This is a genomic window from Humiphilus diazotrophicus, from assembly GCF_059726315.1.
The window spans coordinates 7,017,712-7,075,382 of the sequence record NZ_AP040870.1; the positions used below are offsets into that span (position 1 = coordinate 7,017,712).

General features: G+C 51.1%; 44 protein-coding genes and 1 pseudogene (2 of these 45 only partly in view). 33 read left to right on the forward strand and 12 right to left on the reverse strand.

Annotated elements, in window-relative coordinates; all coding sequences use genetic code 11:
• The 4 genes from AC6I7T_RS28065 to AC6I7T_RS28080 form a co-directional block, all read right to left on the reverse strand.
• On the reverse strand, window positions 1–1,390 hold the start of the coding sequence (locus AC6I7T_RS28065; protein WP_497791131.1) for an FG-GAP-like repeat-containing protein. Its footprint begins 2,789 nt before the window's first position; 1,390 of the gene's 4,179 nt are visible here — the first part of the coding sequence; it begins with the start codon at window positions 1,388–1,390; its stop codon lies beyond the left edge, outside the window.
• A gap of 99 nt (window positions 1,391–1,489) precedes the next feature.
• Complete coding sequence (locus tag AC6I7T_RS28070) at window positions 1,490–5,599, reverse strand: FG-GAP-like repeat-containing protein (protein WP_497791132.1); 4,110 nt, start codon at window positions 5,597–5,599, stop codon at window positions 1,490–1,492.
• 576 nt (window positions 5,600–6,175) lie between these two features.
• Window positions 6,176–6,679 carry a hypothetical protein gene (locus AC6I7T_RS28075; protein WP_497791133.1) on the reverse strand — a complete coding sequence of 168 codons (504 nt, stop codon included), beginning with the start codon at window positions 6,677–6,679 and terminating at the stop codon, window positions 6,176–6,178.
• A gap of 551 nt (window positions 6,680–7,230) precedes the next feature.
• Complete coding sequence (locus tag AC6I7T_RS28080; RefSeq protein ID WP_497791134.1) at window positions 7,231–8,439, reverse strand: SGNH/GDSL hydrolase family protein; 1,209 nt, start codon at window positions 8,437–8,439, stop codon at window positions 7,231–7,233.
• 748 nt (window positions 8,440–9,187) lie between these two features.
• On the opposite strand from AC6I7T_RS28080, the gene AC6I7T_RS28085 reads away from it, so the two are divergent.
• The 23 genes from AC6I7T_RS28085 to AC6I7T_RS28195 all read left to right on the forward strand — a co-directional run bounded on the left by AC6I7T_RS28085 (window position 9,188) and on the right by AC6I7T_RS28195 (window position 30,501).
• A complete protein-coding gene (locus AC6I7T_RS28085; RefSeq protein WP_497791135.1) occupies window positions 9,188–9,328 on the forward strand; it encodes a hypothetical protein in 141 nt (46 codons plus the stop codon).
• Window positions 9,329–9,537: 209 nt separating this feature from the next.
• Window positions 9,538–9,843, forward strand: a complete 306-nt coding sequence (locus AC6I7T_RS28090; RefSeq protein ID WP_497791136.1) for a hypothetical protein — start codon at window positions 9,538–9,540, stop codon at window positions 9,841–9,843.
• Between the two features lie 186 nt (window positions 9,844–10,029).
• On the forward strand, window positions 10,030–10,224 hold the full coding sequence (locus AC6I7T_RS28095) for a hypothetical protein (RefSeq protein WP_497791137.1): 195 nt from the start codon (window positions 10,030–10,032) through the stop codon (window positions 10,222–10,224).
• 128 nt (window positions 10,225–10,352) lie between these two features.
• Window positions 10,353–10,544, forward strand: coding sequence for a hypothetical protein (locus AC6I7T_RS28100; RefSeq protein ID WP_497791138.1), 192 nt, complete (start codon window positions 10,353–10,355; stop codon window positions 10,542–10,544).
• Between the two features lie 25 nt (window positions 10,545–10,569).
• Window positions 10,570–11,067: a hypothetical protein gene (locus AC6I7T_RS28105; protein WP_497791139.1), complete on the forward strand. Its 498-nt coding sequence runs from the start codon at window positions 10,570–10,572 to the stop codon at window positions 11,065–11,067.
• A 58-nt stretch (window positions 11,068–11,125) separates the two neighbouring features.
• Window positions 11,126–12,622, forward strand: coding sequence for a phage terminase large subunit (gene terL / locus AC6I7T_RS28110; protein ID WP_497791140.1), 1,497 nt, complete (start codon window positions 11,126–11,128; stop codon window positions 12,620–12,622).
• Window positions 12,623–12,635: 13 nt separating this feature from the next.
• The gene (locus AC6I7T_RS28115) at window positions 12,636–12,926 is read left to right on the forward strand and encodes a zinc ribbon domain-containing protein (RefSeq protein ID WP_497791141.1); all 291 of its coding nucleotides are present in this window, start codon (window positions 12,636–12,638) and stop codon (window positions 12,924–12,926) included.
• 150 nt (window positions 12,927–13,076) lie between these two features.
• Window positions 13,077–14,486, forward strand: coding sequence for a phage portal protein (locus AC6I7T_RS28120; RefSeq protein ID WP_497791142.1), 1,410 nt, complete (start codon window positions 13,077–13,079; stop codon window positions 14,484–14,486).
• Window positions 14,487–14,792: 306 nt separating this feature from the next.
• Complete coding sequence (locus AC6I7T_RS28125; RefSeq protein ID WP_497791143.1) at window positions 14,793–15,626, forward strand: hypothetical protein; 834 nt, start codon at window positions 14,793–14,795, stop codon at window positions 15,624–15,626.
• Window position 15,627: 1 nt separating this feature from the next.
• Complete coding sequence (locus AC6I7T_RS28130) at window positions 15,628–16,383, forward strand: hypothetical protein (RefSeq protein WP_497791144.1); 756 nt, start codon at window positions 15,628–15,630, stop codon at window positions 16,381–16,383.
• Window positions 16,384–16,398: 15 nt separating this feature from the next.
• Entirely contained in the window at window positions 16,399–16,674 is a 276-nt protein-coding gene (locus AC6I7T_RS28135; protein ID WP_497791145.1) for a hypothetical protein, read from the forward strand.
• Between the two features lie 586 nt (window positions 16,675–17,260).
• Window positions 17,261–17,515 carry a hypothetical protein gene (locus AC6I7T_RS28140; protein WP_497791146.1) on the forward strand — a complete coding sequence of 85 codons (255 nt, stop codon included), beginning with the start codon at window positions 17,261–17,263 and terminating at the stop codon, window positions 17,513–17,515.
• A 4-nt stretch (window positions 17,516–17,519) separates the two neighbouring features.
• Window positions 17,520–17,729 carry a hypothetical protein gene (locus AC6I7T_RS28145; protein WP_497791147.1) on the forward strand — a complete coding sequence of 70 codons (210 nt, stop codon included), beginning with the start codon at window positions 17,520–17,522 and terminating at the stop codon, window positions 17,727–17,729.
• A gap of 104 nt (window positions 17,730–17,833) precedes the next feature.
• Window positions 17,834–19,174: a hypothetical protein gene (locus AC6I7T_RS28150; RefSeq protein ID WP_497791148.1), complete on the forward strand. Its 1,341-nt coding sequence runs from the start codon at window positions 17,834–17,836 to the stop codon at window positions 19,172–19,174.
• Window positions 19,175–19,279: 105 nt separating this feature from the next.
• The gene (locus AC6I7T_RS28155; protein WP_497791149.1) at window positions 19,280–21,055 is read left to right on the forward strand and encodes a hypothetical protein; all 1,776 of its coding nucleotides are present in this window, start codon (window positions 19,280–19,282) and stop codon (window positions 21,053–21,055) included.
• A gap of 563 nt (window positions 21,056–21,618) precedes the next feature.
• A complete protein-coding gene (locus AC6I7T_RS28160) occupies window positions 21,619–22,758 on the forward strand; it encodes a hypothetical protein (RefSeq protein WP_497791150.1) in 1,140 nt (379 codons plus the stop codon).
• Window positions 22,755–23,240 carry a hypothetical protein gene (locus tag AC6I7T_RS28165; protein WP_497791151.1) on the forward strand — a complete coding sequence of 162 codons (486 nt, stop codon included), beginning with the start codon at window positions 22,755–22,757 and terminating at the stop codon, window positions 23,238–23,240. Before AC6I7T_RS28160 ends, AC6I7T_RS28165 begins: the two co-directional genes overlap by 4 nt.
• The gene (locus AC6I7T_RS28170) at window positions 23,237–23,683 is read left to right on the forward strand and encodes a hypothetical protein (RefSeq protein ID WP_497791152.1); all 447 of its coding nucleotides are present in this window, start codon (window positions 23,237–23,239) and stop codon (window positions 23,681–23,683) included. Before AC6I7T_RS28165 ends, AC6I7T_RS28170 begins: the two co-directional genes overlap by 4 nt.
• 80 nt (window positions 23,684–23,763) lie before the next feature.
• Window positions 23,764–24,699, forward strand: a complete 936-nt coding sequence (locus tag AC6I7T_RS28175) for a hypothetical protein (protein ID WP_497791153.1) — start codon at window positions 23,764–23,766, stop codon at window positions 24,697–24,699.
• A 219-nt stretch (window positions 24,700–24,918) separates the two neighbouring features.
• On the forward strand, window positions 24,919–25,251 hold the full coding sequence (locus AC6I7T_RS28180) for a hypothetical protein (RefSeq protein ID WP_497791154.1): 333 nt from the start codon (window positions 24,919–24,921) through the stop codon (window positions 25,249–25,251).
• Window positions 25,252–25,708: 457 nt separating this feature from the next.
• A complete protein-coding gene (locus AC6I7T_RS28185; RefSeq protein WP_497791155.1) occupies window positions 25,709–26,305 on the forward strand; it encodes a hypothetical protein in 597 nt (198 codons plus the stop codon).
• 145 nt (window positions 26,306–26,450) lie between these two features.
• Window positions 26,451–27,395 carry a hypothetical protein gene (locus tag AC6I7T_RS28190; RefSeq protein WP_497791156.1) on the forward strand — a complete coding sequence of 315 codons (945 nt, stop codon included), beginning with the start codon at window positions 26,451–26,453 and terminating at the stop codon, window positions 27,393–27,395.
• A gap of 631 nt (window positions 27,396–28,026) precedes the next feature.
• The gene (locus AC6I7T_RS28195; RefSeq protein WP_497791157.1) at window positions 28,027–30,501 is read left to right on the forward strand and encodes a phage tail tape measure protein; all 2,475 of its coding nucleotides are present in this window, start codon (window positions 28,027–28,029) and stop codon (window positions 30,499–30,501) included.
• Here AC6I7T_RS28195 and AC6I7T_RS28200 read toward each other — a convergent pair.
• Window positions 30,498–30,662: a hypothetical protein gene (locus tag AC6I7T_RS28200; RefSeq protein ID WP_497791158.1), complete on the reverse strand. Its 165-nt coding sequence runs from the start codon at window positions 30,660–30,662 to the stop codon at window positions 30,498–30,500. The genes AC6I7T_RS28195 and AC6I7T_RS28200 overlap by 4 nt on opposite strands.
• Window positions 30,663–31,033: 371 nt before the next feature.
• A complete protein-coding gene (locus AC6I7T_RS28205; RefSeq protein ID WP_497791159.1) occupies window positions 31,034–31,411 on the reverse strand; it encodes a hypothetical protein in 378 nt (125 codons plus the stop codon).
• A 70-nt stretch (window positions 31,412–31,481) separates the two neighbouring features.
• Between AC6I7T_RS28205 and AC6I7T_RS28210 the strand changes: the two genes are divergently transcribed.
• Window positions 31,482–32,093, forward strand: coding sequence for a DUF2460 domain-containing protein (locus tag AC6I7T_RS28210; protein WP_497791160.1), 612 nt, complete (start codon window positions 31,482–31,484; stop codon window positions 32,091–32,093).
• A 69-nt stretch (window positions 32,094–32,162) separates the two neighbouring features.
• Here the strand turns inward: AC6I7T_RS28210 and AC6I7T_RS28215 are convergent, their stop codons facing one another.
• The gene (locus AC6I7T_RS28215; protein ID WP_497791161.1) at window positions 32,163–32,417 is read right to left on the reverse strand and encodes a hypothetical protein; all 255 of its coding nucleotides are present in this window, start codon (window positions 32,415–32,417) and stop codon (window positions 32,163–32,165) included.
• Between the two features lie 378 nt (window positions 32,418–32,795).
• Here AC6I7T_RS28215 and AC6I7T_RS28220 point away from each other — a divergent pair, with 378 nt between their 5' ends.
• The 6 genes from AC6I7T_RS28220 to AC6I7T_RS28245 all read left to right on the forward strand — a co-directional run bounded on the left by AC6I7T_RS28220 (window position 32,796) and on the right by AC6I7T_RS28245 (window position 48,505).
• Window positions 32,796–34,145 (forward strand): phage/gene transfer agent baseplate hub protein, encoded by a 1,350-nt coding sequence (locus AC6I7T_RS28220; RefSeq protein ID WP_497791162.1) that lies wholly within the window; start codon window positions 32,796–32,798, stop codon window positions 34,143–34,145.
• A gap of 106 nt (window positions 34,146–34,251) precedes the next feature.
• Window positions 34,252–34,707, forward strand: a complete 456-nt coding sequence (locus AC6I7T_RS28225; RefSeq protein WP_497791163.1) for an NlpC/P60 family protein — start codon at window positions 34,252–34,254, stop codon at window positions 34,705–34,707.
• Between the two features lie 54 nt (window positions 34,708–34,761).
• Complete coding sequence (locus AC6I7T_RS28230) at window positions 34,762–38,646, forward strand: phage tail protein (RefSeq protein ID WP_497791164.1); 3,885 nt, start codon at window positions 34,762–34,764, stop codon at window positions 38,644–38,646.
• A 7-nt stretch (window positions 38,647–38,653) separates the two neighbouring features.
• Window positions 38,654–40,402, forward strand: a complete 1,749-nt coding sequence (locus AC6I7T_RS28235; RefSeq protein WP_497791165.1) for a hypothetical protein — start codon at window positions 38,654–38,656, stop codon at window positions 40,400–40,402.
• 33 nt (window positions 40,403–40,435) lie between these two features.
• The gene (locus AC6I7T_RS28240) at window positions 40,436–40,801 is read left to right on the forward strand and encodes a hypothetical protein (protein WP_497791166.1); all 366 of its coding nucleotides are present in this window, start codon (window positions 40,436–40,438) and stop codon (window positions 40,799–40,801) included.
• Window positions 40,802–40,849: 48 nt separating this feature from the next.
• Window positions 40,850–48,505, forward strand: coding sequence for a beta strand repeat-containing protein (locus tag AC6I7T_RS28245; RefSeq protein ID WP_497791167.1), 7,656 nt, complete (start codon window positions 40,850–40,852; stop codon window positions 48,503–48,505).
• 241 nt (window positions 48,506–48,746) lie between these two features.
• Here the strand turns inward: AC6I7T_RS28245 and AC6I7T_RS28250 are convergent, their stop codons facing one another.
• Both AC6I7T_RS28250 and AC6I7T_RS28255 read right to left on the reverse strand, forming a co-directional pair.
• Complete coding sequence (locus tag AC6I7T_RS28250; RefSeq protein WP_497791168.1) at window positions 48,747–49,685, reverse strand: hypothetical protein; 939 nt, start codon at window positions 49,683–49,685, stop codon at window positions 48,747–48,749.
• Between the two features lie 173 nt (window positions 49,686–49,858).
• Window positions 49,859–50,272, reverse strand: a complete 414-nt coding sequence (locus tag AC6I7T_RS28255) for an HTH domain-containing protein (protein WP_497791169.1) — start codon at window positions 50,270–50,272, stop codon at window positions 49,859–49,861.
• A gap of 81 nt (window positions 50,273–50,353) precedes the next feature.
• Here AC6I7T_RS28255 and AC6I7T_RS28260 point away from each other — a divergent pair.
• Window positions 50,354–51,274, forward strand: a pseudogene (locus AC6I7T_RS28260) (IS630 family transposase); the annotation flags it as partial.
• A gap of 555 nt (window positions 51,275–51,829) precedes the next feature.
• On the forward strand, window positions 51,830–52,195 hold the full coding sequence (locus AC6I7T_RS28265; protein ID WP_497791170.1) for a group II intron maturase-specific domain-containing protein: 366 nt from the start codon (window positions 51,830–51,832) through the stop codon (window positions 52,193–52,195).
• Window positions 52,196–52,261: 66 nt separating this feature from the next.
• Here AC6I7T_RS28265 and AC6I7T_RS28270 read toward each other — a convergent pair whose 3' ends face one another.
• Genes AC6I7T_RS28270 through AC6I7T_RS28280 form a run of 3 tightly spaced genes read right to left on the reverse strand, consistent with a single transcriptional unit; the run spans window position 52,262 to window position 57,553 of the window.
• Window positions 52,262–54,295 carry a tetratricopeptide repeat protein gene (locus AC6I7T_RS28270; protein ID WP_497791171.1) on the reverse strand — a complete coding sequence of 678 codons (2,034 nt, stop codon included), beginning with the start codon at window positions 54,293–54,295 and terminating at the stop codon, window positions 52,262–52,264.
• A gap of 21 nt (window positions 54,296–54,316) precedes the next feature.
• Window positions 54,317–55,798, reverse strand: coding sequence for a glycosyltransferase family 9 protein (locus AC6I7T_RS28275; protein ID WP_497791172.1), 1,482 nt, complete (start codon window positions 55,796–55,798; stop codon window positions 54,317–54,319).
• 6 nt (window positions 55,799–55,804) lie between these two features.
• A complete protein-coding gene (locus tag AC6I7T_RS28280; RefSeq protein ID WP_497791173.1) occupies window positions 55,805–57,553 on the reverse strand; it encodes a tetratricopeptide repeat protein in 1,749 nt (582 codons plus the stop codon).
• Between the two features lie 100 nt (window positions 57,554–57,653).
• Between AC6I7T_RS28280 and AC6I7T_RS28285 the strand changes: the two genes are divergently transcribed.
• Window positions 57,654–57,671, forward strand: partial view of a lysozyme family protein gene (locus AC6I7T_RS28285; RefSeq protein ID WP_497791174.1) — the beginning only. It continues 474 nt past the right edge of the window; the window shows 18 of its 492 coding nt (coding positions 1–18); the start codon lies at window positions 57,654–57,656; the stop codon falls past the right edge of the window.

Here is a 57,671-nt window from a genome sequence, read left to right on the forward strand (position 1 = left end):
CCGGCACTACGACATCGGGCAAACCATCTCCATTCATATCGCCGAGGAAGATCGTGCTATCTGTTATGGAGGATTGTGTTGTAACCGGATAGTTGACGAGTGGAAGGAACTTTCCCGGGTTATTGGGGTCGGCAAGAATAATTGTGACCTGGCTCCCGGAAGTTAGGCCAAGGGCAAAGTCCAGGAATCCGTCCCCATTGAAGTCGGCAGTCTTGATCACCTCGGGGAAGTAGTTGCCGAGTGAAACGTTGGTTGGTGCTTGGAACTTTCCAGGTTGAGCAGGATCTCCGAACATAATTCCAATATTGCCAGAGTCACTGCCAACGAGGATAGCGACATCGAGAACTCCATCGCGGTTAAAGTCTCCTGCTGTAATGTTGCCACTGAATGCTTGGTTAATGTCATCGATCATTCCCACGGGAAAAATGCTTCCGGTATGAAGCTGACCTGGTTGTGCGGGATCGCCAAGAAACACTTCAATCTTCCCTTGGTCCAGGACACTGGGATAGCCTGAGCCCAGGAGAAAAACAAGATCGGGGACACCGTCGTTATTAAAGTCCCCGGTAACAACTCCGAAGGGATATCCATCGAGGTTATAGGTCACTGGAGGCAGGAATTTTCCTGAATGTGCAGGATCGGCGAGTTGGACACTGAAAGTCCCGTCTGCGCTATAGCTGTTCAAGGCGGAAATGAAATCCGGAATGCCGTCATTGTTGAGGTCGGCAGCAGTTACAAATTCAAATTCTACCGTGGAAGAGGCTGGCAAAGGAGTGAATCCGTAGCTTTTCGTAGAAGCACCCAGACTGCCGGTACCTAACTGCTGGTTTCCACTTGCCGCTACGAAGCGGACATCGCCGGTAATCGCCGGCCTACCTTGTCCGACTACTGTAGCTGTCAATTTCTGGTTTTGGCTGCCTCCTGAGGAGGAGATGCTTGTTGTGCTCGGAAGCTTCCCCTGTATGGTAATAGTCCGCGTGGACGATGTGCTGCCTGCATCGGTTGTAGTTCCACGAAAGATGGCATAAGTGCTGTGGCTGCCCGGTGCAAAGGTCTGTGTCAGGGTTGCCGTTCCATTACTGGTCAGCTGTGCCGTTCCAAGAACAGCGGTATCGAGGCAGTGGGGTGCAGCGGCGTTGCAGAATACTACTTGACCGGCTTTGACAGGTGTGCCAGCCGCGGTAACAGTAGCGCGTAAGGTTACAGATGTTGCTGGCGAGCCTGGATTAGAGGCGACAGCCAATGCTGTCGTGCTAGCAGTGGCTGCGTGTAGGTCTTGAATAGCCACACAAGAGAGAATCATGCAGACGAGCATGGTTGTGATTCGTTGTAATCCAATTTCTGCCGAGATGGTTCTGCGAGTGATCGAACGAATGGTGCTGGGGGATAACATGAACATCTCCATTCGAGTTAAGGCTTAGGTTGTATCAAAAACAATTTGGTAAGGCCGGAAAGAGATTTACGGAGGTCTCTTTCCGGCATGGAGTGGGAGTTATCTCGCCGAAGTACTAAAGGTGGCCGTCGGAGAGAGTGTAGTCCAGTGCGTGCAGCCACTGAAGAAACCGATAGCGGTTATCTGGTATTGATAAGTTTTCCCGGATGTAAGGCCGGTTAAAGTCACTGTATGGGTTGTCGATGCGTTTCCCCATGGGCTTTGATGCTCACCCGTGAAGGCTAGTCCGTATTTCACATATCCAATGGTAGGAATGTTTGTTGTCCAATGGATGGTAACGGAGTTGGATGTAATGTTAGAGACAGTTACTCCGCTGATTACCGGAGCGCTTGCGGTTGTACTCGACAGATCAATGGAGCAGGAACTGCTTCCGCTGTAAGTTTCATCTCCGGAGTAGTTTGCATGAACAAGGACATTGCTTCCTTGACTACTGACTTTGACTGGAGTTGTCGAGGAAGACTGCGTGACATGGTTGAGAATAGTTTCTATCTGATCCCCCGCCGAGTAGAAGAGGAAGTCGGGTAATCCGTCCGCGTTCAGATCTGCAGTTGCAGCTCCTTGACCGGGCGCGTATTGCATGGTGAAGGTTTGTTGAGGCAGGAAGTGCCCCTTGTGTGCGGGATCGCCAAAGAGAACATAGGTTGTGGGGCCGGGAAGCAGAATGTCCTGAAGCCCGTCTCCATTAAGATCTGCGAGAGTTAGTGCCGAGGTAGCCACAAAAGGATAGGAAGTCTTCGGTAAGAATTGTCCTGGATGCGAAGCATCGCCCAGGAGAACATTCACTGTTGTATTTGTTCCGTCGTTTATGTTCGGGGTTACGATATCCAGAATCCCGTCCTGATTAAGATCTCCCACTACTATCGCTTGCGGGGATGGATCGGTTGCATAGGTGGTTGCAGGTAAAAACTGACCGGGATTTGCGGGATTGGCCAGGAAGATTGAGACGTAGCCATCAAAGGTGTCTATGACTGCGATATCGCTAAGACCATCGCGGTTGAAGTCTGCCGAGACGATGCCCAGCGGGGCATAAGTATTAAATACCGGACCGAGGATAAACTGTCCGGGATGGGTTGGATCGTTCAGGAAGATATCGACCTGATCGTTGACGTATTGTCCCTGGAGAGCAATGGCTATATCTGGCAGGCCGTCTCCATTAAAGTCTCCGGTGACGGGGGTATAGTTTCCGGAGGGCAGGGTGATGTTGGTTGGTCCGATGATGAGTTGCCCGGGCTGGCTGGGATCTCCGTAGAGAATCTGCAGAGTTCCATATCCAATTACTAGAGCGTCCAGGAACCCGTCGGCATTGAAGTCGGCTAATAGCTCGGCAGCGCCGGCAGTCTGTATGGGGCGGAGTCCTACGGTGAATTGTCCTGGCTGTCCGGGGACGCCAAGAAAGACTCCGGTTCTCGCTTGGGAGGAGGTGCCGACTTGCACAGATCCGCTTACAACTGCGTCCAGGACACCATCGTTATTGAGGTCGCCCAGGATCGGGCCTGGTCCTTGACCGGTAAGTCCCGAAGGGCTGTAGATGGGGTACAGGAAATCGATGATGCTAGTGCTTTGTCCTAGTGTAGCGGTTGCGAGTTGAGCTTTGGAGGCGTCGGCAATGAAAGCGACTTCTCCCGTTGGAGATGGTCCGCTTACATTGACCGTTGCGGTTAGCGAATATTGTGGTCCGCTTCCGGATTTTGCAATCGTCGTAGTACTTGATCCATTGGATCCTGCGACGGTCACAGTTTGAGCATCGGATTGGCTTGTATTGTAGGCGAGCGTGCCATTGAAGAGTGCGTAGATATTGTGTGGACCTCTCGTCAACAGCGTCCCTATGACTGCGGTTCCAGCGGCAGTCAGCTCAGCCGAACCCAACTTAGCCGGTCCAACACAGGAGGTGGTAGAGCCATCGCAGAAGTTTACTATCCCACGAGTTACAGACTGACTGCCTGAAGTAACAGCTGCTGTCAGAAGGATGGGAGAGCTGGTGTTGGTTGTATTGCTGGAGACCTTCAGCGTCGTCTTGCTTGTCGCATGAGAGGGTAAAGGAGTGGAGAAGCTTGCTATCGGAGAGGTTGCGGTCCAGTGTGAGCAGCCGTTGGCAAAGGCCACACTGTTGACTTGATAGCTATACGTGGTGTTGGGTGAGAGGTTGGTGAGGGTAAAGGAATGCGCGGTGGAAGGCAAATTGACCCAGGGTGTTGCGCTACCCAGAGAACTCGTTGTGCCATAACTCACAATGCCGTTGGCTGGCAGGCTGGTTGTCCAGGTAATGGTTGCGGTGTTAGCCGTAATACTAGAAACTGTGAGTCCGCTGATTACCGGTGTGCCTCCGACAGTGGAAGATCCCAGGATGCACGATCCGTAACCCATATAGTTATCGTCTCCGGAATAGACGGCCTGGACGTAATTGCCGGGTACGCTGGAGGTAGTCGTTGAGGCTGTTGCTGTCTCGGTGATGGATGCCAGGGCTATTGCTACGTAGTCGTTGGCAGAACTTGGAGAGGTGTTTTGGATGATGAATTCAGCCAGATCGGTGAGCCCATCGCCATTAAAATCTCCAGGGCTGATCTCGTTTATGGGGTAGGGGTTTGGAGAAAAGGTCTTGAGTGGTAACAGTGTTCCCGGATGGTTTCCGTCGCCATATAGCACGCCCAGACTCGCACCGAAATTCAGAGGTACGGCCAGGTCCAGATATCCGTCTCCATTGAAGTCGCCTGCAGAAAAGAATGAAGAGGCTCCTGCTGCGGAATAGTCCTTTTCTGCCAGGAAGTTGCCAACGTGAGAGGCATCGTTCAACAACACGCCTACGTTGTCCGTAAAGAAATAGGCGATGTCTTCCAGCCCGTCTCCATTGAAGTCGCCCAATAGCATGTCATAAGACGAGGACGCGAGCTTGTATGTCGTTGCGGGGAGGAATTTCTCCGGGTTGGATGGATCGGCTAATAATATCTCCAAGACTGCGGGAGCGGTGCTGAGCACTGCCAGATCAGTAAACCCGTCACCATTAAAATCTGCTGGAAGTACCCGGATCGGGAGAACTCCGACGGGATAGATAACTTGGCTCCGGAAGGCGCCGCCGTTCCCATATAGAATGCTGACGGTATTGTCGGTATTGTTGGGTACTGCAATATCCAGCATCCCATCGTGATCGAAGTCGGCCGCGACGATGTCGCGCGGATCTGCCCCGACATCGAAAGTTGTTCCGCCGCCCAGGAACTGTCCGGGATGCTCTGGGTCTCCCCACAAAATGTAGACACTACCAGTGTTTAGTGGTGTGGCATAGAGTGGCACGATCAAGACTGCAATGTCTGGAACTCCGTCGCCATCGAAGTCTGCTACCGTCGTGTGGAGTGGGCTTCCCGGGACTGCGTAGCTCACCGGATCGGAGAATTGGCCGGGCTTGCTCGCACTTGATAAGCGAATATCTACGGTTCCGTTCTCCTGATAGGGCTGTGTAAGAGAGATAAGGTCGGGAACGCCGTCATTATTGACGTCAGCTGCCTTCAGGTCTCCCGCATTGCCCCGCACCAGCGGCTGTTGGCTGAAGCCATAGCTCCGTTGCGATGTTCCAAGATTCGCAGAACCCAGAAGATTGTTGCTGTTCCCGGTCTCCAGGAAAGAAACGCTGCCGGTTATCGCCGGTCGTCCATATCCCGAAACCGTTGCGCTCAGATTGTAGTTACCCGAGCCTCCAGAACGTGTAAGGATCGCGGTCGCAGGAAGCTTGCCAGTTACAGTTACATTCTTTGTCGTAGATTTGCTTGTGGCATCGGAAACTGTTCCCTCGAAAAGTGCATAGACACCGTGACTTCCGACGGAAAGGCTGCGTGTGAGCGTTGCTGTGCCGCTTGGTGATAGCGACGCAGTTCCGAGAACGGCTGTGTCGAGGCAATGGGCCGCAGCGGCATTGCAGAACTTTACCAGGCCGGAGGCTACAGCCGAACCCCCGGCAGTAACTGAAACGTTGAAGGTTACAGGCGTTCCCGCGCTAACAGAATTGGCGCTGACTGTAAGGGATGTTGTAGTTGCCGTTGCTGCATTCAGTTTTGGCGTCGCGGCAAAGGTGAGGAGCAGTAGAAGAGGAAGGATAATTTGTCCGGAGCTTCGTAAAAGGTGCCTCCGGGGTTCTTGCGAAGTGGGGGAATTGAGAAACATATTGCATCTCCATTGTGTGTGAAAGTTGTAAGAACAGATTCACAAAATCATGGGATCTGTTAGAGGGTTATGTTTCGTCGATTGTTTACTTCACATTGTCCAGCAGGTCAATTTTGCCTTCTTTCTCGATGCCAGTATGTGTTGCCACCGGAGGAAATCCCTTGTAAACGCGGGGAACCCAAACATAAAGTCCGGTAGAGATCATGATTGACCTCTACTTCGTAAGCCGACCCATTGGGCTGGGGTGCTAAAGCTCTCCGCCTGAGAATGAGTTGCCCAATTATCGTGATCGTGACGGCGCAAAGCTGTGAAGTCGCTCCACCGGAGAGAGCCAGAGAGAGTGAGAGGAGGCTCTTCCCCGCACCTTGCAGCCAACGCAACCGAGGGTCAGTCTGTGTGGGGGCAAGGGGAGCCATTAAACATCTCCATTGAATAAAAGGGATGAGGAAATAAACCCATAGTGATCGGTTATTACGGAGCTGTCATAGGCCATGGTGCAGTCACCTTTGGATTCGACACAGAACTTCCCGCTGTGTTCTCGTTGCTATCCTTCCGGGCAAGGGACTTACGCGGTTGCTAGGAACAGAGGTCTTTCCAACGAGAGAATGACAAGGCGCTGATCCGGGCATAGGTCTCCGAAGAGCCCGGCCCGGTAAAGACTACAGTTCTTTCAAGCTTGATCGCAGCAATATCGGTAGGTGTGAGCACGTTCTCTGTCGTGATCTCTGTTACCTGTACACCGTTTACTGTCATTTGTAATACCGGAAGAATCGAAGTTGAGGAAGAGGCGAAAAGTGGAGTGTCTATCAAAGTGTTATTTGCTGGTTGAGAAAAGTCGGTTTCGAACTTTTGGATAACCACACAGGAGAGAACCAGGCATAGAGCGATTGCATGATGTAGCGGAAAGTATCGTGGACGCAGTAGGAGCTTAATGTACTTGAACCCCAGAACCTTTCCCGCAAAGATGTAAACCAGGACGCAGAAGCGTACGCAGCTTTCTGCCAAAGAAAGCTGTCCTTCTCTGTCGTTGCCACGTCTATACCTATGCGGGAAATGCTCCAGGGGTAGAGAGGAAAACATTGCTGACTCCATTCGAGAATCGGTGCCTAGTAGTGCGAGAAACTTCTCTTTTATCTTTCAGAAAAGAAAGGACCTTCGGCCTACTGCTTGAAACGATTCATCTGTTGCGCCTATAAATTACCTCCGAATCTTAATCTCTTTTCCTCACGACTGTGTGTGACGCTTCTGATTTAGGTGGAGAATTAACACCAGGCCCGACAGCGGAGAGCATTGCTAAGACTCTCATCCGTGCGGACATAATGTAACATAACTTACCATCGTTTGTGTAACAGTATCAGACTTGTCGGACTATTTACTTGGTGGTAAATAATGGATAGTAAAGCTAATTAGAGTCCAAAAACCGATTGCTAAAATTTCAATTTTCCACAGCCGATCTCGGATTCGATCTCCAAAATGACTGCTGTTGCGCAATCGATGATGCAGCGGGAAGCCAGGGTGGATCGTTACTTTTTAGAGCTCTCTGCTAAAGGAAAAAGCTCCACGGATACCGGAGAATCTACTACGGTATCCGTGGAGCTTTTCTGGATGGGGGCTCCGAAATATGAAATGCTCTAGCGGAAGAGCGCTAAATCGATGGCTTCTCCCATAGCTTTGTAGCCGGCATCGTTTGGATGAAGGTGATCGCCGCAATCGTAAGCGGGCAGGAAGGTAGTTGGCTTGGCCGGATCTCGGGTGACCTTGTCGAAGTCAATGACGGCGTCAAACACTCCGCTCGAGCGGATCCAATCGTTAACCGCCTGACGAATCTTTTCTCCTTCGGCAGAGAAATATCCTGCACCCTCATAGGGGGTCAAGGTTGCGCCATAAACCTTAATACTATGTTGATGCGCACGTGCTGCCATCTGTTGCAAACCGAAGATCAAGTCTTGTGCCGAGACGAGGTCCGAAGGATTCTTCGGGCTGGTGGCGTGGCCAATGTCGTTAATGCTTTCCAGGATGATGAGGTATTTCACTCCGTTCTGGGCCAGTACATCGCGGTCGAAGCGTGAGAGGGCATTGGGGCCCGCCTGATCGTGCAGAACTCGGTTGCCGCTGATGCCTTCGTTCAGAACGGCGATCTTGGCGGTCTTCTTATCAGCCTGCAGGCGCTGAGCAAGGATGTCGGGCCAGCGGTGATTGGCATCCAGCGTGGACCTTGCGCCGTCGGTGATCGAATCGCCCAAGGTAACAACAGCTTCTGCTTTGTCCTTCGGCTGAACGTCAACTCCCTTTACAAAGCACCAGGATGTAAGCTTCTTAGGCTCCTGCAAGGTCTCCGCTGTGGTGGTGTCGCCCGGAGTGATGAAGTTCGTCGAAGAGCCCAGGGCATGGCAGGTGTTAGCTGCAATCGGCTGCTGGGGAAGATAGACACTGATAGCCAGATCCGAAAGAGGCGCTACCTCCATTGGAATGGGATCACTGAAGGCAACTGCTCCAGCGGGGATCGTGACCGTCGGACGTCCACCGAAGGTCACGGCATGATCCGTTCCCGGCTTGGTTGCTCCGGCGCCGCTACTCAGGGCAACGTGTACCGCTCCCACGGTTAGCGGCGTTGTTCCAAACTCATTCGTAATCTGTACACGGAGAGCTTTGCCGCCAATGCTGATGTGGACTAAATTTCTGAAGGTTCGGTCTGCTGGCGCCTGCTGGTCGCTCTTCATCGTGAAACTCATCGGCGATGCAGTCCAGGTGCCTACCCAGTCCGCGGGTTTCTCCGCTACGGCCGCAACTCCACTCAATCCCAACAACGCCAAAGACAAAAAGGTAGTTGTCCTCTTCATGGTCCTCTTCCAAAGCAAAAATCAAAGGTCAGAATGAGTGTATTCCGTTTGCCGTTTCAAAGGGAAACAGTCGGTTGAATCTCGCAATGCGGTGTATGGGTGCCCAGCGCTAAGGCGACGATTTCAGTCATGACGTTGAAGTTTGTATCTTCGGCGAGAGTTGCGCCGTTTGCTATGTGTCAGGGCTGGCCTTTAGGCCTGCCGAACGAAGTGTTTATGAGGGAAACAGACATTCTCGGTAACAAGAGTACGGGTTAAGAGCAATGGCCTGGATCAAGATGAGTGGTCCAACAAGAATTTTTATATGACAAGGCAATCATGGGACAGGTAGTTCGAAGCACTAACCATAAATTGGAATCCCAAGCCATGTGCATAACTCCAAAGCTGTGGCTGTCCGATTCGCTTGGGTTACCGAGAATGCATAGATTCCTTCTGGGAAAAACCTTGCGGCAGGCCTGAAGGCCAGCCCTGACACACAGCCTGATCAATGGAAGCAACGATTAAAATGTTTCTATATCCTTGATGTTCTTTATTGATCCCTCCGCAAAAATGTGGAAACTTCAGTTTGCTGTGATAATAGCGATCCGGGATTGCGTTTGCCTCGCCGTATGATTTCCCGTCAGTCCTAATTGGTGCCGGAGTGATCGTCTATGTTTCTCTCCGAAACATAGGGCTCCTCTTTGCCTCGAATGAGTGCAAAGGTGCATTGACCCTATCTCGGCGAAGTGTTGTGATGATGGAGAAGCAAGTGACTGGCGATCTTAGTAAGCATCCTCTCACTAAGAAGCTGGTTAACTTAGCGCCCTCCGTCGCCGCAAGTGGAGGATTCCGTCATCCCCGGAATCCTCCGCTGTCCTGGTTGGCTCGGGCGTTTAAGGCTGAAGTTTAGCCGCTGGTTGCAATACCAGCCGTTCGCTGCAGAGTGGGCTGTGGGGCATCCCCGCACTCTGACGGTGTTCCTCTACGACAGTGACGGGCAGTATGTGGAGCGGGCGTGTTGTTATCAAGGCCACTTCGCAGCTTTGCCGGGAGTGCTATGTCTCTTTCCCGGAAAAGATAACTTAATAAGTTTTATCTATAGAGCGTTTGAGGGAAGTTATGGGGATTCGTAAATCGCCAAGTCAAGCCCTGCGTCTACAGGATGCCGCAGGTCACTGTATCGACCGTCTTACAAGAGCAGAAGCCAAGAGCCTGATGGAGCAGGGGAAGGTGCGCCGCATCAATCCCTGTACGTATCGTCTTATTACTCCTGTATCTCCTTCGAATGCTGAAGAATCTCCTGCAAATCTGACTACTGCCGACGTGATGACTCTGATTGGTGTCAAGCGTATGACGCAGGAACGTCGCGAGCGCCTCATCGGTTGGGGACTGCTGAAGAACCAGCCCCTTCCCGCAAGAGCGTAGGCCGGAATCGCACAGGATTTGTAGTCTATCAAGTGGTGTAACACCGAGGATGGCTCCCCTATGTGAGCGAATCCGTATCTCATGCATGCGGAGACTCGCCGGAGCAGCCGGGCCGATGCGCCCGGCAGAATTTATATCTACCTGTCCTATCGCAAGGAATAAACCGTAGTTGGTATGGAGGCACCCATGGAGCTGGCAAGCAGCTTGTCTCATCAAGACCCTATCGATATTGGCGAACGCAAATTGTGGTGCGCCGTAATCCGTTCGGCGTTGGATGCCAGAGATCGGAGATTCTTCAACGAGCGCGACGGTCTGTTCTCAAAGATCTGCGAGTTGATGAATCTTCCTGAGGAAGACATTCGCCAGCACGTGCTTGGTTAGAGCAAAACCAGCGTAGGTGTATCTCGAATCACAACTCCCTACGCAGGTTTTCCGTCAAGAAAACCTGCACATCGCCGAATTTGGATAGGACATAGTAACGCTGGTTTTGCTCTAAGAGGACGTATGCCATGGACCTCGCTGGAACGTGGATGGATCTGATCATGGGATTGGCTGCCATCGCCCTTATTACCCTCCTGAGCGAAGCCTGGTCGAGCCGTCAGGAGTCTTGTGCTCACTGTCATGGATTGGGACGTATCTATAGTAACTCGATCTATTCCTATAGGTGTCCGGCATGCAAGGGAACAGGGAAGCGACGGTAACGCACAGACAGAAGTGGAGTAGCAGATGCGTGGTGGACGTCCGAGAAAGCCTATCGATTGGGATGTTGTAAAAGGAATGCTCTTTGTCCTGGCGACTCAGCAAGAGATTGCCTCCTATATCGGAGTTGCAATCGATACCCTCCATGCCCGTTGCAAGAAAGAGCTAGGTGTCAGCTTTACGGAGTTGTCCGAGCAGAAACGCCAGGAGACGAAGATCCAGCTGCGCAAGGCTCAGTTGGCCGTGGCTCTCGATCCAAAGCATCGCTCCCATGGAACCATGTTGATCTGGCTGGGCAAACAGTATCTGGGCCAGAGAGAAAAGCAGCAGCTCATGGGTAAGAATAATGGCCCGATCCAAGTGGAGCATGCAGAGAGGCTGATGTCCGATGAGCAGCTCGAACGAGAACTGCGCGCTTATCTTGCGGGAGGAAAAGACGCTACAACGGTTACAGAAGCTTCCGGACAGAGACCGGGAGAGAGCCATTCTTCTTCTTCTCGAAGCAAATCGCAGAAGGCAGAATAGGGAGTTTTCCGGAAGCCTGCTTCAATATGTAGAAGCAGCCTGGCCCATCCTGGAGCCGATGCAGCCCTTCGTTGCCGGGCGTCATACCGAGGCCATTTGCGAATATCTGATGGCCGTACAGTGCGGCCAGATTCGGCGGTTGATTATTAACATTCCGCCGCGTGCGGGCAAGAGCATCATTACCAGTGTCCTTTGGCCGACGTGGTGCTGGACTCTGGATGGAGGAACGACGAAATGGCTTCACTGGTCCTATGCTATGGACCTGAGCCAGCGCGATTCGATTAATAGAAAGACTGTCGTGTCCTCTCCCTGGTATCAGGCTCATTGGGGAAATCGAGTTCAGCTGGCCGACAATCCCGTTCGTCAAGATCGCTTTCATCTCACGGGCAGAGGTTTTTCGCTGATCGTCTCAGAGAAAGGCGGCACGGGTGAGGGCGGCGACTACGTTGTTGTAGACGATCCTCATTCCGTCAGTCAGGCTCTGAGCGATGCGGATCGTTCCCGTGGGGTACGCTTTGTGCGGCAGACGCTCTTTAGCCGTCTGAACAATCGTGAGACGGGACGCATGGTTATCATCATGCAGCGGTTGCACGAGGAAGACGTTACCGGCGTTTTACTTGAGTCCGGAGGATGGGAACATCTTTGCCTCGAGGCCATTGCGGAGAAGCCGAAGACTATTCTCCTTCCGTTAAGCCATCGTGAGCTTGTCCGTGAAGAGGGAGATGTTCTCGATCCGGTTCGTATGCCGCGTCCTGCATTGGAGCGGTTGAAGTTGGACATTGGAGCCTTCGCCTTTGCCGGACAATATCAGCAGCAACCGGCTCCGGCTGAGGGTGGACTCTTTCCGCGCAAGAATTGGAGTTACTACGACAGCCTTCCCTCTTTCGATAGAAAGCTGATTTCGGTTGATGCAAGCTTTAAAGACTTTGCTACCAGCGACTATGTAAGTATTCAGGCCTGGGGATTCCTTGGCCCTCGTTGCTTCCTGCTAGACAAGATCACCGATCATATCGGCTTCGATGCAACGCTTGAGGCCATTAAGGGCATGGCTGTGAAGTGGGGAATCCGCGATCTTCTGATTGAAGATAAGGCCAATGGCTCTGCCATTCTGGAGAGCTTGCGCAAGCAACTGCGCTTTACCGTGATAGCAGTCAATCCTCATGGCGGAAAGGTCGCGCGTGCATACGCTATTTCGCCGGAGCATGCTGCGGGCAATATCCTGCTGCCGAGGGCCGATTGGGCGCAGGAACTGGTTGAGCAGGCAGCGAAGTTTCCTAATGCGGCGCACGACGACGATGTCGATGCCATGACGCAGGCGATTAACTGGGCTCGGCAGCATAGCTTTTCGTTAGGACTGGTTGATTATCTCAAGCAGGAGCAGCAGGTGAACAAAGTTGCACGGACTGACGGAATGGTGAAGCCTGCCATAGGCAGTGAGACGCAGGTTTGCTCCCAATGCAGCGGCGTGGCTGTTGTGAAGCTCGGCGCTAACTTCCGTTGCTCAAGCTGTGGTCATCAATGGCCTCGCGAACAGCCAAAAGAGTTGAAGAAGTAAAGAGGCGCTACGAATGATCTGGTATTGGTTGAAATTGTTCTTTGCCGTTATGGCGAGGCTCGTGATTCCGCCTCCCTCTGCTTCTCCCGATCTTTATATCGACCGTAATGAGAAGTGCCCAGCCTGCGGACATCGCGAAGGAGAGCTGCGAACCGTTATGGATGCAAAGCAGACGATTCTGGTACAGCATCGGTGTAAGGTCTGCGGGGCGCGCTGGCATGAAAAAACGATTCTGGCGGCGAAGGCGGGCATTATTACTCCTGCCAAGGTGCTATTCCATGCTGATCAAGAGTCTTCTTCGTAAGTTACTTCGATTCCTGCGCGATTCCGGCCGAAGGACAGTCGTGATCCATCTCGGTCGTTTTGAAGATCGGGGATATAACGTCGATTTGGATTAATTTGTTTCTATGACAGCCAGTTTGGGACTGGCGCTACATTTTATCGGGGAGCTTTCATGGCATCGAATTCTGCGGTGATCCGACAACTAGGACCGCTGGCGCAGGCGTTGGGACGTCTGCAGACGCGTTTGTATCGGCCACCGGCACATAATATTGCAGGTGTCGATGAACGCAACTGGCCGACGGCTCTGCAACCTGTTGCTCCGATAGCTCCCGAGGGCTCGGCTCCTTTGGGCTTTAACTTTCTGACTGGCCAGAACCTTATCTATACTCCTCGCTCCGATGCCGAGCATAAAGCTCCGGACCTGAAGAGGCTGGCATCCTATCCGCTGGCTCGCATTTGTATTGAGAATGTCAAAGATCAGATTGCGTCGATTCCGTGGAAGATCCAGGCTAAGCGTCTCAAGGGCGAGAGCAATCAGGATCGGGAGCACCGTCAAGCCAACGACGTAAATATTGCACGGCTGACTCACTTCTTTGAGTATCCCGATGCCGAGCACGATTGGGCCGAGTGGCTGCGTCCGTTATTGGAAGATATGCTAGTTATCGATGCAGCAAGCATCTATCTTCGCCGCAATAACCGGGATGAGATCGTCGAGCTTCGGGTGCTGCCCGGGGATACTATCGTTCGTTATATTGACGATAACGGATTTACACCTCAGGCCCCTTCGGTTGCCTATGCTCAGCTCTGGGATGAATCGTATTCCGGCAGCGGGATTCCCCGCGTAGAGTTTACGACGGAGCAGTTGGTCTATAAGCCTCGAAATATCGTTCGCGGAAATACGAACAGTTCGCAGCTCTATGGCTGCAGTCCGACCGAGCAGCTAGCTACCGAGATCAAAATTGGCATCGAGCGTCTGAAGTATGTTCTCTCCTACTATGTCAATGGTTCGACTCCGGGATTGGTTCACATTGTTCCGAATGGTACGCCCGCCGACAAAATCCGCGAAGCGATGGAGTGGATGAACTCGGAGCTGGCCGGAAACCTTGCGGCCCGCCGCCAATGGCGAATGATGCAGGGATTCACCGATGATGGCAAGGATAATATTCTCCAGTTGCAGGAGCCGATTCTGGCTGATGCCTTCGACGATCTTCATATCCGCAAGATTTGTTTCGGCTATGGCACATCGCCACAGCGTCTGTTACGAATGATGAATCGGGCCACCGCTGAAGAAAATCAGGATGCCGCCGACGATGAAGGACTGAAGCCTTGGATTACCTGGCTTACCGGCGTGATGAATTATCTTATTCAGCGCAAATTCGGACTCGAAGGCTACGAGATGGAGTTTAGTCTCGTCCACAGTTCCGACGTGCTGAAGCAGCGGCAAGCCGATGAGATCGATGTAAAGAGCGGAATCCGGACGATCAACGAGATTCGCGAGGATCGTGGCTACGATCCGCGTCCTGAGTCCGAAGCTGGCCGCCTCGGAGTCGTAACAGCCAGCGGCTTCGTCCCATTCAAATAGAAGTTGTACCGCCGGACTCCAGGCCGGCTGTCGTGTGGGCGTCCCCGCCCACACATCGGGAAGCTCATTAAAGAGTAGCTCTGAATAAGTACCAAGATCTCTGGCGATGACAATAGGAAGTATCAGGCTATAGCTTCAGTCTCGCTCTGGAACTTTCTGTGCGGAAACAAGTGTAAGCCCCGACAAAATCTGCAATTCCTCTCTGCCTCTGGACTATGTAGAAACCCCTGTGTGGGCGGGGACGCCCACACGACAGCCGGCCTGGAGTCCGGCGGTACGGTATTCCCGGTATTTAAGGAAATCTCCATGACACTCAAAGTTTGGTTACACGGCCTTGCGGCTGCGGCGATAGGTGCGTTTTCGTCCAGCATTACCTTAATCATTGTCGATCCTGCAAAATTCAACTTTAGCCCCGAAGGATTCCTCTCACTTGGAAAGGTATCATTAGTAGCAGCAATTGTTGCTGTTGCCGGATATCTGGCTAAGTCTCCACTCCCGGACAGTGATACAAGCTCGACCGACTCTGTACGAAAGCTCGGAGCTTTAGCCCTCTGTGCAGTGCTGCTGATGGGCTCCGTTACCGGGTGTACATCGGCGCAGGTATCAAATGTCGTTAAGAATATTGCGACATATGCTCAAGAGGCGCAACCGATCATTACTGAAGTCCTGGCGCTGATTACTGCGTTTCAGACTAACCGGGATGGGGACGCGGCTGTTTCCTCAGATATTCAGAAGTCCAGTGAGAAGATCAGAGCCGATCTAGAAGATCTGATAACACTCTGCAATACCTACACCGCACATCCTTCCGACAATCTCTGGCAGCAGATTACCGCGATGATCGACGACCTGGTGACCAACGGGGATTCGGCTCTTACCGAGTTCGCGGGAATTAAGTCCACTGGCAGTCAGCAAACAGCCTTGGCCGTCCTTGCCTCTCTCGACGCCTTGCTGCACACCATTGATGGATTTGTGCAGTCAACGCAGTCTCCCGAACAAGTGAAGGCGACCGCACAGCGTCGCAGCATCAAGCTTCAATCCATTAGCCAATACTGGTCCGACAGGGACAAAGCTCGTATGTCGCAAGCCTTCGGGCATGACTATTCCGCTCTTTATAGCCATGAGGAAGCGATGGGGTTTTGAAATGAATCGTGTCAACCTAAGAAGACTCGGCAAACTTGCCGTACGTCATGACCAGCGGACTTTGAAGCTGGAGCAGTACGCGTCCACCTTACCGCCTCCTCCGGAGAGTTGCGATCTAACAGCCAGGATCTCGCAGCTTGGTCCAATGGCAAATGACCGCATTGGGGATTGTACCTGTGCTACTGCCGCCCATATGATTCAGGCCTGGACGGCGGAAGATGGCTCCCAGGTGATCATTTCCGACGCCGATGTAATCAAGATGTATTCGGATGTAAGCGGGTATGTTCCTGGGGATCAGTCGACCGACAATGGGGCGATTGTTCTCGATGTCCTCAACTTCTGGCGCAAGACAGGTTTAGACGGACACAAGCTTGGCGGCTATGCTACGCTCCAGCTTAAGAACCGGCGCGAAGCCATGCAGTCGGTGTTCTATTTCGGTGCGGCTTATCTTGGTCTGAAACTTCCACTTTCGGCACAGAATCAGACAGTATGGAGTGTCCCTCCCGAGGGAGTGCAAGGATCGGGAGAGCCTGGAAGTTGGGGCGGGCACGCCGTTCCAATAGTGGCCTATAATACTATTGGTCCCGTTTGTATCACCTGGGGCCAGCTGCTGCAAATGACCTGGGGCTTCTACGATGCCTATTGCGAGGAAGCTTACGCCTGCTTCAGCCGGGACATAGTTGGCAGTGACGACAAAAGCCCCGAGGGCTTCGACTCCGCACAACTGCAAGCTGATTTGAGGAAGATTACCGCCTAAAAAAGGGGAATCCTGATGGCAGCAAGGACGCTCACCTTTTCTCTCTCTCCTACTGAATTTGAACACTGCAGGCAGGAGCTTATCGACCAGGAACATATCGAGATGCCGAGAAGCAATGCAGGCGAAGTCAGTGCGAGCGGCGTAACCGTCGCGTACAACTACGATGGGCAGTCGACCTTGTCCATCCACATCGTTCATAAGCCAATGTTGGTTCCTGAATCCGCAATTATTGGACGTATCCAGCATTGGTTCTCTCAAGCGGATCCGGCTCTGATCGACGGGGCCGACTAGAGCACTTTCCGTAAAGATATCAACAGCTCGTCCTACAGGCTCTGCTTCGGCAGAGCCTTTGGGGTTTCTACCTCTAGAGGAAGAAAGATTAAGCGAAGTGAGATAGTAATACCTCGTGGTTCCGTTTGTTTTGTGGCATTGTGTCAGGGCTGGCCTTCAGGCCAGCCGCGGCGATTCTTTAAGAGTGGATCGACATTCTCGGTAACAAATGTAACGGGAGACAGGACGGCGCGAACAGTTGCAAGACATTGCTTGAGAAATCTCGGAGCTGAGGGAACCAGTGATAGAACTCGTGAATTGGGTATCGGTTTAATGCTTCTATACTTTTCTCCAACATCAGTTACCGAAAATGTCTTACCTCTCTCAAAAGACTGTTTTCGGCTGGCCTGAAGGCCAGCCCTGACACAGGGGCTAACGCCCAGACCACTTTTCGTTATCTTTGCGGTGTGGCTAATGCCATGCCCCGACACAAATCCATATCACCGCTTCAAGACAGTTTCCAAAGGTTACTCTCTTGATTGTCCTCTCAAACGTAGCAATTTAGGGCTCTGCTTTGGCAGAGCCCTAAATTGCAGTCGAGGTCCCCGTGAATCAGAAAACCTACTACACGCTCGAGCAATGCACGTCTGACTTTGAGCGGCAGACCATTGCCATGCTTGCCGTATTAAACATGCAAATGACCAGCATTGTTGGAAATGGGCAGCCTGGACGGATTACCAAACTAGAAGATCGCGTCAGCGCCCTGGAGCGTTTTCAGTGGAAGATGATCGGCGGCTCGTCGGTTCTAGGAGCAATCGTCGGCGTTATCAGCAGCTGGCTTATGCATCTGCTATCGAGGTAAGACATTGAACGCGATTGTTACGTTGGCAGAAGCAAATAGGATCGTTACACAGTCCCTGAAGAAGCGGGAACGAATCGTTATGTGCGATGTCTTCGGGAATTGTGAAAAGCTTAGTATCCCGAATCGTGGCTATGTTCGCGGTAAGTTTACAAATGACGGCATTGTCATTTGGGAAGAGAAGGCGTACAGGCCATTGCCTCAGGTGTTCTTATAGCTGCGAATACCTTTCATTACCACCCTTTCGGCAATTACAGCCGTGGGGCTCTTCGATTCACCCGCCTTTCTAGGTTATTCAAAAACGACATATTTGGAGCCGCTATGGCAAGAACAACGGCAACTCCCCAGAAACTCAATAAGTTCATGCGTCTCGTCAAAGTCGATGAGGCCAAGCGTCAGGCTTGGGGACTGGCGACGGCCGAGGTCCCCGACAAGAGCGGCGAGATCTGCGATTACGATGCTGCCAAACAGGCCTATCGGAAATGGTCGCAGGAAGCGAAGGCTGCTACGACAAAGTCGGGCCAGGAAGTATCACTTGGCAACGTCCGCCTACAGCACACCATGCAGCCTGTGGGTAAGGTCATAGCGATTGAATACCGGGACGAAGAAAAAGAAATCTTCGTAGGTACATATATCGATGATGATGCCACCTGGAGGCAGATTCAGAAGGGAATCCTTACCGGCTTTTCGCATGGCGGCGAATACGAGTGGCGCAAATGTGAGTCTTGTGGAGCCGACATGCTCGGCTGCGGGAACATCTGCCCGAAATGCGAGAAGCCGGTCGAGACTCGCTACGCTCCGATATTGGCCGAACTGAGCGTGGTCGACAATCCGTGTCTGGATCGTGCTCACTTCGATTATGTGAAGGCCGACGGTTCGACTGAGAGCCGCCGCTTTGGCCATGTTTCATTCGCAGCAAGGAAAAAACATTCAATCAAGCTTGCCGCCAGGACGGCGGAGAACAAGGGAGGAATATCGATGTCCACCGAAGCAAAAGAAATGGTACGGGCGGCAAAGAAGACGATCGAAGATCATTTTTCTAAGGCCGCGGCACATCATGAAGAACTGGCAAAGTGTCATGCGGAGTTATCGCAGGCTCACGACGAGACAGCCGAGAAGATTGCCAAGTGTCTCGATAAGGGCAAAGGCGACGATCAGGTGAACCAGGCTCTCTACGATCTTCATAAGGCTGCGGCAGAGCAGCATGAGCGCATCGCACAGGAGCATGAGGATCAGGCAGAGAAGTGCGCCAAGATTGCTCAAGCGAATCAGCAGGATGAAGATGAGGCTGAGGAGAAGCCAAAGCCGAGAGAGAAGGAAAAGGAACGCGATGAAGATGAAGACGAAGATGAGGACGAGGAAGCCATTGCCGAAAAGGCCATGCTGGCTGGCTTGTTGAAGGGTCATCGTCGTGGCCGTCGCGAGTCGGGTCTGGAGAAGATGGCAAGCCAGTGGATGGTGAAGATGTTCCAGCAGGCACTTGAGAACGCTTCGCAGGATAAGGAGATCAATGAAGTCTTTGCCCGCATGGCGGTTGCCAAGGCTTCGGCTGCGATGGGCTCTTTACCTCGCCCTTCTGCAGTGAAGACCTTCCTTCCTCGCGGCGGTGAAGTCCAGACCATCAAGATTGAGGCGGAAGAAGTTTCGGAGTGCGGTCTCTAGAGCTCGCAACCTGGCAGTAGAGCAGGGCGCCCGTGGGGCGCTTTTCTTGTGTCCGCAAGTGGCGGGCTATCCCCAACTTACTTTCAAGATAAGGAGTACGCACTTATGTCTTCCATGGAAGCATTTCTTCCTCAGTCGCTCTATCGCGACCGTCGTGAACAGACCGCGCGCTGGGTGGCGAATGAATTCAAAAAGGCCTTGGCCCAGAACGATCTCAAGAAACTTAACGATCTGAAGCGCAATCCCGGACTCCCCGGTGTAGGCGCCGATCCGGTCGAATATGCTCGTAATGATGGCAGCCGTCGCGCCTTCTCCAAGGCACTGATGAAGCAGATGATTACTGCTCAGAAGGATGGCCGTCTGGAGATGCAGAAAGCAGGCGTGAATACCGCGCTTGGTTACAACTTTTACGATCTGCGTGGACCCGCATTTCTCGAGTATCCGGTAAATGTTCCTTTCCGAAATTCAATGCAGCGTGTTGGGCGCGTTAACGATGGCTACGGCACAGCAGCCCATTGGAAGGCGACACGCAATCCTGGATATCTATATGGCGGTGTCCCCGAGGGCGCTCGCGCACAGACTTCCACGCCGGACGAGAACGACTATACCGCCACTTATAAAGAGATTGGCGATGAAGCCGCTGTTACCTTCTCGGCAGAGTTCGCCGGTGAAGGCTACTCCGATAATCTGGCCGATGAGCATCTGCGCGGACTGCATCGTTTGTGGCTGAAGGAAGAGGCCATGATTCTGCTCGGCAATGGCGGAATCGGCACCGGAAACAATGGCTTTAAGTTCGGCGCAGCTCCGACTCCGGTTGTCAGTACGGTGGCTAATTCGTCCAGCACCCTGTCGTCGGGCACGAATGTCTCTGTTGCTGTGGTTTGTCTCACCGCGATGGGTAATCCGACCAATGCTCAGTATGGCTATGTCGGAATCCCAACCGTAAGTGGAGGCTTGACTCCCTCTTACACCTATCAGGCTCCAGGTACCGGCGAGACCGTTGCTGTGAATGGTGGCACTTCGGCTATTAGCGGCATGTCCGCCGTTGTTGCGACTACCGCTAGCAAGGGCGCTGTGACAGCGTCGATCCCGGCGGCCAGCCTTCCGATTAAGGGATGCTATGGCTATGCCTGGTATGTAAACATCACCGATGCTTCGAATCCCTCGCTGTCGAATGCCTTCCTCTATGCCATCACCAGCAATCCGAGCGTTACGATTCTTGGTGCTCCGACCGGAACCCAGAACGGCGCAGCTGCCGGGCTGAACGCCGATCATAGCTATGAGACAAAGGACTTCGACGGCCTGTTGACCTATGCTGCCAGCACTCCCGGTGCATACTATCGTGACCTGCAAGGATCATCTCTAACCTCGACGAAGGACGGTCGTGTGTTGGAGATCGAGGCTGTTCTGGAATCCCTCTTCCAGCAGTTCCAGGCCGGAGTCGATAGCATCTGGGGTTCGGTCGATGCCATTGTTGCGTTGGATGCGGCCATCCGTTATAGCGGCACTCAGGCTTCAGCCTTCCGCTTTAACTATGTCCGCGACGCGCAGAATAACATCCTGGGCGGCTATGTGGTTTCGGGCTATCAGTCTCGTTACGCAGTGAACAATCCGATGGGCGCGAATGTGATTCCAATCCGCATTCATCCGATGATTCCCGCCGGAACGTTGTACTTCGATATCTCGACCAATCCGTATCCTCACAGCCGGTTGCCGTTTACCCGTGGCCTGCTGGTCCAGCGCGACTACTATTCGATTGAATGGCCGCTTGTCAGCCGTCAATGGACCTTCGGCACCTATGTGCATGAGACTCTCCAGCACAATTTGCCGTGGATCTCTGCTGTTTTGACAGGCATCGGGTCATTCAACCAGCAAAGCTAAATCCAAAAGCTGGCCATCCTTGGCGATGGCCAGCTCTGGAGTTTGTACATTGTTCTGAGCCGAAGCAGTGGAAGTCTTTTGATCCTCTGGATGCCTTCCATTGAGTAACGCAGTTTGCTGTGTGTCAGGGCTGGCCTTTAGGCCAGCCGCAGGAAGTATTTCTATGGAAACAAACATTCTCGGTAACAAGAGTAGGAGTTAAGGGCAATGGCTTGGAGCCGACTAGCTTTATGGATCAAGAGGAGTGGTCAACAAGAATTTCTATGTGACAAGACAAGCATGGACAAGTAGTTCGAAGCACTAACCACACTCCAAGTCCTGTGCTTAACTCCAAAGCTGTGGCTGCCTTATTCGCTTGGGTTACCGAGAATGTCTAAATCGTTTCTGGGGAAAACTTTGCGGCAGGCCTAAAGGCCAGCCCTGACACACAGCCTGACCGATGGTAGCAACGATCGAAAATGCTGCTATATTCTTCTGCTCTTTATTTGATTCCTCTGCAAAAAATGTAGAAATCCAAAAGCTGGCCATCCTTCGAGATGGCCAGCTGCTACACCGGAGCAATTATGGCGTCCTATCAAAGTTCAGGAGCCGTCACTCCCAACGGCGAAATCAATGGAGTGAATAAGGTCTTCACCTTGCCGCAGGCTCCGGTGCCAGTCACGAGTTTGCAGCTTTACCTCAACGGGCTACTTCTTTCTTCTGGAACGCAGTACGATCGTTCAAACCTGGACCCGTTCATTCTCGCGGGCACAACGATTACTCTCAAAGCTCCTCCTCAGACTGGAGACCGGCTGGTTGCCTACTACAGCTACTCAAGCAACCCTCAGGAGGGAACAACTTCTGCATTGACAAACCCGATTGATCTGACAACGGTCGATCTGGTTAAGGGATGGCTAAACACGAGTGGCACGGCTTCAAAGGCAAATAGCATTGAGGATGCCAATATTCAGCGCTGCATAACTGCTGCCTCGAGGTATTGGCTCTGGAGGACGGGGCGCGGATCCGGAAACTGGCAGACTACACAGTCTCCCTTCAATGAAGCAGTGCTGTATAGCGAGACCTACGACGGCAACGGTAACGATCAGCTATTTCTTCGTAATGGCCCCGTGGTATCGGTTCAATCCGTCATAGTCGATGGCCGGGCGATTCCTCCGGCTGAAGGCTCGATGGTTCGCGGTTGGATGTTGCCGGATGCCAGTAATCGGATCGTTCTTCGTGGCGAATGCTTTGCGCGTGGCCGTCAGAATATTCAGGTGCAATACACGGCCGGTTTTACCCCCTTGGCCATTACGGGTGAGCTTTGTACTGTTCCTGGCGCTTCAGGGCCGTATGTGGTTACAGCTGCAAACCTTCCGTGGCTGGCCGACGTCGGTGTTGCTTATTTCTCAACTGGAACGGTATTGCAGCGGGTAAATCAAGCTCCACAGCAAGGCCAGTACTTTCTGCAGACACCCGGACAGTATCTTTTTAGCGCAGCCGATGCAAACCAGCAGCTAATGCTAAGTTATTCGGCTGCAGGAACTCCGGAGGATATCCGTCTGGCAGCGACACAGATGGTGGCGGTGAACTACAAACGCCGTCAATGGATTGATCAGGCATCGCAGGCAATGGCGAATAGTGCAGGAACAGTTACTTATCGGAATTGGGAGCTGCCGCCCGAAGTGATCTCTGTCATGAATGCCTATACTCGGAGAACGCTATGAGCATCACGATTACGAGTAATGCTCAAGAGGTAGCCGCGAGTCTTGAACGTAAGAAGACGCAAATCGGTGAAGCTATACGGGCCAAGATGGATGTTCTGGCCTTGGCTTTGCAACGCCACATCATTGCAGATAAGTTGCAGGGACAAGTCTTGAAAAAGCACGACGGACGCCTGGCGGATTCGATTCGTGTTGTGCCGGCTGTCAACCAGGGCGGCGTCGTTACCGCGTCGGTTGTCGTCGAGGGGGAGGCAGAATCCTTTGCGGCCTTCCAGGAATTTGGAACGTCGGGGCCTTATCCTATTCAGCCGAAGAGCGGCAAGCTGCTCCACTTTCTTGTTGGCGGAAAAGATGTCTTCACCAAGAAGATTCTTCATCCTCCGCTGAAGGAACATAGCTTTCTGCGTGGCAGTCTCGATGATATGCAAGAGGAGTTCTCCTCCGGATTGCAAGAGGCCATACAAGAGGCAATGGAGGCGGAATGAGAGTACCACGCAGGCAGATTTCGCAAGCACTCTTTGCCCAGTTACAGAAGGCGTATAGTTGGGCACGTTCCGAGCGAGGTACTGAGATCTGGTCGAATGTGTCTCCGATGGATCAGCCCTTTCTGGGCCTGCTTTGCCCTCGGGAGGCGGCCAACCAGCCGCAGACCTGGGGGCTCACGCGCTGGGAGCGCTTCTATTTTGCCATGATCTATCTTCGCCGCGATCAAATGCCGTTTGAAGAAGGGCAATTCTTCTCGGACTTGATCGATGACATGCTGGATGCTGTTGATGGCGCACTACTCGGTGCTCCCGAAGGCGAGGCAAATACTCTGGGCGGACTGGTCACTCAGTGTTCGATTGACGGGGATATCGTGGTCGATGCCGGAATTCTCGATAATCAGGCTGTCATTCTAGTTCCAATTCATGTTGTTGTCGGTATCTAGCTTTTTCTATCCCTTATTCAATTGGCAGTTTGTGTCTTATTCCCTATCTTGATTGCGGCCCAGCCGCAGAAGGAGTCACCATGGCATTTCAGTTTGGTACCGGAGTTCTCTTCGTGAATCCTACCAGCGGCAACCTGGCAACAAATCCGACGCCACGTCGCCCACTTACCTTGCAGGATATCTCCATTGAATTCTCGCAAGACCTTAAAGAGTTGAAGGGGCAGAGCAAGGTTGCCGACGACGTAGCTCCGGGAGATATCAAAGTCTCCGGTAAGTTCAGCTTTGGCCGTCATGACATCGATCTCTACAATCAGATCATGTTCGCCGATACCCGGCAGACAGGCACTAAGCAGATCGCTTATAACGAAACACATATCATTCCAACGGCAACAACTCCATCTACCTGGGTTGCAAGCCACTCCTACACCGTCGGAACGCTTGTCTACGATGGAGCAAAGGTGCAGCAATGCACTACTGCGGGAACCTCAGGCAGCAGCGCGCCGACCTGGAATGAGACCTTGAGTGGAACAACTACTGATGGAAACGTCACCTGGACCAATATCGGAACTCCAAGCACCTCGGTAGCAGTTGCGAATTCGACGACCTTCGCAGCCGATTTGGGTGTCATCTATGCGTCGAGTGGCTTGGCCCTGATGCGGACTTCTGCTACGAATCCGGCACCAGGTTTCTATAGTGTCTCAAATGGATCGTATACCTTCAATGCTACCGATGTTGGCGCTTCGGTCTACATCAACTATGCCTATAACGCAACACAAGGTTATACCGTTCAGGTGAATAACCAGCTTATGGGCTATGGCCCGGTCTTTGAGCTGTGGTTGGCGGAACCTTATCAGCAGGTCAATGGCATGTCTGGAGGTATCCACCTCTTTGCCTGCCGCGCTGGTAAGTTCAGCATGGATAATAAGCGCGATGGCTATAAGCAGCCTTCGGTCGATTATCAAGCCTTTGCCAATCTTGCTGGCCAGGTAGCTGAGTTCTGGAATCCAGGGAATTAGAGCAAAACCAGCGTTACTGTGTCCTGTCCGAATACGGTGAGGTGCAGGTTTTCTTAACGGAAAACCTGCATAAGGATTTGTGGCTCGGGATACATCTACGCTGGTTTTGCTCTAGTTTAGGAGATCCCACAAGTGATTGGCGCGGGCCTGAGTATATCGTTCTCGCGCCAGCCATGGGTGTGGGGTCTAGTCTCGTAAATTGAGAATGGGGAAAACAAAATGAAATCGATCACGCTTACTACTGGAAGAGAATTTAAGATTGCCTCGTTAACCGTGGCTCAGACTCGGGAGCTGTTCTTTTCCGGAGATGGCGATCTAAAAACCCCTGAGCAGCAGATGAATGCTGCCTTCATTGTCCTGGCAGCATCGTTGAACAATGCCGGCTACGCGCAACTTCCCTGGTATCGCAGACTGTTCCATCGCAAGATGACTCCGCGTAAGCTGGAAAACTCTTTGAGCCTTGTAGAATTTCGCGAGCTGCAGTCTGCAGTGATCGAGTTAAGCGGATTAACCAGGAGCAACGAAGAGGGGGAAGCTCAGGCGGCCCGATAAACTTCCGAGACATCTACGGCCGCCTGGTCAACGCAACTGGATGGACACTGGAAGAGATTGACCGATTACCCTTCTCCCAGGTGATGGAGCTCTTCGAGTTCTGGAACAAGATAAATCCTCCGACTGCTGAGTTGATTGCAGCTTATGTAGGATTCAAACCTGAGCGGAAATCTGGAGGACTAACGGAAGTAGAAGAACGCTTCATGATGGAGCTTGGTCCTGCGCGAGCTTTCGATTGCCTTCCTCTTGAGGTTCAGCAGTGGGCTATGGAAAGGAAGAAACTGTCGAAGAGATAATTGATGAGAGCTATCCCTGTATAACATCATTGTTGCAGGTAGTCAAGTGTAGATATGTGGCTCTGTATGATGTTAGAAAATATCTAAAGCAAGTCTAAATATTGACGATATATATCAACGGGTACAATGAATACCCGCAATACAATTCTGTAAAGGGCCCAATGAAGCCGATATTGAAGTATTGTTCGTTTGTCCTGCTGTCTGGCGCAATTTCATTTGCACAAGTTGCCTCCCATAACACATCTGAGAAGGATGCGCGTGTTGAAGTCTTTGGTGGCTACGCATATCAGCACCTTTCATCCAATGGAGCGTCTACCGGTACGAATGGTTGGGATGCGTCTGTTACTCTATATCCGGTGAAGTATCTGGGTCTGACGGCCGATATTGATGGTCAGTATAGATCAGTATCCGCATATGGTTTAACCGAGTCTGGACACGTCGTCTCTTATCTGTTCGGCCCCACTGTGCCGCTACAGACAGATGGCATGAAGAGATATAGAACAAAGGCATTTGTACACGCTCTTTTCGGCGGATCGAATGCATCTGCAACCTTTTCCGATTATATATCGACCGGCAGATACGGCGCATACAGTCAGTTTGCAATGGCCTTTGGTGGGGGGCTCGATTTAGGTGTAAGTAAACATTGGTCAGTTCGCCCAGTTCAGGTCGACTATCTCGATCATCGGCACTCTGTTGCCGGAACAACTATTAATGTGGATTCTTTCCGTTATGCGCCAGGACTCGTTTTGAAGTTCTAGTACTATCGCCCTTTTACAGGAATTGAGAAATCTCCGCAGTTCCTGTAAAAGGGAACTTCCGCTCACTCTTTTCGGAGAAGTCTTTCTCCGGTTCATACCTGCAGCTCAAGAAAGGTTTAGGCCTCATTTGCGAGAAGGGAATAGTGTGAAAAAGATCTCCACACTTCTTGGCTTGTTTACTGTAGTCGTCCTTGTATTTTCGTCTGTTATGGCGATAGCGCAATGGGCAGGACCAAATATCAAACCCGCAAAGGTTAGCAGTGAATTTAGCAGTCGGGCAAATGTTGCTCTTACTACTCTCGATAAGATCCTAGACCAGGCATCCAGCGGTCAACCAACCGCAGAGAAGTTTGATACTCTCTCAGACTACATACGTCAGAATCTTATTCCTACCGTGAAGTCGAAGGCCGATACAGTTGTTCAGGCAAACATTCTGATTGTAACTGAGGGTGCAGTATTCGATAGCCGATATCGAGAGCTGGTTAATCGTGGTGCGATCAAGGTCTCGAAAGAGGAGGATGCTAGAGAAGTTCTTGCCTTGAAGCGAGACCGCTCTTGTGCCAATGACATTCGAATGAAGTTGAAGGGCGATACCGATCCCAGCTGCCTTTCTATAGCGAAGGAGTTGGATGACTTGAAAGTAGGTAGCTGGTTTGGTCCCGCGACGTTTAAGCCCGGAGCTGTTAATGCTCAGCCTGCGTTGAGTCCTGCGTTTGTAAAAGAAGCAACATCGTACCTGGACAGTCTGGACCGCTATATATCTGCTTCGTCGGAGGAAAAGGGGATTGATCCGCCGTCTGCTAATGCCATGATGAAGAGCATTAGCACGGACGATGACCGCTTATTCGAAGCGAATATGGAGATGAGGCAGTTACGCGTTGCGATGGACCGGATTCAAATGCTGGTAGGATTCGCAACTCTCTTTGGAGAATCGGATGTTTCGGATGACAATCCTCTGGCTGGACATGCGGCATCATTGGCAGATCGTGAGTGCATCAAAGATATCAAGCAGAGAATGCGGGGCTACTACACCTCCGAGTGCGGAGTTGCGACAGCCACGTATCATATGATTTTGAGTCCCTCGATATAGAGCACATAGGAAGATTGACTAGAGAAAGGCCACTCTGCGGAGTGGCCTTTCTCTATAGTGTCTGTTATTAGGCTTCAGCCATGAATTTTGGTAAGGGAAAAGAAGGCTGACAATCGGCGAATCGGCCGAACAACAAACTTCAGAAAGTTTGAATATCGCGATTCTGCAACGTAGTTGAGACAAACCTGTATCAGAGAAAAACAATCTGATCGGCCTGTCAGGCCGATGCCTAAACATTAGCCCAGCCCGGTAGGGCTGGGTAGGAGTTATAAAACGATCTGAGCGCTGGAAGCGCGATACTCACTCGCTATGTGCGAGATCAGGTGCCTCGCCGCTGGCGCTCGGATCTGTAGCCGTCTGTTTACCCAGCCCTGACGGACTGGGCTGACAGGCCCCTTGGGCCTATTCCGCTCATTCGTTAGCTCCTACAGTATATGTAGAAGTTCAGTGACCCCGAGTTCTCTGACAATAGGTCTACAAACTTTCCTGGGAGAATAAACCTGATTCCTCAAAGTTTATAGCAGGCTTCAGGCTAGAAATAGTTAGATCCAATCGAGCCCTTTCTGCAGGGCGCAAATAATTAGATAAATGCCAGGACCGCCCGAAAGGGCGGCTTTTTATTGGAGACAGTATGGGCAAGTCGGACGAGGTGATGACATTTAGGTTGAAGGCGGAGATCTCTGATTTCAGCGAAGTGATGTCTTCTGCTTCTGCCATTGTAAAAAAATCCGCCGCTCAGATCTCCGATGCATTTGCCGGATTGCAGCGCATCATAAAAGAAGTTGCTGCCGGAGAAAAAGAGATTGGAAAAGCGGCCGAGGCCGGAATGGCGGATGCCGGTAAAAGTATTTCTCATCTGTCCGCTGAATTGGATGAGGCAAAGGAAAAGGCAAAGGGGCTACAGGACGAGATCAAGAAGGCAAACTCTTCAAAAGTTTCCCCGCCGAAAGAAGAGAAATCTGGAAGTGGTGGGCTGCTGGATGGAGTGGTCGATGGTTTGGAGGCCGTGGCTCTCCCGGAGGGAAAAGCGGCCAAGGTGTTGGCGGACGTTGCCGGGAAGGTTGTCGATCTTTCGGCAAAAGCTATCGATAACGCCGATGCATTAGGCAAGATGGCCCAAGCTGCTGGATCAAGTTCCGAAGACGTATCAGTGCTTGCAGTTGCAGCAAGAGAAACCGGTGTTTCTCAAGAGCAATTAGGTTCTGGGTTGACTGCGCTCCAGAGTTCGATGCATGAGGCAGCAAGTGGCACAATTGCGTCTAGAAATGCTTTTGCGGAATTTGGTATTAGCCTGGATGACGTTAAGTCAAAAAGTCCGGCGGAAATGTTGTCATTGGTGTCTTCCCGACTGGAGTCGATTCAATCTCCGGGAGAGCGTGCAGCAGCATTGACCAAGCTTTTTGGGGACAAAGCGGGAGAACTGACTCCTTTGTTAAGTGACTTATCCCAGAATGGGGTTGGGGCATTTGAGGAGAAAGCAAAAAAACTTGGTAACTATCTTTCCTCCGATATGGTCAATGCAGCTCAAGAGACCAAAAAGCAATTTGCTGAGATGCAATTGTGTACAGAAGGCTTATCCCAGCAATTCACTGCAGGACTAGCGCCCGCTCTTGCGGATACCATGAAGCTCATTAACTCTGAGATTGGGGGGAAAGGCATAAACACCGTTCACTTGCTGGGTGATGCCCTTGGCTTCATTATCAAGTTGGTTGTAGCTGCACTTGTCGAGAACGTAGAGCGCATTGTGTTGTTCGTTTCACTCGTTGTGGAGGTGGTGAGAGGGAGCATTAACCTTGTCAAGGCGGAGTGGTTAGGTCTTTTTGGTGCAGTCGGGAAGGCTATAGAAGGATTTAAGCGGGATGGTTTTAAAGGTGCATGGGAGGGATTTAAGGAGGGCGCTAAGGAAGGGTGGAAAGAGTTTGAGGCTACGGGCTCTGACTCTCTCTCCCGGATGAAGGGACGGATAGTCGACTACGGTCAAACTTTGCAACATGTTGGAGAGGCCTTCGATAGTCCTTCTAATGGCGCACCAACACCGAGGACCGTGTCCGGGACGACATCTCCACAGTCTGTGGCAAGTAAGTCTGGTGATTCTTCAGATCCTGTTCAGAAATCGTCGACTACACATGTTAATGGGGGCGGTGGAGTAGGCCGAAGATTCGGATCACCTCATCCTCAGCGTCAGACGCAGGAAATCTTGGGTTCGCTGGGGAAGGGCAGTCTTGCTGCACAGAATGAGGATCCTGCAAAAAGACGCGCTTCAATAGCTGAGGAGACAAAGAAGGATCAAGGGCCTCCGAGTACAGCTGGGGCAGAGAAAGTGCTGGCTTCAAACGCTTCTACGTCGGGATTGCCTGGTGGCCTCTTCGATCAGAAGAAGATGACCCGAGCTGTAAGGGATTCTGCAGCTCTCGCCCAGGATCTAGCCAAGCCTTATCAGAAAGCAGCGAACACTATTACGACGAGCTTTAATACGGCACTGAATTCATGGATTACAGGATCTAAGAAGTTCGGAGCCGCTATGAGAGAGATGTGGCAAAATCTCGCAATGAATGCTGTTCAAAATCTCGAGAAAATGGCGCAAAAGCAAATTGAAACTGAAATCTATCAACTTGCTCACCATATCGCCGTGAAGAGGCAGCAGCAAGCCGCTGATCAGCTTTGCTCTGCGGAAGGCGACGCTATCAATAAAGAGAGGGCTACAAAGGAAGGTAGCATTAATGCCAAAAGTGCTGCGAGTGGAGCTTTTAAAGGGGTTATGAATGCAGTTCCACCCCCTCTGAATGCTATCCTAGCACCTGCTGCTGCTGCTGCTGCTTTTACGGGGGCCATGGCCCTTGCCTCCTTCGATGTTGGCACTCCATACGTACCTCGAACCGGTATCGCAATGATCCACGAAGGTGAGCGCATTGTCACCGCATCCGACAATAAAGTCTTGATGCAGATGATTGCGGGTGGGGGCGGCGGGAGAAGCGACAATCTTAATGTCAATCACACCGTTAACATGAATGGATATTCTGACACGCACTTTAAGAATCAACTCAACCGGAATGCTGATGCTCTATTCAGCAGTGTCAGAAAAGCTATCCGAAAAAGGGGAAATTAGTCAGAAGGTAATTCTCTCTTCAGTAGGTGCCAATCGGTTACCACACCGTGTTTCACGTAGATGTATGTGTTTTCGTCATATACCAATTGAAGTCCACCCAGCCCATAGTCGTTTGTATAGGCAGGTTTGCCAATGGAGTATTTAAGTGCTTGAAGACGCATACCTCTGAAATATGTTTCATGCTTAATTGCTTCCAATTCTTGAGGAGTTAGCCTTGGAGGTATCGCACGTAGAAGGTCTGATTCCCTGGCTACATCGTCAGCATTAGAGAAGCTCTCATTATCGATAACGGCCAAGCAGCGTCTCTTATCCAATGCTTCCAGAGTAATAGTGCTAAAGCGCTGATCGAATATTTTACCTGGGGCCTTGTATATGATCGACGCTGAAACTACCTTCGCAGGAGAGAGGTTCCTGATAATACAAGTACGTAAATGCTTTCCCGTACGATCTGCAGCTATGTCTTCGTATGTTTCAAAGTCTGGATAAAGGGCAGAGTCATGCTGAACATAGAAAACGGATCCTACAAGCGTATTCAGCTTTTTTTGAGAAATTGTTCCTTTACCTGCTCTCGATCAGTAAAACCTACAAATTCGAATATCTTGTCGAGATTAGAGGGGCTCGTCTCCCAGCCTGCTAAGGTCCCGTCATCGCATTTAACGATGACTTTGACTAGTGAAGGAATTTTCCCTTCTTCTACTGAAAGAACGGTAGCCTCTTTGCGATTGTACGTTCCCCCTAATATGCCGGATACTACGTAATCTCCGTTTGGGCTAATCTGGTATCTATCCATAGCTGCAGCGGCTATGAGGATAACTTTTCTTCCGACATATATGCCTTTAACATGTGAAAGCGTGTCCCCAAAAGCGACAACCGAACAGCAAATAAATATTAACGCCAAGGCCTTTTTCATGATGCTTCATTGTATGTTATTGACAAGCAATGAGCTAGTTCCGAATGTTACTAAAGTTTGGAAGGCTTAAATGCATTCAAATCTTGTTTTCACACCTCCATTTATAAAAAACTTCGGCTTCCCCACCAAAACTCCGAATTTCAAAACTATTGTGCAGCAGACTGCTTCACAGCGCGGGGAAATTAGGGTAAGTCTCTCCCCGTATCCGATCTGGACCTGGGAGTATTCGGTTAACTGGGCGCGAGGTTCAGAACAGAACCAGAACAGCCTTTACCAATATTTGCTTGGATTCTTCCTCGCAATGGGAGGCCAGTTCTCAGATTTCCTCTACCAGGACACGTACGACAACCAGATCGGAGATGCTGCTCCAGCATACTTCGGTACCGGAGATAGCAAGACAGTCAACTACCAGTTGATCAGACCGATCGGCATCGGCAATGACATTGTTCAGAACCTGAATGGGACACCGCGAATCTACGTTAATGGAATCGAGACGAGCGTCAAAATGGATACAACTGGAGTCGTAACATTCGATTCCCCGCCCGCAAAGGATGCTGTCCTCACTTGGAGCGGGAGCTACTACTACCGTGTCAGGTTCGATACCGACTCTCAGGAGTTTGATCAGATGATGGATGAACTCTGGAGTTGCAAAAGCCTCAAGTTGAGAAGCGTGATTCTGTAGCTGGCGCTCTGTGATGCGTTCGCGTATTACACTGGCAGCGCATTACAAACCGAAAACAAATGAAAACTCTTAGGCGGTAGCAGCGAGGGACGAGACGAGTACTGACCTGCAAATGGCGTCAGGTATCCACGCCGGACAAGTTTGATCGGAGCCTGAAGCCCAGTCGAGGATTTCCCGTACTGTAGTGGCGTGAAAGGGAAACATAATCATGGGATGTCCTGCTCCATCGCGCCAATAACACACGACGACAATGAACCGTCCTATACGACGCAGGTAGATCTCACGAGCTTCTTTTGAGGATGTTTTGACCTCGATGCGGACCACAGTACATCTCCGTGATGGTGGATATTGGGAGTTTTCCAGCACGATGGGAACAGGGAAGTGCGGGTGTTGGATCCTGTTCGCTTCATAGGCGAACGTATAGTTAGAAGCGAACTTGGCAGAGAAGGTTTTATGCCTTTGAGCCTCTGGAATAAGTAACTTGTATAGAACAATTAAGGTGCTGTATCAACAGATTGCACTTTTTCTGCAGAGCTGTGCTGTCGAGCTATATCGCTAGAGCATTTTCTCAAGGGTGTAAATCAAGCCACAAAAGCCAACGCGGTTTTTCGCCAAAGGAAGCCTCCCTTAGCAGTCTTCAGCTTGTCTATATCCATGCGGGAAATGGCCTAATCGATGAAATTAAACAATTTGTGAGACGCTATGAAAACTTTTAGTGATAGCCTTCACCAATTCCTAACCTACGACCAGGTGGAGTCATTCTATACATCCGATTTATTTGAAATTGAGACCTCATTCGGAATGAGGCTTTACGCGACTGATGGACAGATGCCAATTACTTACAACGGAAATGTTTATGAGCCTGTGAAGTATGGCAACTGGCATCGAGGGTCCGTCACGACGAAGCTCGGAATGACTAGCTCGAGTATGAGTTTCACTGTGGCGGCGGATCCAGCGCAACTAATGCAGGGCAACTTGACAAAATGGCCGACGGGTCGCAGCAGAACGACATCCGCTCAAATTGGAGTTGGAATGTCCCTTCCCGGCGTCACCGCATCTGACTATTTCTATGCGCGTTGTGCTGGAGCGGTCAAACCTGTAAAGGATGGTATCCACACCTTTTCACTTCAAGGGGCATCCGCGTCCGTCTATATTAATGGGAAAAAGATACTACCAGACGAGAACGGCTCAATGACAACGACGGTTCCGCTCGTGAAGTATGCGGTCTATGACCTCGTCGTTGTTGCCAATAATGACGCATTAGATGGGGCGGCTACAACGCTTTCATGGACTCCCAAAGGCGGAACAGCTTCGGTCGTTACACCATTTAGTGGAACCTATTTCATCGTCAAGGCGTGGAAGATGGTCGGTCCAAGCAATGCACCTGGCAACGGTCTATCCTATCCAGCGAATGGCGGAGAGGTTCTTGTTCAAAATGAATATGACATCACGTTGATGCAGGCGATTCAGCTCGGTTTATTCGATGGAGCGAAAATTACGGTCTACACAACCTACATGCCGGATTATGGCGACCTGGTCTATGGTGTGGAGACAAAATACTCCGGACAAATCACCGAACTCGAAAAAACGGGAAGGACTTCGGCAGAGGGAACAGCCGAATCGTATCTCTTCAAGCTCAATCAGCAGATGCCGAGATTGCTTGCGCAGCCATCGTGCAGCTGGGTCCTTGGCGATGCGGCTTGCACGCTAGATCTTGCCAACTACACACAAGCCGGAACAGTAGGGGCAGTAAGCACCAATTCACTTCAGATCATCCCGGCGACAGCCTTGTCGCAAGCTGATGACTACTTCACCCAAGGCGTCATTACCATGACGAGTGGTCACAACATGGGTATGAGCATGAGTGTGAAGCAGTACAAGGGGGGCGTCATTGTTCTGACTAAGCCATTCCTCTTTAAGGTAGCGGTTGGCGATTCATTTGAGGTTGTAGCGGGTTGTGATCACACCTACGCAAGTTGCCAACAGAAGTTCAATAACTTGATCAACTTCGGCGGTAAGCCGTGGGTGCCGAATTATGAAAGGTCTATTTAGCTGCAGAGTGTATTGCTTGTCGTGGTGAGCACCGGCACGGTGGATGGTTTGACTCGTGGGCCGCTCCTTTGGGCGGTCTTTCTATTGCTTAAGGAGCAATCGGAAGATGAATGAACAAGAAGGACGACAAGCTGTCATAGACGAAGCGAGGACTTGGCTGGGAACCCCTTTCCATCACATGGCCCGAGTCAAAGGCCTCCGCGGTGGTGTTGATTGCGGCCAATACCTCATTGCGGTTTTCAGTGCAGCTGGCATGATCGCCGACTTCGAACCGAAGCCCTATGTACAGCAGTTTGCGTTGCACAACAGCGATGAATCGTATCTCCGCTATTTGAGCTCGGTATCAACCGAAATATCGGAAAGCATGGCCCACCCGGGAGACATCGTGATTTACAAAGTCGGACGCTGCTTTTCCCACGCTGCGATTCTCATTGAGCCATGGCCGGGAAATATCATTCACGCCATAAACAGTCTGGGTGTCACGATTACGCACGGCACGCTTGAAGGCCACATCGGACAGTTTCGCGAACGGAAATTCTTTACCGTCTGGCCTAAGGCTTAATCCCCCTCTTCACTCAACACTTCCAGATAGCAACGCAGAAAATGAAGGACTGGTATGGGCATTTTCGGTTCAGGCAATTCTCAGCAGACTCCGAAACTACATCAGCTGAAGGTTACTCAATCGGTGAACGGTATCGTCATCCCTATTGGCTGGGGATGCGTGCGTGTTCCGATGAACTTGCTCTGGTACGGCGATTTCACCTCCACGAAGCAGAGCGTCGGAGGCAAGGGCATGGGCGGCAAAGGGTCTTCTCAATACGACTATCATGCTGCGATCCTCGGAATACTGGGACATGGTCCGGTGTCCTCGATCAAGAGCGTCTACTCCCAAAGCGGTGCTCTGACACTAAAAAGTGGCTCGCAAGATATTGCTCTCGGTATCGATGAGATCACTATGGGGGTGTTTTTCGGTGGCGCTGAAATGATTGATGAGGGGGTATCGATTCTGGAGCAATACGGGATCGATATTGATGATTTTGGCAGCGTCACGAAATCCAATATCAAGGTGTGGATGCAGAAAGCGGCGGAAGCAGTCGCTGATAAGACCAATCTCTCCAGTGGCGAGTACTATGTCGATGCCGATGGGAGATATTGGTTTTCTCCAGCCGACATCGGCAAGAAGGTCTCACTGCACTACGTCTACTCGCTTTATGTGCTGGAGACAACTGAGGATTACAACGTACCGAATACTCCGCCTTACGAGATCACAGTGCAGTACCAATCCAACTTCAAGCAGAACGTCGGTGTGGTCGATATCCGTACGGGTAAGGAACTGATCGAAGTTGCTTCCGGTACTCCGGGCAAAGGACAGTACCGCCCTAATGGCGGAAACTATCTCTTTAGCTCAGCTGACGCAGGTTTGGCTGTAGCGATTAAGTATGAGTGGAAACAAAGCGACTCCAGCGTAAAATCGAGCGCTCGTCTTGGTGTATCGCTGATACCAGGAATGCCTGGTCAATCGCCCTGGACTTATTTGACATCCAAACATGCCTCGCAGGCCTTGGGCTACTCTACGTTGGCCATGGCGGCGTTTAACTACATGGATCTTGGTACGTCGGCGACGATGCCCGATTACAACTTTGAATGCCAGTTTCCTTTCGCTTTCGGCGGTGGAATTGTGGACGCGGATCTTGCGTTGGTCATTCAGGATTTCTTGAAGAATCCTTATTACGGGGCACAGTTCGACGGTCAGATTGACACTTCGCTTCTTGCCGATACTCGCGATTATTGGGCCGCGAACAACTTCTTCGGTTCTCCCTTGCTTGATTCTGCGAAATCGGCAGCCGATCAGATTGGAGAACTCTGCGAAGCCGGAAATGTAGGCGTGTATTGGTCTGAAGGCAAGATGAAGTTCAAGCCTTACGGGGATACTACGGCTTACGGAAACGGTCACGTCTATTATCCGGATACTCATCCGGTCTTTGATTTCACCGACGATGATTTCATTCATTCAGACAACGAGGATCCAGTCACGATATCACGGAAGCCTTGGCAGGATGCCTACAATAACGTCAAGGTTCAGTTCGAGAATCGGTTGAACAATTACAATCCCGATGTTGTTGAAGAGCAGGACGACTACGCAATCTCACGCTTCGGACTGAGAGCTGAAGGCCAGAAAGACTATAGCTTCATCAAGACACAGCAGGCGGCAGCCTTTGCTGCGAATATCCGTTTACAGCGGAACGTTTATATCAGGAACACTTACAAGTTCAAAGTCTCTGGTTTGCGCTATGCGCAACTGGAGCCTATGGATCTTGTCACTCTAACTGACTCGGGCCTCGGGCTAAACAAGACACCGGTGCGAATCGTCGAGTTGGAGGAGAATGAAGACCGGGAGTTGGACTGCACTGCAGAGGAGTTTCCATGGGGTACTGCCACGGCGACCCTATATCCCAAACAGCCCACGAATCCTCCAAGCCCGCCACCGGCTCTAGCCGATCCCGGAGACACAGCGGTGATCGAGATCTTTGAGCCCACGGAGCGAGTTGCTGCGACCCTTGCTAATGCGGAGTATCAGATTTGGCTCGCATTGACAGGCGGTGTTAATTGGGGCGGCTGCCACGTCTGGATCTCGAAAGATGGAAGCAGCTATCAACGCCTAGAAGAGCCTCAGCTCGGCACCTCACGCGGTGGTGAACTCATCGCCAACCTTCCCAAAGGGCTAGATCCGGACAGGACAGGTCTCCCGCAAATCGTGATCAACGGACAGCTAACCACAGTCAGCGAAACGGAAGCTGACAGCTTCGCCACGCTGAGTAAGCTTGGAGACGAGTATCTCTCCTATGCAGAGGCAAGGTTGGCTGGTTCGAACTGGCAGGCCAACCATCTGTATTCCGTTGGAGATCTGGCTTACGACGGCACCTATATGCAAAAGTGCTCGACGGCCGGGACCTCTGGGAGTTCGATTCCGGACTGGAATGGAATATTGGATGGCAAGACGGTGGATGGGAGCGCGACATGGACGAACATCGGCGGGGTCAGTGCAAGCTCTGGCTTGGCGAGCAGTAGCTACGATCTGGCGTATCTCCGTCGGGGCGTCTTCTCTAGTCCCAACGTCGAGCACTTTCAGGGAGAAACCTTTGTCAGGCTCGACGACAAGATCTACATCTATAGCTATGACCCTTCGCTGATCGGCAAGACCATTTATTTCAAGTTCACGAGCTTTAACCTGCTGCAGCTTGAAGAGCAGGATTTGTCTCAAGTGAAAGCGTATCCCTACAAGATTCGGGGAATCAGCGCAGCGACCAACATGACCATCGACTCTATCATCGCTAACAGCGATGCGTCTGCCACAATTCGCATCTATGCTGCAGGCGGATCTCCTGGAGATGCTGGCACAATTGCGCTGAGCAACGGCGGAATACTCAATCTGCCTGCATACAGCCATAACGGCTTTTTGGAAGACACGGAGTACTACGTCAGCTACAGCGTGGATGACGGCTATCACTTCTACACGGACATGAATCAATTCCTGTCCGAGCAGATCACAAAAGGCTACATCCAGGTGGGATCGGTATTTACCGCAGGCGTCTACGCATTCATTCCGACCGCAGCGGGCGGAACGGTTGCTATTGGCGCAAGCTACGGAGAGCATGGTTCGACAGTTGTTCTTCCTTCCGGATTCTCCTTTGAGAACTCTATGGGGTGGGCTGGTACCAGATCTGCTTGGGATAAAGACAATCACTGCGCTGGAATCCTTGATTGCAACGTCAATTCAAGCGGTGTAATTAGCGACGAGCTCAACGACAATTCCCATCACATTTGGACTGGTCCGGCAAACTGGTGTGAAGTACTCTGGGCCGCTAACGATGTCACAAAGGTCTCCGTCAATGGAGGACAGTTCATCACCTTTACCACGCCGAGTGGCACAAAGATCGCAATCGGTATGGGGCAACTTCAGAATGGCGATAGTTTCAGCATACCTGCGGGGTTCAACATCGAGGACATGATCAGTTGTGCTTCTATGGCCACGCACGACGCGACGAGCAGGCCTCTGTGCGGCATCTACGAATGCAAAATCACGGGAACAACAGTGACGGGCCTCTACACCGATGCTTCCGGTAATAGCGTTGATACTTCCAACCATTGGACAGGCAAAGTCAATTGGATAGCTATTTGCTGGGATGCGTCAACGAACGGTGTAACGTCAACAGCTGTCGATAGCGGCAATTTCGTGGTTATCGACACCCTAAACGGTCGACAAGTGGCAATCGGTTGCGGTGTAGTGAGCGACGGCGCAAGCTTTGGGATACCAGAAACATTCAGCGCTGGTGAAATGTCGGTTGCTTGCTCAATGGCAGGAACGTTAGTCAAGGGCACGGATACTCACGGTATTTACAACTGCTTCATTGCCGGGACCAAATTCACTGGACAATACGCAGCCGGTGATCAGAAACCATGGCCCGGTAATGGCAACTGGATAGCTATCTGCTGGAAATGAGGACAATATGAAACGCGTTTTTGAGATGGTCCTTCTCGGGGCTGTGCTGCTGACACAGCCCTTCTTATTTGCGCAGAGCACGATCGTCAGCGGAACTAAGATACTGGACAACACCGGCGCGCTTCTGTCTGCCGGTCAGCTCTGTGTTGACTCGCAGTGTTTTGCAGTCGCCAGCGGCGCTATCACTCCAAAAGCTATTGTCAGCACAACCGCGACGGTCACCGTAACTGACGGCAGATCCAAAACATACCTGACTATTCCGGACATCAATGTATCCGGCCCTTATTGGTCTTACGATACTTTTGTTGTGCCGAGTACTTTAAGCATTTCTGGTATCGGCACTCCGCGAATTGCGTGCCAACCAGGTGCGGTATATACGCAAACGGACGGTGACCAAAACAAATGGGTGTGCGTGGGCATCAATGGCGTCGGCACATGGAACGGTGTTCAGCCTGCACCTCAAGCTGGCGGTGGTGGGACTGTAACGAGCATCGGTATCTCCTGGCCCTCAATCTTCTGCCCGAGTGGACCTAATCCCATCACAACTTCGGGAACGATAATAGCCTCACTTTGCAATGCTCCCGCGAATACAGTCTTTACAGGCCCTCTCTTCGGAAGTTCGACTACACCAGGGTTTAGGTCGCTGGGCATTCCCGATATGCCCTTTACCTATAGTGGGAACACAACAAAGTTAGCAACCGTAACAGGCTCACAGTCTGTGGGAGTCGCACTCTCATACGACGCGAATGGGAACATTGTTGCCGGGAATAGCAACGTGACCTTTCCAGGCACGATCAATGTCAGCCAAGTCAATGGTCTCGCGCCCTCAGCCACGATTGACACTACTAACGCAAGCAATATTACAAGTGGCACTTTAAGTCTTGCACGGCTACCGTCTACCTTCTTTGGCTGTCCCGTCGGCCAAGCGGTTGGATCGTTCGCTCTCAATAACTCCACACCAAACTGCATCCCCTTTCAGGGAGCCGTTGCTTCTGGCCAGCAGTACGAACTGCCGACCTACTTGATCGCAGGTGGAGGAACAACCCTGGGTCCGAGCTTAGCGACCGTCGACGTCAACGGAAACCTTGGGGGAGCAAACATCACTGCAAGTGGAGTCCTATCAGGGGCATCACTCAGCATCTCGGGGAATGCAACGATCAGCGGTACGCTTACCGCGGGAGCTACCACTGTGGCCAGCCTGACAAGCAGAGGCGCTATTTCCGGATCAACGATCTCGGGTACCGGACTTAATATCACCGGAAGCTTTCCTGCTAACCAAGTTTATGCAAGCCCGAACGGGAACGCAGGGAACCTTGGATTGAGAAGTATTGCTGCTGCAGATCTTCCATTCACATATTCGGGAAACACGACAAGGCTTGTTACAACAACAGGAACACTTATCTCTGGGCATGGTATCTCGGTTGACGCAAATGGGAACCTTGTTGATTCCGGAAATCCTTCGAGCGGAGCCTCCGGGCTGATATCTCCAACAGGATACGAGATCGATTCTTTAGGCTTGGTCAAGCAGTGGGGATACACGAGCGGAGCCAGTAAAGGTACAGCTCAGAATCTGCCTTATCAATCTTTAACCGCTTGTTATGGAGGATTAGCTACCGACAACGGCACGATAGGAGGAACAACTCCTACTCCAGAGAAAGTTGGAGTTCAATGCGTTAACAATGCTGGAACTTGGCAAGTAATTTTCTACCCGGAAGTGCCAAACGTGGCTGTGTTTTGGGAGGTTCGTGGCAAGTAACTTTCATGCGATCTTCAGAAAGGTAAGTGCTAAATGCAAGTCTCTCAGATTCTTGATAATTATACAGTGCAGTTAGTCGATCTCATTAACCATGGATCTTCATCGTCTTCTCCCTTTGACTTTGATATCCACTTTTCTGGAACATTTTCGTCCGGAACTAGTTTTGGATTTCAGGATGTACTACTCACCTTCTATTCACAGAATATTTCTGGTACAGGAAAAGTGACATTCAACGTTACGTGGACAGATGAAACTGGAACTCGCTCGCAATCGATAGACGCTACAGGGCAATTGCATATACGAGTCGATATTTCCACTGGATTTCATGTGTCAGTAACCATGAATTCTGTCGTAAATGCCCAGGTCTATTGCAAGGGGCTCATTTTAAGCATCGACTAGCCATGTAGTCGTCATAACCATTAACTCCTCAGGATCAATGGAGTTCGCATGAAAAATCTATGCTGCATTCTGGCCGCAATTGCGGCCTTTTTAATTTCCGGAGCGGCTCTCGGCCAATATACGGCTATCAAGGGAACAAATATTGGCATGGCGGACGGCCAGATTTGCTTCACAGGAACAGACAGCAACGACAATCAGATTTCTTACACGCCTTCGGGTGGGACTCTTGTGTCTGATTCTGTGTGCGCTAAAATCTCGAACGGTTCCTTATCCGAAGTGTTGCAGGTTGCAGATACATCTACCTCAACTCCTGCGGGCATGAGCTATCGCCTGACTCTCGTCAGTGACAAGAACGTATTTCTCACCATTCGTAATGTTGCGGTATCCGGTGCCAGCTGGGATTTCAGTTCCTTCGTACTTCCGGCAAAGGGTACGGCTTTGGGTTACGGAACGCCCAAAATGTTTTGTGAGGCAGGGGCGCAGTTTGTTTCTACCGATCAGCAACCGTCGAATTGGGTATGTACGAAGAACGGCACGACGGCAGTATGGCAGTCCTATCCATCGCAGGGCTATTGCCCCGAAAACTCAGCTTATCTGACCCCAAAGCAGGGCAATGCCTTTTGTGTTGCCTATCAATCAAGCGGACAAGGAGCGCCTACTGGGGCTTGCACTGAAAATGGTATGTACTTCCAGCAAGATGCAGGAGCGGCATTCCTCTGGTCCTGCGTAAATGGGGTGTGGACGCGCCTGATAAGCGGCGATGGAACAGTCAAGAGCATCGGCATTGCTGTACCTCCACAAATGACTGTTAGTGGTTCTCCCGTAACAGGATCAGGCACAATTAGCCTCGGACTCAATACCACCGGAAACGGTACAAGAGTTGCAACCGCCGCCAATAACGGAATCTCCGGAAACTGTATCTCCTGGGACAACAACGGCAATATTGCTGATGCTGGAGGCCCTTGCATCCTTAACACCTCCGGCCCAGCTAATGAAGCCTTGATGACACCGGATGGACAAGACGGATTGATAGCGCTACGCCACATCGTGACGAGAGATCTCCCTTTCAGCTACAGCGGATCCACATCTGAATTGGCGACGGTAAGCGGAACGCTCGTGTCCGGATCGATTGCCGCAGTCGGGGCAAATGGAAACTTGGTCAACGCGGATTCGACCTATTCCTTCCCGGGGCAGATACCCTCTCCCTCTCAGGTGCATGGGCTTGCTCCGTCGGCAACTATCGATACTACGAACGCTACAAACATAACCTCAGGGACGCTCAATCTTGCTCGCTTATCTGCTTCGCAATTCACCTGTCCGACTGGTAGCTTGATTCGTGAATTCACGCTCAACGACAACACGTCCACAGTGTGTGTCGAAGCGTCGGGCGTCACTAGCGTGGGTACTCTGGGATACATTCCCTTTTACTCTGCTGCTCCTAACGGCAACACACTCAGTTCCGATACTGTTTTTCGCACCGACGGAAATGGAAATCTCACGGCCAACTCTCTCCAACTGGAGATGACTAGCGGAGGCACCTTCGCACTCCTCGGCCTTGGTGGCGCTAATGCTGGCTGTTTGTACACCGATGCAGCCGGAAATGTCACCTCGACCAAGGCAGGATGCGGCGTAAACGGTACGGTCTCCTCTGTGGGACTACAAGACGTCTCGGGGAACTACACAATTACGAATACACCCATCACATCCTCGGGCGTTATTACCATGACGCCTGCTTATCAAAACCCGCATATGTATTGGCATGGACCAATCTCCGGGAAAGATCCGGCACAGCCGACCTGGTCGGTTATCGATTTGTCAGATTTGCCAGCTCCCACCGCATCGTACATTGCCAAGGCTGGCACACTGATAAACAACATCTCGGGAACCGCCGACAAGGCTACCAGAGCCACTAATGCCGATAAGGCAGACTATGCGACTTCCGCAGGGTCAGCTGCCAACGCTACCGCAGCTATTTCTGCGAATACAGCCGGCACGGCCAATACTGCATTGTCGCTGCAATTGACAACCTCTCCATTGGTCTGCGGAGCTAACCAGGCTTCGAAAGGAATCGACAATAACGGAAATGCTACGGGATGCTTTACGGTTGCTGGTGGAAGCGTCTTAAGTGTAGGCCTGCAAACTGGAGGAACAACTAGCGACGCACTTTATTCAGTCACGGGTGGCCCGGTTACTGTTAGCGGAAATCTTGGGCTGAATCTTAATACCCAGACGGCTAATTCATTCTTCCGTGGCCCTATTTCTGGTGATCCGGCGATCCCGTTCTTCGGCTCTATCATGACTGCGGATCTTCCGAGCCAGATCTTCAAAACGACTCCAACAACCTGTACTACGGGTCATGTTGCACTTGGCGTCGATTCGAAAGGAAATGCTGTCTGTGGTGACATCGGCTCTGTAATGTCAGTGGGCCTCAGCCTTCCGTCAATCTTTGCCGTAGCAGGTTCTCCCGTAACCTCGACAGGCACTCTCTCTGCAACTCTCAACCCTCAAAAAGCGAACTACATCTTCGCCTCGCCAGATGGAACTGATGGAATTCCCCTCTTCCGAGAAATGAAGGCAACCGATCTGCCGGCCGATTTCACTGCCCCAAAGGCTGCACAGCTGGCATCTACACCAAAGCAATGCCCCTCAGGGCAATTGTCGACAGGAATTGACGCCTCGGGGAATGCGATCTGCGGAAGTGCTGGAGCTGTAACCAGTGTTGGCTTGACGCTGAATTCTGCCTCTACAGATACTCTCTACTCGGCCGATGGGTCTCCAATCCTGACGAGTGGGACCATGAACCTGACGCTAAAGCCTCAAGCTGCGAATACGTTCTTCCGGGGCCCAAGCACCGGAGCATCCAACACGCCAAACTGGGGAAAGATCCTTACTGCCGATCTGCCCGCCCAGTTATTCCAGACAACGCCTACGAACTGCACCACCGGATTTGCCACCGGCATCGATGCATATGGAAATGCGGTTGGCTGTACGGCAGCCGGAACCGGCACCGTGAAGTCTGTAAACGTCGCAGGCATTTCGGGAATCCTCACTACAAGCGGGGGGCCGATCACAGATACAGGAACGATTTCCTTATCGCTTGCTAGTCAACCCCCGAACAGCTTCTTTCGTGCCCCCAATGGAAGTTCAGGAGTGCCGTCATTCGGTGGCATTATGGCTGCAGATCTGCCCCCAACTCTAGCTCCGCAATCAATCACAATCTCAAACATGATCGGCACTTGCGGCTTTGCATCTGGCTTCGGGGCAGACATGCTTAACGTAGGCAGATGTCAGAATTTCACTTCGAGCTCCTCTTTTGCGGGGATTGATTTCATGACTACCCCGGTTGCCGGATTGACAGGACAGGCAACAGGCATGAGAGTGTTCAACACCTCAAACCTCATGTCCGGCGCGCAGACACAGAGCGCAGCACTGTATTCAGTAGCGAGTGGACTTACTGGAAGCGACAACTGGAATTTCTATTCTGGCCCTTCTAGCCTTGTCGGAACTGTGCCCTCCAGTGGGGGATTCATTGGAACCGCTGCAAGCGTCTTTGGCTTTCAATCTGGTTCTTCTGCAGTCAATACTCCAACTGGGTCTCCTGATTCGGGCATGTCCCGCTGCGGCGCGGCTTGCCTGGCATTCGGGAATGGCAGCCAAGGAGATGGTACCGCTACAGTAAAGTTCGGATCGATTGATTTCGGCTCTTCAATTGGGACCATTGCGCCTTCCGGCGGAAATCTGAACGTTACTCTCGCGGCCGGGGTGAATGTCAACCTCACTGGCGGGTTTACTATGTCTGGGGCGGGCATCTTTAACAACACTATTTCCGTCGCTTCAACGTCGAATCTCAATGCAACCAACTTTGGTGGTAATGCGACTTGGCTACCACTAAATCCGGCTACCGCAACAAACAACTATGGATCAACCTCAGCCATCTTCAAGGGCTCGTATTGGAACGGATCGGCTCCCACCGATACGCTCTGGACGATACAGAACAAGGTCGGAAGTGGATCTGTTCCCGACCAGACTTTGACATTCACATCCTCCGGAACGTCTGGCACAGGATGGGTATCTCTTCCGAATCTGCATTTGTCTTCAGCCCAAGGGCAAGGTGGAGGATGCCTGCAGGCAGATGCTACGAGCGGCAAGGTAATAGCTATCGGCGTTCCTTGCGGAACTGGCGGCGGTGCTGGCAGCGGAACCGTGTCTCAGGTCAATCCTGACAATACAGGGAGTGCGTCTTCGCTCTTTATTGTGTCAGTTGCAACCCCAACCACTACACCGACGCTCTCTTATTCACTCGCGAATGCTGGAGCCCACACTTGGTTTGGCAATCCATCTTCCGGGAGTGCAACGCCTGGATTTAATCTGCTTACGGCAGCCGATATCCCGGTTCTTACCTCGGCCAATCTGCCGTCCAATACTGCCTTTCTGGATACGGCACAGAACTGGTCTGCTCTTCAGACGATGCAGAACTTGACCGTGACTGGGAGCCTCACTGCGTCCGGACTCACCGCTGGTCGTTGCGTGCAGACTGGCACAGGTGGAGCACTGACAGTCAGTACAACGCCATGCCAACCAGGAACCATGACGAGTCTGACGATCGCTGTCCCGTCAACTATGACAGTGACGACTCCGACTGTAACTACTTCGGGGACCATCACCCTTGGGACCAATGGCACAGGAGTTGGTAACAAGCTCGCTACCGTTTCTACGGTTGGAACACCTGGGCACTCAGTCATGTGGACATCCTCAGGAGATCTCGGAGACTCTGGCGGCACAGCAGGAACCGTTACGGCTGTCTCTGCGGGAAACCTGTCCCCATTGTTCACTACCACCGTCACGAGCGGTTCATCAACACCAGCGATTTCTTACACAGCCTCAGCCTTCGCGCCAAATTCCTTCTACGGTGGGCCTCCAACCGGCAGCACAGCAGGAACGCCATCGGTCAGAAACCTTGTAACAGCAGATTTGCCGAATCAGCTATTCAAGACAACTCCTGGCGTTTGTACGAACGGGTTCAGTATCGGTATCGACGCGTCTGGTAATTCCCGGTGCTCTAGTAACTCTTATGTATTGCAAACCATGCCTCAAGGCGCAATAGCGGAATCTATAGCCTCAGCGGATCTTAACAATGATGGATATCCTGACTTAGTTGTTCCTTCAGGCGCATCGATTCTCCTCTATGCAGGTTCACCTAGCGGAACATTTGCTTTAGCAAACACCATAACGATGTCTAACCCCGCGGTTATCGTTACTACTGGAGATCTAAACAACGACGGATTACCGGATTTGGTTGTAGCGGGTAACTGCGGAAGCTATTATTATGCAAATTGTCAAGTCCTGTCTTACACAAGCAATGGTCCTTTCAATTTTACATTGGCCGGAACGTATAGCACTGGAGGTGCAAACGACATCGCACTTGGAGATGTCAATGGAGACGGGAAACTAGACTTTGTAGTAACCACGATTGGCGGAGGACACGCGTACATCTACACTGGCAATGGTGATGGAACATTCACATCAAAGAGCAATGTTGCAACGTCTTCCTTCTCTATTGCACTCGGCGATCTAAATCATGATGGAAAGCTAGACATGATTACTGGACAGTATCAATCCACAGGTGCTCAACTCTGGTTTGGCGATGGGGCAGGAAATTTCACTTTAAACACTACACTTACGGCTCCAGGCGTTTATATCCATGACGTAAAGATTGCTGACTTTAACCAGGACGGATACAGCGATATCGAAGTAACAGGCATTGCAACTTCGTCTGTTTATATTTATATCAATCAAGGGTCATCGAATCCTGGTGTGTTCACACTGCATCAGACAATACCGTTTCTTGCTGGGCCTTACGACACGTCCGAAGAACACCAGGCAATTGGAGATTTTAATGGCGACGGGTGGCCTGATTTAGCCGTTATGAACGCGGCTAACACGTATATTTCTATTTATACAAATGATAAGTCAGGATCTGGAACCCTTCGTCTATACACCACGCTATCTACAGGGGGTACTCATCCATATGTTGGAACAATATGTAAAATAGGTATTAACAATACCGTTGACAGCATCGTGTCTGCTAATTACGCGGCTGTTACAGCATTTATGAACACATCCCCAGCTATGACACAACAGTATCCCTTGGCATGGGTCAGTACCAATACCGATCAGAACATCACGGGAGCAAAGACATTTGCTCCACAACAAACATTTGTCAACGGTATTTCAGTTCAAAACGGAGGATACGGCGACAATTGGCAAGTATCCAGTTCACATCCGTCTGTTGGCAATGGAACATTCAATACCGCACAGACCTATGCCGCCGGAACAAATCCATATCAAGTGACCATCACAGATTTCAACCATGATGGATACATGGATTATGTGGTAGCAAATAATGGGTCCGGAACAGTGTCTGTATTTCTTAACAATGGAAACGGTACATCCTCAAAAACAGACTACTACGTAGTTGGAGCACTCCAAGGCATAGCTACTGGAGATATCAATGGTGATGGCTATATGGACATCGCAGCTGTTCGGGCGGGAACGAGCGGTGTCGTAATACTTTCCAACCAAGGAAACGGCACATTTACATCTACTGCATATGGCGCGGCAGGAAGTAACTATCAATTTGTGGCCGTTGGAGATGTTAACAACGATGGCATGGCAGATGTTGTTATCACCGACTACACAGGTTATTTGTATGTTTGGCTTGGGAGATCTGGACAGCAAGGACCAATACCTACGTACACACTTTCCGCTGCCGGTTCTTTGCACGGGGTTGCTCTTGGGGACCTCGACAAAGATGGAAAAATGGATATCGTCGTCGCTGTATACGGAACGGGACAAGTCGAGACGTTCCATAACAATGGAAACGGATTCGATGCAGGTGTGACATATTCGTCAATAAGCGGCAGTGATCAGGTTCTTTTGGCAGATTTTAACCAGGATGGAATTCTCGATGCTGCTAATACCGGAACCAATATATCAGGTATCGTCTATTGGTACGGAACAGGATCAGGATCATTTGGCTCCAGAACGGATATCGTTCGCTCTGGTTCCGGAAGGGGATTAGCCGCTGGAGATGTCAATGGAGACGGATACCCGGATATCATTACTGCCGATTACGGATCAACCAGTCTCGGCCTATTTATCAACAAAGGCGGTAGTCTTGGGTTTAACGCCCCGACATACACAACAACAGCCGGAACTCCTGTTGGAATTGCCGTAGCCGATTTCAATAAAGACGGTATCAATGATCTTGTTAGCACGAACTACAGCGCGAACAGTTCATCTGTATTTATTGGAAAAGGAACCAGCTCAACAACTAATCTACTCAGCATCGCACACACTTCCGGTGTCACAAATGGTCAAGTTGCAGTTCCCTCACTCGCAACAGGTTCGATGACGGGAGCAATACGAACAGTAACCACAAGTGATATAGCTACGGTGAACGACTACACGATCTTGGTCAATGGAGCATCGCTTACCGAAACACTTCCGGCGAGTCCATACAACGGCCAAGTCATTACGGTAAAACTCATTGCTGCAAGCACATCCGTTTCAGTCTCCGGAAATGGTCACAACATTGATGGGTCTGGATCGCAGACTTTGACCAACTCTACATCTGGAATGGCATCTCTGCAGATGCAGTACTCTTCTTCTGCCTCTGCTTGGCTGATTCTAGCTAAGAACTAACCCCCCAATGCAACATTTCATAGCGACCGCCTTCGGGCGGCCGCTATCTTGAGTTTGTACATTTTTCGACTAAGCAGCGGCAGCTTGAACCATCTGAGTATCAGTGATGTTGGGAGTAGAAGGGTGGAGAGGAGGGTTTTGCCGCGATATTTCCTGGCGCAGCAAGGCGATGAGATCTAGGTAGGAAGGGCGACGAGCTTTCCGTCGCCATTTAGGTAGTTGTGCGTAGGCGTTGCCGCGTTCAGCGCCAAAGGCATGGAGCGAAGCGAGAAGCAGGGCACTGTAGGCTGCCACAGCCAGGACAGGTTGTTTGGGTACAGAGATAGGGCTGCCACAGCTGCGCTTGACCGACACCCAGGGTATCTTTTCCTTCGCGATGGTTGACCTCGATTTGCCAGCGGTCGAAATAGATCTGTATCAACTGCTTCGTCGAACTAGAGATATCGGTCGTCAACAGGTATGCAGGCTGGCGATAATAGGTTCGTTTACTCTTGCTTTTCTTGTAAGGCGGTGGCGCGATCACAAAAAGGCGGATAGCGCGCTTACCGGCTCCCCGCTGCCAATACACGTTTTTTACTTCCTTGTAACGGACTTTGCGCCACTTCCCTCCGTAGAAGATCTTGGTGATTTTCCAGTCATAGCTTTCGTCTTTGCGAATCTGTTCCGGAGTGAACTTTTCCAGCGCATAGAAGCGTCTACTATCCAAGGGTGCGCGAAAACATAGTTTCGCATCTTTTCGGGCTCGTGCCAGTAGTACGGATCTTTCGGGAACTTCGCCAAAACATGTTTGGTTACAGAAGCTGCCATCAGCGGTTAAGACCAAGATCTTGTTCTGCCCACCGAACAGATCTAGTTCCTCACGCAATTGTTTGCCCATCTCGACAAAACTACGAGATAGGTTCTTCTGTCTTGCTACGGTCTTATATTGCTGCAGCTCCTCGGCGCTGGCGCTGCGACCAGAACGTTTGACTCGGGAGACTTGATGAAAGCGAATCGGCAAAGCACGTGTGCTTACGTTCGACTTGCGATACAGCGGGACTAACAATGACGCCTGGAGAAAGCGCAAGCCCAACACGAGGTTGACATGAAAGGGAGGCGAAAGAGGATCACGCTGATAAAACGCCTGTTGAATGGAACGCCCAGTTTTATGCAGCTTGGTATCATCGATGGCGACGCCCACCAATCGCTGCGGACAGTACTCTAAAGCCCGCTTCAAAATCGGCTGGAATAATCGCTGCGGTTCCCTCCGGCAGCGAGAGTGGAGGAAATACTCAGCGCTCCAACTGCGAGGCTGATCCCCATTGGTCCAGATAATCCTGGACAGACAGCGTCTGCCCAGGATTATCTGCGAACCTAGCGCTTGCCGGGCGGCGCGTTCATGCGTACGCTGCTGCGGAAACACCTCACGCCAGCTCTCGACGATAGAAAGAAACGCCGGCTCTCGGGCCGGAGTGAGAAAGTATTCTTCTCCAGTCGCACAAAGCGATCCTGACGTGCAATCTTCTTACTCAACGAAGAGACCAAGCTCTCTCGATCGATGGCCACTCCAAATTGCGCATGGATACGATCGATTATCTCGGAGACGTGCAGAGGAGAACGAGCCTTCTTGAGTATGTCGAATGCAAGGTCTAGCTGAGACCTACCTCTCTTCCTGCGAGGCTCCTTCTCCTCGGCCGAACCTTGACGAAGGCGGCGAATTGCACGTAGCTGCGCCTCCAGAGAAGCTTCCACCGCAGACAGAACTGCATCTCGAACCTCGTGGTTCATGCTAGTGTAGCATCTCATTAATAGCATCATTTATATATAACGGGTCCTCTAATGTAGAGGAGAGCCCAATTTGCTCAGCCCATAGCTCTCACAGTATATATTCAACGGAAGTTGGAACAGTATGCACGCGGGCGTTCGACATCGGCGCGGGTAGCGTTGCGTAGCTGCATTGTGTTGATGGCCGCAGAGGGGCTTCAGAACAAACAGATTGCCGCCAGGCTGAAAACGTCGCACCCCGTATGCGCACTCTCTAGCGAGGACGATTTCTGCAACAAGGAGGTGCCGGCCTTCTCAAGGATGCTCCCCGACCAGGACGTAGCCCATCCATCACAGTGGAAGTCCACAGCAACCTTAATTGCAAAGACCACGCAGAGCACTCCAGCCAACGCTACGCATCGGTTCACGCGCACCATGGCGCGTGAGATGGTGGTATCGAAAGCATCTGTTTCGCGTAATTGGCAGGCCAATGGTTTGAAGCCGCTCCGCATCGAGAGCTTCAAAATCAGCATCGATCCTAAATTTGCCGACAAGTTGGAGGCCATCGCTAGACTCTATCTCAACCCCCCGGAACACGCGCTGGTGTTGTCGGTAGATGAGAAGAGCCAGATTCAGGTCCTGGATCGCACTCAACCGGGCTTGCCAATGAAGAAGTGACGCGGCCAGACCATGACACATGATTACAAGTGAAACGGCAGGGCCACCCTGTTTGCAGCACTGAATGTTGCCGACGGAGAGGTCTTCGGCTTGTGTCAGCAGAAACACCGCCATCAGGAGTGGCTAAGGTTCTTGCGCATGATCGATCAGACCGTTCCCGCCGAAAAAATCTATATAATCTGCGACAACTACTCAACCCATAAGTATGAGCGTGTGCAACGCTGGCTCGAGAAACATAAGCAATTCCATGTTCGCTTCACGCCCATCCTCGCCTCCTGGCTCAACATGGTTGAGCGCTTCTTTCGCGACATTACTCATAACCGCATCCGTCGCGGTATCTTCCTCGATCCCTGAATAATTGCCCAAGCAGTGGTGAAGGGATATCTAGAGCTTGAGTTGGAGAAGCATTTTTTCCAGACTTGTATGAATATTGGCCAGGGAAATTGGCACTGGGGGCCATGGGGGTCGTGCGATAGCGCTGTTGTGAATATACCTGGGTGCTGGATTTCGACATCCAGTTCTACTTTGATTCGATTCCGCACGAGCTTTTATTAAGTGCGATGGTAAAGCACACCGAACGGCACGAAGCTCTTTGCTCAATGGCCAAAGTTACATCGGGCGACGGTTGAGCGATAAGAGTCGGATGAGCGGAGACGTTCAAGTCCGGATCTGTGAGCGCCTAGAAGTGGGATTCCTCCGGGCGACTCGACCGAATGTGTATGTCCGCAGCCATCGGGCCGGTAAACGAGTGATGGCCCTATTACTGAAACTGTATGTTCGCTTGCGCCTTAATGCGAACGAGCCAAGAGCGCAGTGAGCAGTGTATTCCAGCGCAAGTTCCTGGGTTACAGCCTCTGAGTTACCGCAGGCGGCAAGATCAAACGCCGTGTGGCAGATAAGGCAGTGAGAACGTTCAAGCAGCGGATACGCAAGCTCGCCGGATGCTCGAACGGACGAAGCTTGCAGCAGGTAATGGCTCAACTACGCAGTTATGTGCTCGGATGGAAAGCATACTTTCGACTAGCCGAAACTCCCAAAGTCTGGAAAGAACTGGATCAGTGGATACGCCATCGAATACGAGCGACCCAACTCAAACAGTGGAGACGTGGCAAAACGATATATCGAGAACTTATGGTAAGGCAGGCAAATTCGGAGGTTGTGCTGATGGTGGCAGGAAATAGTCTCCGATTGTGGCGCAACAGCGGAAGCGCAATTTCACAGATGCGGCAAAATGTGAAGAACTGTGAATCGAAATTGCCGAATCCCTGAAAGAGTGGTCTAAGGCCGAAAGAGGGTGCTGGGCAGTGGTGTGGTTGGAGGAGAGGTTACTTCCTTCTATGTTGGAGAATCCAACATAGAGGTGAGTCTTTCCATGATCAACTTGATTGGAGTAGCCCAATCATTTGGTGTGATCTGCCGAAAGAGCGTAGCTGATGGATACCATGAACTGTCGTTACGATTCCGAAGCCAACGCCAGTCAGCTTGAGTATGGGGCAGTAGGATCCAAACGGGAATGCCTAGAGCTCCAGCCAAATGCGCAACTGCTGTATCGACACTGATAACTAAGTCTAGACCTGCTATAAAGACTGCCGTTTCAGTGAAGTCGGAGTTTTGAGAGCATGCATCGATAATAGTGAATTTGGATTGTATTTCCTGGATCTGTTTAGCTGCCTTCCCCAACTGGAGAGAATAGATAGTGATTCCTGAAATTGTTGCTAGAGGTAGGAAATCATGGAGCTTCATTGATCGGTGTGGGTCTTGCACGTGGGAGGAATTGCCAGCCCAGGCAATCCCCACGCGGAAACCAGATCCTGGCCATCTTTCCTTTACTCTTGCGACCTCATCTTTTTGGACTTGGAGATAAGAGGCGAATGATGGAATACTTTCTTCTGTGGTGCGAAAGGCCAGAGGTAGGCTCATGAGTGGACAATGCCATGAAACTTCTGGTAGCGGTTCTCCTTGAGCGATAACTCTACAGGTTCCCGGCATCATTTCAATCAGCTGGCGAAGAGCCGGCTGGACTTCGAGGATAACTTCCCCTCCACATTGAGTGACAAGCGGGGCGTAACGAACAAATTGTAATGTGTCGCCGAAACCTTGCTCTGCATGCAGTAAAATCTTTTCTCCGTGTAGCGGTTCGCCTCTCCAGATCGGACAACCAAAGCTCCTTAACTCGGTCGAGAAATCTTTTCGTTTCCACCGCCATTCGTATTCTTTCCAACCATCGGAGAAGTTTCCATGCCTTAAGAGAATTAGACCTCTATTCCAATGAAGAGCAGGATTTTCTGGATCGTCGGCCATGGCCTGTTTGTAGCATTCAAGTGCCGCTGCTGTATCTCCTAGCTCATCCAGCGTACATGCGAGATTGTTGCTTGCTTGCCAATGAACATCTTGTAGAGATTTGTTGCCAGAATCTGTATTTGATATGTTTCCACTTGAAGAGAGAGCTATCGCTTTTTTGTACGCCTGGATAGCTTCCGATAGACGGTCTCGCTCACGGAGTATATTGCCCAGGTTGTATTGGGCTTCAGCAAATCCAGGATCAATTACAATAGCGCGCATGCAGCACTCTTCTGCTTCAGAGAGCCTCCTCTCTTTGAGAAGTGATATTGCAAGGTTGCTATGTGCCCCTGCATAGCTTGGATCTATCTGAATCGCTTTCTGGTAGGAGGCTATTGCATTTTCTGGATCGTTAATTCTCGCGTAGGTTAATCCAAGATTGCTCAGGCATTCGGGATCTTGTGGATTCAGAGCCAATGCGGCTTTGTAGCATTCGATAGCTCCAGAATGGTCTTCTCTTTTCAGCAGGAGTCCTCCGAGATTGAAGAAGTATTCCTGATGTCTGTTGTCGAGTTGAATGGCTTTGCGATATGAAGAAATGGCTGGTTCGATCTTGTTGAGCTTAACTAATACTCGTGCAAGGTTATAGTACGCTTCCGCGAATGATGGCTGTAATTGAATTGCATGCTGATATGCCTCTGCCGCGATTTCCCATTGATTGAGATTCGTAAGTGCATTACCAAGTCCGTTGTGAGCTTCGAAATAATCAGGTTTGAGATTCAGTGCCTGTCGATAACAGCTTACAGCTTCATCTATTTGTTTATTCTTTAAATAAGTATTACCAAGGTTGTGATGGTAATGAGCGACAGCTGGTCTTTGAACGATAGCTGCTCGCATAAGCTCAATAGCCATATCGAGCTTGTCTAGCTGCTGAGCTACGACACCCAAGAGATGCAAGGCGTCACTGTGAGTTGGGTTCTGTTGCAGAATTGCCTGATAGCCTGCTGCCGCTTCTGCGAGCTGTCCTGCTTGATGATGCTTTAGCGCCTTGTTTAGGTTGCTCCCTTCAGAAGCATAATTCTCAGTCATAAAAGAACACCATGCATGGGTTTAAGCTGTAATAGCGTTGGTTACAAGCTTTTCTATCTGTGTGCAAACTTTACTAACCAATTCAGACCAATCGCCTGATTGCGCTTGCCGGAAGAGGCGGGCTGTTGGATACCAGGGGCTATCCTCTCGGTTTTTGAACCAGCGCCAGTCGATGCGACTGTAGGCCAAGAGAATCCAGACTGGGATGCCGAGTGCTCCAGCTAAATGTGATACTGAAGTGTCCACTGTAATGACTAAATCGAGACCGGCAATGAAAGCTGCGGTCTGGGCAAAATCTGTATTCCTGGAAGACGCATCCTGTATTGAAAATCTGAGAGATGGGTCGTGTAGTTGCTTGGCAGCTTCCCCAACTTGCAGAGAGTAGAGCGTGATACCTGGGATACTTCCCAATGGTGCGAAATCATCGAGGGTCATGGAACGATGATTGTTGTGACGATGGGTTTTCGCTCCGGCCCAAGCTATACCAACCCGTAATCCATGTCCGGGCCAACGGCTTTTGGCTTTTTCGATCTCTTGTTCCGGAACCTTAATATAGGACGTCGAGATGGGAATGTTTTCAAAAGATGTTCCAAATACGAGTGGAAGGCTCATTAGGGGGCACTGGCAGGAGATGGCAGGGACCGGATCTCCTTGAGCGATAACGCTTGAAACTCCCGGGTAGCCGGAAAGCAATCGGTGAAGTGCAGGTTGAACCTCAAGAATAATTTCTCCACCACGTTCTGCGACGAGCGGAATATAGCGTACAAACTGTAGCGTATCTCCATAGCCCTGTTCGGCATGAAGGAGGATCTTTTTGCCAAACAGCGGTTCTCCATTCCAACGTGGATACCATCGTTCGCGAGGCATATTCGGGAAATCATTCAGTTTCCAACGCCACTCGTATTCTTTCCATCCTTCAGCGAACTGGCCCTGCATTAAGAGAAGGCCACTTAAGTTGAAGTGATAGTCCGGATTTGCGCGATCAAGTTGAGTCGCTGTCCGATAGCAGGCGATAGCCTCTTCTGGTTTGTCGAGCATATCGAGCATACGGCCCAGATTGTAATGGGCTTCAGCAAAGGACGGATTTAACGAAATTGCGCTTCGATAGGCTTCTGCTGCTACATCTTCGATATTGAGCTTAGCCAGGGCATTTCCCATTCCATTATGTGCTTCATAATAGTTGGGCTTCAGCTGGATTGCCTGACGATAGCATTCGATAGCTGGGAGCGGCTGCTCGGCTTGTAGATAGGTGTTCCCCAGGTTGTGATGATAATGGGGCATTGAGGCGTTCTGTGCAATCGCAGCTTTGATAAGTTCAATTGCGGCTTCAAACTTGCCTTGTTGCTGTGCCACAACTCCGAGCAAGTGCAGGGCATCACTGTGTTGGACATTCTGTTGCAGAATAGCCTGATAGCCCTGTGCAGCAGCTTCAAGCCTACCTGCTTGATGATGCTCGAGTGCTTGTCTTAATAGCCGATCTATATTTAGGACAGAAGTGCTCATAATTGATCAATTGGAAGAACTGTTGCTCTTGGATGTGGCAGGCATATTGAAGCTGGCGAATTGCTCCAGCTCTGATTTAACGAGATCCATCAGTCCCGACCAGTCTGCGGTTTTGGATTGACGAAATAGTCGTGCACTTGGATACCATGGGCTGGTAGTTCTGTTATGAAGCCAGCGCCAGTCTGTCCATTCTTTGGTGAGCAATATCCAAATAGGGATACCGAGAGCGCCTGCTAGGTGTGCCACTGAAGTATCGACTGTTATTACCAGATCGAGTCCGCTGACGAAGGCAGCCGTATCGAAGAAGTCGGTATAACCGGAGCATACGTCCACGACTTGAAAATCGGCAGCTGCAGTAGCAATTTGTTTGCTTGCTTCTCCCACTTGGAGCGAATAGAGAGAAACTCCCTCTACCTTTCCCAGTGGTGACAGTTGTCTCAAGAGCATGGACCTGCAGTTGTGAACAGGATTTGTCGGACTACCACTCCAGGCGATACCCACGCGTAATCCACGGCCAGGCCACTGCTTTCGAGCCGCTTCAACGGCTTCCGGATTGATCCTGATATAAGGGCTTATCTCCGGAATAGTATCAACTGTTGTACGAAAGACGAACGGTAAGCTCATCAGTGAGCAGTAGCAATCAAAATCGGGTAAAGATTCACCCGCAGCTATCACCTGGGTAACGCCAGGCATTTGGCTGAGTGTCTTGCACAGGCGCGGTTGTACTTCCAGAATTACCCGCCCGCCACGTTGTGCAACCATTGGCGCGTAACGGACGAACTGAAGGGTATCTCCAAGACCCTGTTCGGCATGCAGGAGTATCGTCTTGCCGTGCAGGTCTTCGCCTTGCCACTGAGGCTTGCCTGAATTGCGGTACTGATTGGGGTATTCTGGAGTTTTTAATCTCCACTCAAACTCTGACCAGCCTTCTGGATACTGACCATCGGAGAGAAGGGCAAGTCCTAAATTGGTGCGAAGAAATGGATTATCAGGTAGTTCTTGTTTAGCCCGCCTGTAATACTCAAGTGTTTTCGGCAGGTCACTTCTCTTGTAATAGATATTTCCAATTTCCCAATTGGCTTTCGCATGCTGCGGATCAGCCTGTATCGCGTATCTATAAAGTTCTAGTGCTTCGTCGCTTCTGCCTATCTGTCCAAACTGCTTTGCAGTTTCAAAAAGATATTGGGCTTGTGTCGGATCTGAATGAGCATCGCTGCGGGTTAACTGTATAGCTTGACGATAGACTGCGATGGCTGCATCCAGCTCACCTTGCTTACTAAGCATTCTTCCAAGGTCGAAATATGCTTCTCTGAATGTGGGCTGAAACTTAATTGCCATCTGGTAGGAATCTGCGGCGACCTCAAACAGATTCAACTTAGCCAGTGCGTCGCCCATTCCTTTGTACGCGGCATAGTAGTCCGGCTTTATTCGAATAACTTGTTGATAGCATTCAATAGCCTCGCGGAATTGATTGGTCTGCAGATATGTATCACCAAGACCCTGGTGATAGTCCGGACCCAGGGGATTCAGGACTATTGCAGCTTTCATCAGATCGATGGCGTCGTTGTACCTGCCTTGCTGCTGAGCGAGAACTCCGAGCAAGCAAAAGACATCCGCTTGGCTCGGATCTTTTTCAAGAATCGCCTCGTATCCTTTTTTTGCTTCTTCGAGCTTTCCTTCATGGTGGAGTTGGAGAGAACGATTTAGCCGGTCGTGAATAGGCACTTGGTCTGAATTGTTTATGTCGGTCTCCAAAAGCTCCTCATTCATATCGCAAGGGTAGTGCAACTCATCTCGCCTATTAGGTCCTCTGGCCTTTACAAACTAATCAACCTTCCCAAAACAGGAATTGATCATGCTGAATTTCAAAATA

Coding starts and splice junctions, on each gene's coding strand:
- AC6I7T_RS28070 (WP_497791132.1), bottom strand. CDS start 5,599: ATGTTTCTCAATTCCCCCACTTCGCAAGAACCCCGGAGGCACCTTTTA.
- AC6I7T_RS28075 (WP_497791133.1), bottom strand. CDS start 6,679: ATGTTTTCCTCTCTACCCCTGGAGCATTTCCCGCATAGGTATAGACGT.
- AC6I7T_RS28080 (WP_497791134.1), bottom strand. CDS start 8,439: ATGAAGAGGACAACTACCTTTTTGTCTTTGGCGTTGTTGGGATTGAGT.
- AC6I7T_RS28090 (WP_497791136.1), top strand. CDS start 9,538: ATGGGGATTCGTAAATCGCCAAGTCAAGCCCTGCGTCTACAGGATGCC.
- AC6I7T_RS28095 (WP_497791137.1), top strand. CDS start 10,030: ATGGAGCTGGCAAGCAGCTTGTCTCATCAAGACCCTATCGATATTGGC.
- AC6I7T_RS28100 (WP_497791138.1), top strand. CDS start 10,353: ATGGACCTCGCTGGAACGTGGATGGATCTGATCATGGGATTGGCTGCC.
- AC6I7T_RS28105 (WP_497791139.1), top strand. CDS start 10,570: ATGCGTGGTGGACGTCCGAGAAAGCCTATCGATTGGGATGTTGTAAAA.
- terL (WP_497791140.1), top strand. CDS start 11,126: ATGCAGCCCTTCGTTGCCGGGCGTCATACCGAGGCCATTTGCGAATAT.
- AC6I7T_RS28115 (WP_497791141.1), top strand. CDS start 12,636: ATGATCTGGTATTGGTTGAAATTGTTCTTTGCCGTTATGGCGAGGCTC.
- AC6I7T_RS28120 (WP_497791142.1), top strand. CDS start 13,077: ATGGCATCGAATTCTGCGGTGATCCGACAACTAGGACCGCTGGCGCAG.
- AC6I7T_RS28125 (WP_497791143.1), top strand. CDS start 14,793: ATGACACTCAAAGTTTGGTTACACGGCCTTGCGGCTGCGGCGATAGGT.
- AC6I7T_RS28130 (WP_497791144.1), top strand. CDS start 15,628: ATGAATCGTGTCAACCTAAGAAGACTCGGCAAACTTGCCGTACGTCAT.
- AC6I7T_RS28135 (WP_497791145.1), top strand. CDS start 16,399: ATGGCAGCAAGGACGCTCACCTTTTCTCTCTCTCCTACTGAATTTGAA.
- AC6I7T_RS28150 (WP_497791148.1), top strand. CDS start 17,834: ATGGCAAGAACAACGGCAACTCCCCAGAAACTCAATAAGTTCATGCGT.
- AC6I7T_RS28155 (WP_497791149.1), top strand. CDS start 19,280: ATGTCTTCCATGGAAGCATTTCTTCCTCAGTCGCTCTATCGCGACCGT.
- AC6I7T_RS28160 (WP_497791150.1), top strand. CDS start 21,619: ATGGCGTCCTATCAAAGTTCAGGAGCCGTCACTCCCAACGGCGAAATC.
- AC6I7T_RS28165 (WP_497791151.1), top strand. CDS start 22,755: ATGAGCATCACGATTACGAGTAATGCTCAAGAGGTAGCCGCGAGTCTT.
- AC6I7T_RS28170 (WP_497791152.1), top strand. CDS start 23,237: ATGAGAGTACCACGCAGGCAGATTTCGCAAGCACTCTTTGCCCAGTTA.
- AC6I7T_RS28175 (WP_497791153.1), top strand. CDS start 23,764: ATGGCATTTCAGTTTGGTACCGGAGTTCTCTTCGTGAATCCTACCAGC.
- AC6I7T_RS28180 (WP_497791154.1), top strand. CDS start 24,919: ATGAAATCGATCACGCTTACTACTGGAAGAGAATTTAAGATTGCCTCG.
- AC6I7T_RS28185 (WP_497791155.1), top strand. CDS start 25,709: ATGAAGCCGATATTGAAGTATTGTTCGTTTGTCCTGCTGTCTGGCGCA.
- AC6I7T_RS28195 (WP_497791157.1), top strand. CDS start 28,027: ATGGGCAAGTCGGACGAGGTGATGACATTTAGGTTGAAGGCGGAGATC.
- AC6I7T_RS28200 (WP_497791158.1), bottom strand. CDS start 30,662: ATGCGTCTTCAAGCACTTAAATACTCCATTGGCAAACCTGCCTATACA.
- AC6I7T_RS28205 (WP_497791159.1), bottom strand. CDS start 31,411: ATGAAAAAGGCCTTGGCGTTAATATTTATTTGCTGTTCGGTTGTCGCT.
- AC6I7T_RS28210 (WP_497791160.1), top strand. CDS start 31,482: ATGCATTCAAATCTTGTTTTCACACCTCCATTTATAAAAAACTTCGGC.
- AC6I7T_RS28220 (WP_497791162.1), top strand. CDS start 32,796: ATGAAAACTTTTAGTGATAGCCTTCACCAATTCCTAACCTACGACCAG.
- AC6I7T_RS28225 (WP_497791163.1), top strand. CDS start 34,252: ATGAATGAACAAGAAGGACGACAAGCTGTCATAGACGAAGCGAGGACT.
- AC6I7T_RS28230 (WP_497791164.1), top strand. CDS start 34,762: ATGGGCATTTTCGGTTCAGGCAATTCTCAGCAGACTCCGAAACTACAT.
- AC6I7T_RS28235 (WP_497791165.1), top strand. CDS start 38,654: ATGAAACGCGTTTTTGAGATGGTCCTTCTCGGGGCTGTGCTGCTGACA.
- AC6I7T_RS28240 (WP_497791166.1), top strand. CDS start 40,436: ATGCAAGTCTCTCAGATTCTTGATAATTATACAGTGCAGTTAGTCGAT.
- AC6I7T_RS28245 (WP_497791167.1), top strand. CDS start 40,850: ATGAAAAATCTATGCTGCATTCTGGCCGCAATTGCGGCCTTTTTAATT.
- AC6I7T_RS28255 (WP_497791169.1), bottom strand. CDS start 50,272: ATGAACCACGAGGTTCGAGATGCAGTTCTGTCTGCGGTGGAAGCTTCT.
- AC6I7T_RS28270 (WP_497791171.1), bottom strand. CDS start 54,295: ATGACTGAGAATTATGCTTCTGAAGGGAGCAACCTAAACAAGGCGCTA.
- AC6I7T_RS28275 (WP_497791172.1), bottom strand. CDS start 55,798: ATGAGCACTTCTGTCCTAAATATAGATCGGCTATTAAGACAAGCACTC.